Here is a 57,671-nt window from a genome sequence, read left to right as displayed (position 1 = left end):
ATTTTTAGTGTCAACGATTTTTTTCATTATTGAAATTAAATTTCAATAATGGTTCTAAAAAACCACTCGGGGAGAGTGGTTAACAAACCTAGAAACTATTAACCATTTTAGTTATAACATGTATCGATTAATCTTCGTTCCAGGCGTTTCGCTTTCCGCGGGCGGTCCGAGAGCTTCCTCGGGCAGGACAAGGAAGGCTACGGCAGCGACTCATCGCACGAAGAAAATGCGTTAGCATTTTCGAGGAGTCTACGCGCCTTCCACTCCCATCAACAAGGTTGCCGCATATTACTCTAGCATAAAGGCTATACAATTTTATTCATCAATCCTAGTTTCCAAGTCTACTTCTATACATTCCAACTTATCATTGAACATTAATGCATCAAATAGTTGTTTGTTACCTCCGAAAATCGTGAAATCAAGGTCATAGTCGGTGGACACGCACCAGCTGCGATCTTCGGGCCACCAATATGTAGGGGATGCCAGGCCGTCCAATTCCCCCTTGTTATAAATAGTATATATATCGCTGAGTTTTCCTGTATACAGATGCCCGTTTTCCACTTCATCTTCCGGGATCCTGCCAATTAGCTTCATAATATGATAAAAGAAATAACATGTTTTATTATTCGCGAAGGGTGCCAATACCTTGGTCATTTCCTTCAGTACATCTAGATTGATACGACCTTCATCAGGATAAATTAAATACCTTGGACTGCCGCCAAGCTTTTTGGCTATTGCATGGCTGCTGATATTTTTGTCATATGCGATACTGTACTTTTTTGCGAGTTCCTTTAGAGTAATTCCTTCCCCTAAATCGATCTCTATTTCATGGTCAAGTGGATGGAACTGACTCCAGAAAAGTGTCTCATCTTGGATACCTTGGTCTCGATAAAAAGTCGAATTCATGATTTTGCAGTAGTGGGTATAGCCATTGGGAATCAGATTACCGACTCTGCCGCCATTCCAATTTTGGAGGTCAACGTCTACCCTTTCTTTTTCTATCCACTCATAGACCTTTAAATCATTCCATCTATTAATCAATTTTTTGCTCCCCTTTCTATTGCTCAGTCAAAATAACAGGCCCATTCTTTGTGATGGCAATGGTATGTTCATATTGTGCAGAAAGCTTTCCGTCCACTGTCCTAGCCGTCCATCGATTATCGTCCATCTTACTCTGCCAGTTTCCTTCGTTTACCATTGGTTCAATGGTGATGACCATTCCTTCCTTTAAACGAACGCCCCGACCCGGAGATCCAAAGTGAAAAACTTGCGGTCCTTCATGAATGTTTTTGCCAATCCCGTGTCCAGTGAAATCACGAACTACTGAATAGCCTTTTTTTTCTACGTATGTTTGGATTGCATAACCAATATCGCCCACTCTGTTTCCGACTACAGCCTGTTCAATTCCTAGATATAAGGATTGTTTCGTCACATCCATCAGTTTTTTGGCCGCATCACTTACCTCACCAACTGCATAGGTCCATGCCGAATCTGCTAGTGCTCCATGGAGATTTACTACCATATCAATCGTGACAAGATCTCCTTTTTTTAGAGATGTCTCCCTCGGGAATCCATGACAAATCTCATCATTAATGGAAGCACATGTCGCAAACTGGTATCCCTTGTAACCGTATTGTTCCGATTTGGCACTATTCTTTTTTAAAAATGCGTCCACATATTTATCAATCTCCATGGTGGTTATTCCGGGTTTAACTTTTTTTCTCAATCGCTTGTGACAGGCAGCCAGGAGTTTTCCCGCTTTTGCTATCGCTTCTATTTCTCTTTCTGATTTTAGAATTATCATTGTGTTTGCACCCTCTTCTGTTTGTATTCTATATATTATAAAATTTTCCTTTTTTATATTGATAGTTAGTTTATGAAAATACCCGTAGGAAAGTGTTTAGTGGGATTTTGGTGCTTTGGATTTGTGTCGCAAGTTTATTTGTCCGAAGATTTAGGTTTTTTGACCGAAGTTTCCGCGATTTTGACCAAAGATTTGGCGAAGTTGACCGAAGATTGACGTTAAATGACCGAACGAAATTTTTGAGTGTCCAAAGGTGGGGAAAAATTGACCAAACCTCACCCTCAATTGTCCGAACCCCTTGCCTAAATACGAGTAAAATGTCCGAACCACGGCCCTTAATGACCGAACACATTTGGAGATGGATAAAAACATGTGTTTTTGCTGATTTTGTGCAAATTCAACCCCATTTTTTGAGATTCCTCCTTAATCAAAAAGGATCAATTATCCAACCCTAACCCACAACTAAAAAAAGCACTATCCAACCAAGTGGATAGTACTTCAAAATATATCAAACCAATTCAAATGACTCTTCAATTTCAATGCTGCCCTTTACAGATTGAACCATCGGACAGTTCTTGCTGGCAAGCTCGATGGCAGACTCAATTTTGCTCTCCACCAGGTCTTGTCCTTTAATCGTGTAATGAATATGTATTTTCTCAATTCGGTTCGCTTCATTTTCGTTACGTGTAACATCTGCATTAATCGTGATATCCTCAATTTCCATGCGCTTCTTTTTCAGGATACTTTTTAGAACGCCGCCACTGCAAACTGCGATGGAAGATACCATCAACTGATACGGACGGAAACCGTATTGCTCATCCCCGGCAACGTGTAACTCTCCGTATTCTAGGTTCGTTTTAAAACCGACTTCTCTCATTTTAAATTCCATTTGGTTGTCATCTCCTTCTTACACTTAGAATAGCAAATCTCCAAATAACCTTGCCAGTTTTTTGTCTGCTACATTTTATCCATTCCAAAATCGGTATAAGTTAGGTAGAATTAGGGGTGGAAAAATACTAACATTTCGAGGTTGCATCTTATGAATCGTTTTCGTTTTTGGATTCTTGTATCCATTGTAGCAGTTTCTGGCTTTAGCCAAGGAATGCTGCTACCTTTAATTGCTGTCATATTTGAACATAGTGGCATATCTTCTACTTTAAATGGACTAAACGCCACAGCCTTATATATAGGAATATTGCTTGCATCCCCTTTTATGGAACAACCCTTACGTAAATATGGCTACCGTCCAGTAATATTGGTCGGCGGTTTTCTAGTTGTTGTCTCCCTTGCACTTTTTCCAATATGGCAGAGCTTTTGGTTCTGGTTTGTATTGCGGTTGCTGATTGGAATTGGGGACCATGCCTTGCACTTTGCAACCCAAACTTGGATTACATCGTTTTCGGCTGAAAATGTACGGGGCCGAAATATTTCTCTATATGGCGTGTTTTTTGGAATTGGTTTTGCCACTGGGCCTCTTATGACTCCTTTGGTGGAAATCAACCAGGCCCTACCTTTTATCGTATCTTCCTTTCTTTGTTTGATAGGCTGGCTGTTCTTATTTTTCCTGAAAAATGAGCATCCAGAACAAGAACTTGGAGTGAATTCCTTCATCGAAACCATCAAACGTTTTCGTAAAGCCTGGAAATACGGTTGGATTGCATTCCTACCGCCTTTAGGCTATGGTTTTCTGGAAGCTTCGCTGAACGGAAGTTTCCCTATATACGCTTTGAGGACTGGAATTGAGGTTGGAAATGTTTCTGTGTTACTTGCTTCCTTTGCTATCGGTGGGATTGTTTTTCAGTTGCCTCTTGGGATATTGAGCGACAAATTTGGTCGTCGGAATATCTTACTGGTCATTCTTTCCCTAGGTTGCTTAAGTTTTGTAACAGCGAGTTTCCTCGAAGGTACATTCATCGCCTTGGCGGTATGCATCTTCATCGCAGGAATGCTCGTGGGTTCGACTTTCTCTCTTGGCATCAGCTATATGACAGACCTTATGCCGAAGAACCTTCTCCCTACTGGTAACCTTATGTGTGGAATTGCCTTTAGTATTGGTAGTCTAGGCGGGCCATTCTTTGGAGGACTTTTTATACAGTTCTTTTCGGATATCAGCTTTTTTCATATCATTAGTTTTTTACTATTTATTATATTTTTATTGACTTACACTTTTGGAGAGCGTGGGCTTGTTGCGGTAAAAGGTTAAATCGTTATTATAACCCCCCCTTGCATCCTCCACGTAATCTCATTAATAATAATGATTTATAGATAAACACCTGTTGTCCTCTTAAAAGGACAACAGGTGTTTTTAGCAGGCGTAAACTGTAAAAGATGGTGGGTAATAAATAATAAATGTAAGCAGCGATTTGATAGACTTATTTATATGGGACAAACGCTCTCCTATTTGCATAGGCTTTGCAAAGCTGACAGCAGTAAATCTTTTTGTTTTTTTCTTTGTAAGTAAAATAGGTTCTTATTTTTTTCTTACAAAAATAACATGTCTTTTTGAAAAACATTATTAGTCTCCTTTTTCCTGTCCCAGAATATATTGGTTTTCCAAAATCCCCTTAATTTTCTTCAAATCCTTGTCGTTTGCCTTTTTCATCATGGTTGCCATAACAGGTGAAAACAATTTGGAAAAGCCCTTTGGCTCTCCCTTGTTTTGCAGGGTCATCTTAGTTGTATTGATATTTATTGCAGTCCATGTATACGTCGTTTCCATTGGGAATGGACCTTGTACAGTTTTCATTGTTAATTTTTCACCCGATATGAATTCAACAATTTCATATATGTACGCGAGCTCCTTGCCCAGAAATTTTGCTCGAAACGCAACCTGCGAACCTAACTGCAAAGGTTTAGGTGTCATCCATTCCGATGAATCGATATTATCATACCAAACTGGTGCATGATCCGGATTTGCCGCATATTCCGCCACCTTCATCTTTGAACAGTTAATGATAATTTCCGTTGTAACATTCACCATACATTTTCCTCCTAACTCAAAAAACTCTATCTAATTTTCAATCCTACCACACCACTAACTTTTGCAATACACTCCTTTTCCCACTACCTTCCCCTTTGACATATTACCTCATTACCGCGACACAAAGGGGTCTGACCCTTTTTTTAAAAAAATTTCAAAAAGTTGTTCCATTTCTAAATATTCTGTTATATAATAATATCAATAGAACATACACTGTACTAATACAAAGGAGGAGAAGATAACATGAGCAGACAGGAACGTAAAAACATGATTAATTTTATTGAAGTGATGAAGAAGGCAGATCGTGAGTCACTTGCTTTTATGACAGATGCCGACATCGAGCATTTATACAATAATGTTTACGAACAAATGATGATTCATCAAAGTCTCTAAAGAGGAGCCCCACCTAAACAGAAAAACTGCACCCCTCCCACATTAAGCGGAAGGTTGCAGTTTTTCATTTTGTGTTACTTTTGCTTTTTTCTGTCCATTAACAATAATAATACCTACCACCACAAGCATTAAGCCAATCAATATGGAATAGTGCATAACTTCACCTAAAAACATACCAGATAGCATTACACCAAAAACAGGTACGAGGAAAAGGTACATCGACACTTTACCAACCTTGTTATATTTCATTACGTTGTTCCACAGTATAAAGCCTGCTGCGGATAAAAATGCAAGATAGACCACAAGCAACAGTGTGTACCCATCAAAGGCAAATGGAAGAAACCCTGCGCTTACTCCCCCAACGACAATTAATCCTACCGACCCGAACAACATTTGATACGCCGTTAGATAGGACACATTCATGGATCCCGCGCGTTCTTTTGCCATAATATTTCCATAAGCAGAAGCCATCATCGCCAGCAAAAGAAGTAACTCCCCTATTCCAAATTGAACACCAGCACCGGCTTTTGGTAAATTAACCACCAACACGCCGCCAAACCCCAATGCTATACCAATCCATTTCCTGACAGACAAGGAATCATCGGCATATAAAAAATGAGCAAACAGTATTTGAAAAAACGAAGCCGTTCCAGCAATAACCGCTCCCTGCATTCCCGTTGAATAACTTAAGCCAAAGTAGAACAATAAATATTGTAAAAACGTCTGTACTAACCCTAATTGTGCCAATGGAATGATCGTCGCTCTTCTCAGTTTTAGCGGTTGGTTCAATAGGGTAAAAAATAGAAAGATCATAACACCCGCGAGGAAAAATCGATAGCCAGCAAATAAAAGCTGCTTATCATAATCACTCGCTCCTATATCTAAAGCCGTATAACTTAGTTTAATGGCAGGAAATGCACTGCCCCACAGAAATGTCGCACACATCGCCGCAGCAATGATACCAAGCCTGCTTGTAAAAAATTTTTCTGCTTTCACGGCTATTCACCTTCTCTCCAAGCTACATTATACACACAAGAATTACATCTTACATACTGTATAGTCTTGGAAAAGAAAAAATACTGGTAATCTACAAATTATTAATCTATAATAATAACTAATTAATAATAATTATAATTTGTTGATAATTAATCTCATTAGGAAAGTCTCTTTTTAAGTGTTGCTGCTATCACACAGATGGCAGCTTTCAACATTTTTATAAGGGTAATGATGTTGATTATTTTTCTCAATTAGGAGGTTAGAAAATATGAATGATATAACAGAAAACCTACAAAAAGAAACAGTTCTCACCAGGTTCACCACTCATATCGAACTACTATTTGCCATAACTTCAGGGGTACTAATTTTTACAGGGTGGTTATTATTAAAGTTTGATATCCAATCCGTTGCTGTTCCTATTTTCATTCTTTCGTTTTTGATTGGTGGGTACTTTAAAGCAAAAGAAGGCATACAAGATACCATCGAAGAAAAAGAACTGAATGTAGAAATGCTGATGATCATTGCAGCCATTGGTGCTGCTATAATCGGGTATTGGATGGAAGGCGCCATACTTATCTTTATTTTTGCACTTAGTGGCGCTTTAGAAACATACACAATGAACCGGAGTCAAAAAGAAATTTCCGCCCTCATGGACATTCAGCCTGAGGAAGCGTTAAGAATAATGGACAACAAAGAAGAACGAGTGCATATTTCTAACCTTGCCATAGGTGACCATGTACTTGTTAAACCTGGGGAACGTATTCCAACTGACGGAAACATAGTCAGAGGGGAATCCGCTATAGATGAATCTGCCATCACCGGCGAATCAATCCCTCTTGAAAAAAAACATGGTGATGGAGTCTATGCTGGAACCATGAACGTTAACGGCTCAATAGTGGTGGAGGTCACCAAGCTTTCTACAGAAACCTTGTTCCAAAAAATTATCAATCTTGTCCAAAATGCTCAAAGTGAAAAATCTCCTTCTCAGCAATTTTTGGAACGTTTTGAAGGACCGTATGTGAAGATTGTCCTTGGCGTTGTTGCCGTCATGATGGTTCTTCCCCATTTCATCCTCGGATGGAGCTGGAACGAAACCTTTTACCGGGCGATGATCCTACTTGTTGTTGCTTCTCCTTGTGCACTAGTTGCTTCCATTATGCCCGCAACATTGTCGGCTATCTCTAATGGGGCGCGCAAAGGAATCTTGTTTAAAGGCGGTGTTCACTTGGAGAATTTAAGTCATCTGAAAGCCATCGCTTTTGATAAAACAGGGACGCTAACGAAAGGCAAGCCTGAAGTAACAGACGTGATAGTCCGCGAAAATATAACAGAGGACGAATTCTTATTTATTGTCGGTTCCATTGAAAGCTACTCTAACCACCCGCTGGCACAAGCAATCACAGCCTACGCCCGAAAGAATAGCCCTAAACCGCTAATACGTCCGGATCACTTGGATGATAAAGCAGGCTGGGGAGTAAAAGGAAACTTACATGAAAAGGAATATCTTGTCGGCAAAGCAGAATTTGTTGGCGCTGATACTGCCAAAATGTTTGGCGATGGGATTGCAGGATCCTTCACCAATGAAGGAAAATCGATCGTTTATGTAAAAGATGAAGCAGGAATTGTCGGCATTCTGGCATTAAAAGATGTTATTCGTAAAGAAACAGTAGAAGCTATCCAGCTACTTCGTACTCTTCAAGTTCAGACCATTATGATTACTGGTGATAGTGAACGCACAGCGGCGGCCATTGCAGAACAAGCCGCTATTGGAAAATATGTTGCGGAATGCTTGCCAGAGACAAAAGTAGAGACCGTAAAAAATTTAAAAAAGGAATATAACATGGTCGGCATGGTTGGGGACGGGATAAATGATGCACCGGCACTTGCAACTGCTAATGTGGGAATAGCAATGGGAGAAGGCACAGATGTAGCATTGGAAACTGCTGATGTTGTACTGATGAAAAATGATTTAGTGAAAATTGCAGAAGCCATAAAGCTTTCAAAAAGAATGAACAAGATTATTAAACAAAATGTCATCTTCTCAATCACTGTTATAATGCTTCTTATCAGTTCCAACTTCCTTCAATTCATTGACCTTCCATTTGGTGTCATTGGCCATGAAGGCAGTACCATACTCGTTATACTAAATGGATTAAGATTATTACGATAACGCAGATTAAAAAAGCAGCGTGGCAATGTGCCAGCTGCTTTTCTGCTATCTAGTGATAACCGTTTTGTCCGTTCGCACTTCCTGAAGTTTTATTCTTCGGTTTGTGCTTAGAATTTTGTTTTGTACCGCCGTCTTTTTTCGTATGCTTTGTCATGAAAGGTCCCTCCGATTTGGTTAGAGTGTCTTTCTACAATAGATTTCCCTTTAGAGAGAAAAATTCATCTGGGAATTTTTATCGTACAAAGCTTTTCTTCCATTGCAGCAAGATTGCATTGATTTCCCCACCAATGATTATCATCAGACCTGAAAGATAAAACCATACAAGCAAAACAATGATTCCTCCAAGACTTCCATACATTGCTGTATAGTTCCCAAAGTTGCTCACATAATAGGAAAACAATATCGAAACAGACATCCATCCGATTGTTGCAAAAAAAGACCCTGCCAACACATCCTTTAAATGAAGACGGATGTTTGGTGCAGCCAAATACAAACAAGTAAAAACAAAAAACAAAATGACAAAACTTACTCCCCACCTAATGGTATTCCAAATGGTAATAAATTCTTCCGACAGACCGTAGGAAGAAAAAATGAACAACCCAATCTCCCTACCAAAAACGGGCAATAATAACGCCACAATAATGACAAATACCATCGCAAGGGTTAACAAGATTGCCGTCCCTCTTACAATAAAGAAATGTCTGTTCTCATTAACATCAAATGCCCTATTGAACGCCCGAACAATGGCATTAATTCCATTGGAAGCAAACCAAATCGTCGCAATGATCCCAAAAGACAATAAGTCTCCACGTTGTTCATTTAATATACGAACTACATTCGATTCAATAAGAAGCATCGTATCACCTGGAGCGTATTGATGAATCATTCCCAGCACATCATCCTGTGTAATTGGCACATAAGCAATTAAGGTAAGTAAAAAAATAAGAAATGGAAAAAGAGATAATAAGAAAAAATACGCTAACTCTGCTGACATTCCCAATGCTTCATTCCGGTCTAGGCGATGAAACAGCTGTTTTCCAAAACGTAATATTCCCATTCACTCTCCTCCAGCACGTATCATTTACTCTATTCTATTGTGAGCAAGTCCAGCTTACGACAAGTTTTTATTCTTTCGCTCTGCTGAATCCAAATGCTTGGCAATCACTTCTTTAGTTTCGGTAACGATCTCAAGCATTTGAGGTGTCGTTTCTTTTAACTCATTCACTTTAGAACGAAGATAATCTATATCCCTTGATACATCTTCCACCGTTGTTTTTACAGATTCAATTTGATGACGTACTGAATCCGCAATTTCCTGTGGATGCTGCACCGCATACTTTAATTTTGAACCAACACACCTGCCATTATGTATGACTGTGTTTCTTGTGTTTTTATCTAATAAAGAAATGGCCCCACCGATAAGCGCTCCAATCAACATACCATCGACTAATTTATTTCTGTTCCCCATATCAATCTCTCTCCTATCCATCAGTTTTCTTTTTCTTACATCTTCCATTCATCATACCTTTATTATAAACATATTTCGAAACTTTCACGAATCTTGTTATAGTTTCATACCCCAGTTTCGAGAAGAAGATACTGTTTTCTCTCCATTCATGATAAAATAAGGAAAAGCTATGGAACGAAAGGACGGTTCAGATGAACTTAACAGAAAAATCAACAGAAAATGTAGAATATATGATTGAAGCCATCAAAGGCAAACTTAAAGTATTAAACCTTGGCGCCATTAAACCTTCCCATTTTGATGAAGAAATGTATGAAGAGTTAAAAGATATTTATGAACTTGTCATGAGAAAACCTTCATTCAGTCCGAACGAAATGCAAGCAATCGCAGAAGAACTCGGCAACCTACGTAAACAATAATTTGATTTACAAAACACTTACTTCGGTAGGTGTTTTTTTAATATGTTTAAAGCAGTAACTCAGTTGATTGGAGTGGAAGGCGCGTAGACGCCCGCGGGAGGAAGGGACAGGTGAGACCCCACAGGCGCAAGCCGAGGAGGCTCACGGACCGCCCGCAGGCAAGCGAAGCGTCTGGAACGGAAATCAACTTGTAGAATGAAGCATTGTACTAGCCACGCACCCTTGTGCATATAAGTGTACAGAGGGGGGATAAGCATGTTTTTTCTATACGCAGCAACCATAGGGTTTGTCTTATTATTATTTTTATTGATGGGCATCTTTCTCTATAATGTCTCACAAGGACTAAACAAAAAAGACGCCATCGAAATCGATCCTCTGCCTCCAGAACCGACAGAAGAAAATGAATCCATAAACGCAAAGTGAAGCAGCCTCCAGAAGGTTGTTTCTTTTTTTATTTACCCTTAATAAGGTAAAATGAAAAAAGAAATAGACATACAATGAGGTGGCTTACCGTGGATACTATTACCCACACACTTTTCGGGATGACCATATACGGCGCAGTAGACAAGCGCCAAGATGACAAAAAGACTAAAATAGCAATGTTTGTTACAGCTGTCGGGGCCAGTCAAATTCCGGACAGTGATGTCATCTCCAGCCTCTGGGACACAGAAGGCATGTATCAAATGTGGCACAGAGGCATAACTCACTCGTTATTTATGGTTCCGATATGGGCTTTGCTCTTCTTTTTACTCAGTATTTGGTTTTTAAAAAGAAAAGATTGGCGCTTTCTCTGGGTTCCGCTTATTGCTGTATTCATACATAACACAGCCGATTTGTTTAATGCATGGGGAACCGGCTATCTAGAACCCTTCTCCTCTATAAGAGTAACCTTTGGCACCATTCCTATCGTGGACTTTGTTATCTGGACAATTATAGCGATCGCTTTTTTCGCCAGAAAGCTTTGGAATAAAGAGAGACATCTTTTATATCGTTTGGTATGGATATTAATCATTGCCCACGTTGCTTTACAAACGAGCCAAGGATATCTGTTGTACAAGCAATACGAAGATAAATACGAGCAAGTCGCATTGTCTGCAAGTTTCCTCCCTTGGCATTTTTCTGTCATAGGGAAAAACGAACATACAGTGGAAATCTTTGACGATGCACTTTTCACTAGTCCAAAATTGCAATACACCTTAAAATCAGCCGAAGAGGCCGACTTGGACACTCTATTTGCCAAAGTTCCAGAAGCAAAAACCTTATACGAATGGTCTCCCTTCGTCGTCATTGTTGATGACCAAGAAAGACTCGGCATCTACGACCCAAGATTCTACCGAAACGGCCAATCATTCCTATTTGAATATATAGAAAAACAGTAATCATTTTATTCTTGGATAATCAGGAAATGCGATGCATTAACAATTTCCACTTGTGGTTGAAGTGAAAGACGCGAGACTCCTTCTGATATCTAATTTTTAGCTGTTGATTGGAGCAAAAGGCGAAGACTCCTGAGGGAGATAGCGCTAGGTGGAGACCCCGCAGCTTGCCGAGAAGGGTCCTGCAGCGCCCCCTAGGAAAGCGAAGCTATTTGCGGAAGTCAACAGCGGAGTTTGAGGGATATCAGAAATTTTTCATTTTTTTTAGTTTTAATGTATATTATTCTACTAAACTGGGAATACTATCATTAAATACTAAAACAAACGAGGTGCTAGAAGATGATAGTTTCAAAGAGATATTTTTTAACGGACATGGAACGTGAAAGTGTAGAACAGACATTAGCTAACAAAGGCCACCTGCGTGAAGAAGTTCTAGGATTGGATGATGAAGAAATTATTCACATCTATCAAAAATACATGGTTCAAGAACTGATTATCAAATAAATAGATCGCCCTTTACAAAACCGTGACAAATGTCCGGTTTTTTAGTTTGACCGTATTAATACTTCTTTTTTCAAGGCTCTGGTAAAGCATACTGTTGGTTTTTGCAGCAACCTAGCTGTTGATTGGAGCAATAGCGAAGACTCTTGGGAGCTAGCGCTAGGTGGAGACCCCTCGAGGCTCCAGCAGTGCCCCTAGGAAAGCGAAGCCTAGTGCCTAAATCAACAGCGTTGTTTAAAAGAGCTTTTTTCAAAAATGATAAACATCACAAAAGGCGACAAGTTATCAATCTTGATAACTTGTCGCCTATATATATTTAAGGGGGGAGTATATATAGTTATTGTGGGCTTAAGCCTTTAATTAGATCTAACCTTGGCTTTACAACTTCTACCTTAATTCCTTTAGCTTTATACTTATCGACAATCTTCCTGACGTCGATTCCTTTTTTGGCTTTCACTACAGGTTTTTGCATGTTTCAATCCCTCTATTCATTAGATTTTTGGACTTTCACACATACATATTTAATTTCTGTTCTACACTAGAACATTTGCTTAACCAGTTTCATTTCCGTTTCTTCCAACTTGCCGTCACGATAATAAGTAACTTTCATCGTATCACCGATATTCTTTTGGCTGTAAAGGAATTTCCTTAAACCTAGTGCATCCTTTATTTCTTGGTCATCTAGTTTTACGATTACATCATATTGTTTAAGACCAGCCTTATCTGCAGGGGAGGTTGGTTCTACTCCTGTAACGACGATCCCACTTTTCACTTCTTCCGGAAGCTTTAGTGTAGACCTTTGTGCTTCTAGAGGAACATCAGATAGGGAAGCTAAGCCTACTCCCATAAAAGGTCTTTGGACTTCTTTATGCTTCTCTAGGTCTTCGATGATCGGTTGAACAGCACGAATAGGGATGGCAAATCCTATTCCTTCTACTCTTGATTGGGCAATTTTCATGGAGTTGATCCCAATAACTTCGCCACGAAGGTTTACAAGCGCTCCTCCACTGTTCCCGGGATTTATGGCTGCATCCGTCTGGATAACATCCGCTTCCCAGTCAGGCTGGCCATTTTGATCTATGTCAACTGGAATAATCCGCTCTTTTCCACTAATGATTCCTTGAGTGACAGATCCAAAAAACTCAAGTCCCAGAGGGTTACCAATAGCAATGACTGGTTCACCAAGAGTAATTGCATCAGAGTCTCCGAAAGTTGCAACTTGTTTAATGTTTGCATCATCTACCGTCAATACCGCTAAATCGGTCAGGGCGTCGCTGCCAACTACTTCAGCTTCCACTCTTGTTCCATCTACCAAGCTCACTTCTACTTTCGAAGCGCCGTCAATAACATGTGCGTTAGTTACAATATAAGCTTTACCGTTCTCCTTTTTGTAAACAACACCCGAGCCGGTTCCTGCTTCTTGATCTCCCTGCGCACCTCGTGGATCAAATAAGGAATTTCCGCCATTTTGTATATTAACTACCCCAACTACAGCATCAGAAACGTTTTCTACCGCATTAGTGATGTTTGTTTGTATCTTTTCGTATTCCACTTGGTCTGTTTGAACTACCGAGTTGGTTTCCACACTCATAGGTGCAGATTCAGTTGCACCTGCATTATTGTTATCCATGTAAAACCCCCAGTCCAAAAGGACAGGTAACATAGCTACAATCCCTAGTGCACCTACAACTCCTCCTGTTACCGCTGCAAAGACTACTTTTCCGAAGCTTTTTTCTTTCCTAGTCCTCTTTTGAGTTACATGATCGTCATAATAACCCATACTCGCTTCACCTCATCAATTTTTTATCTACTTTTATTTAACCCTATTAGGATGAAAGTAATCTTAAAGAAAAATGAGAATATGATGAGAAATTTACAGTTGCGCTACTCTTGTTGTGTTCCTTCTAGTACACCATTCAGCTTAATAGTAATCATCGTCCATTCTCCTTCTATACTATCCGCTAATATGGTACCTCCATAATTGTTCACCATTCTTTTAGCGATGGAGAGTCCCAGTCCTTGACCACCTTTATCTCTGCTGCGTGCTTTATCAACTCTATAAAAACGATCAAAAACTTTTTCTAGATCATCTTGTGGAATTCCAATGCCATAATCTTTTATGGATAATGTAAATTGCTCTTCGAATTGTTCTGTCACAATTTCAACAGTGGTGGAATCTTTAGAATATTTTACTGCGTTATCAAGTAAGATGATGAGAACCTGCTCTAAATGCCTTTCTGCTATGGCTACTTTCATATCACTATTTACGTTATTCTCATACTTAAATGAGAGAGAAGGATAGAGCAGGGTGAATTTCTTTACAACATCTTCTACCACATGGACAGGCTGTATAAAGTCCTCAGCTAACTCCAATCTGTCTGATTCCAGTCTGGTGAGTTCCAGCAACTCATAGACAAGCATTTTGAGCCGTTCTACTTCCTGTTGGGAAGCCTTAAGTGACTCTTCCAACACCTCAGGATCATTCTTTCCCCAACGATTAAGCAATTTCAGATGTCCCTCTAAGATCGATATTGGAGTGCGCAATTCATGGGAGGCATCCTCTACAAATTGCTTTTGTTTTTGGAAAGAAATCTCCACATCATCCATCATTTCATTGAAAACATTGGACAGATCTGCTATCTCATCCTTTTGGTTTTTATCTTGCAGCACCCGTTCTTTAAAGCCGCGCATCTTAATTCGTTTCATTGTATCCGTAAGCGCTTGGATAGGGGCAAGGAGCTGTTTGGCAATAAGCATACCGCCTACACCGCTCAAAAGGATGGCTCCAGCACCAGCAGACCACGTTACAAGGAAGATCAACCCTCGCAGCCGCTCATAATTCTTTAAGTCTCTTATTATTTCTATGTACCCAATAAATCCATTGGTAATCACTGGGTTTCGATGTATGAGATAATGTTTTCCGTTTACCTTCACATGTTCAAGGTTTTTACTTTCTACTGGAGTGATAAGTAATTCTCGAGGGAGATTTGTTGCAACTGCAACCAGCAAAGTCCCCTCTCTGTCGATAACACGGATCAGCTCATTCGTTTCATTCACTTTCTCAATAAAGCCGCTGCTGTTTACAATCTCAGACCTTCCTACAAAAAATGGTTGTTCGGAGAAATATGCTTGTATCTCTTTCATCTTTTCCTGGATATTTTGTTCTTCTTGTTCAATCATCCACGTTCTCATTACATAATATTGTACAGAGTTGTAGGCTACAAAAAGGACGAATAATACTAATGAAGACCAAATAGTAATTTTCCACCTGATTGGCAGCTGTTTTAAATATGTTTGCAATTTAGTCATTTTCTCATCACATAACCTGTCCCTCGCACTGTTTGGATATAGCTCTCTTCGTTAGGTTTATCAATCTTATTGCGCAAATAACGGACATAAACATCTACAACATTTGTTTCAGCGTACGAACCCAGTTCCCATACCTTATCTAACAATAGTTCCCTTGTCAGCACCCTGTTAATATTTGTTATAAACACCACAAGTAAATCGAATTCTCTCTTTGTCAGTTCAATTTGTTCTTCCGCCCTCGTGACGGTTCTTGCATCCAGGTCTACATTCAGCTCTCTAAATGTCAGGATATTTTGTGCCTCTTCCTTCTTTGCTTCCATACGGCGAAAAAGGGCACGAATTCTAGCGAGTAACTCCTCAATAGCAAATGGTTTGGACATATAGTCATCTGCACCACTATCAAGACCTGATACCTTGTCCATCACACTATCCCTTGCAGTCAACATAATGATTGGCGTGACTTTGGCTGCTCGTATTCTTCGACAAACTTCCATCCCACTAAGTCCGGGAAGCATCAAATCCAGCAAGATTATATCCCACTCTTCTTTTAATGCGAGATCAAGTCCCTCTCTCCCATCATAGGATGTGGCAACTTCAAAACCTTCATATTGTAACTCCAACTCAATAAAGCGAGCAAGATTTTTTTCGTCTTCTATTATAAGTACTTTGCACATGGTTGCACCTCCACTTTAAGTGTGGGTTCTATGATTTATTTTAGACGAATTGCCTAATTTTGAGTCTCTCTTTTATACTACCTAAATATTGGTGCTGGTGGGATGAGAATTTGATGAGAATTGAAAGTGTAATGTTGGTGTAACGTCTATGTAAAAATTGGCTAACTTTCTTAATATGGATATAGCCTTATTTACCATGGATAAAAGTTTTTTATGATGGATATATTTTTTTACAGTGGATATATCCTTCTTTTGCATGGATAAAACTTTTTTACAATGGATAAATCTTTTTGTCCCTCACAAAAAAGACAGATTCCCTTAAACCGAACCAGGGGATCTGTCCAAATTTCCTAAATTAGTCTAGCCTTTTCATGATTTGTGATTGATAGTCTTTAAAAACGGCTGAATTGGCTTCTTTTTTCTTCTTTTGGATGAGTTGCTGAAGACGAAGCTGTTTTTCAGTCAGCCTTTGGTGCAAACGAGCTTCATCCGCTTCATTATGTGCACCTTCAATAAGGTCCTCCAAATATTCAATCTCTGTCCGCACTTGTTGTTCTTCCATCATTCCAGCATTTTTCATCATTTTGTAGGCCATTCTCATTTCTGGAGGGACATTTGATAAGTCCTCAAGCTCCAAACGTTTACCGTACCCTGGCAGGTTTTCAAATTCTCCATCTTCATAAGCTTTTTTGATTTTTTCATCTGTTAGTCGAAAAAAGTCCATCACACTCACCCTTTTCTATTTCATTACTACCATTTTACCCCATTTATATATAAAAGAATGTGTATTTTTTCTGAACATTCCAACAATGCGTATCTAAATTTACTATTGTCGTAAGGATGTTTGCGCGTTATAATACATGTTTGTGGGTCCTGTGCGGCCGGGTGGGAGAGGGAAACTGAATAAGGTGTTTTTTTATGCTTCAATGGATGAAGAATTCATTTGATTTGGCTGGTCATGAGACGACTCTAAAGCGTGAAATGATGGCCGGAATGATCTCTTTCTTTACCATTGTGTACATTATTGCTGTAAATGCAACGATTCTTGCAGAAGCAGGTATTCCGATGGAAGCCGGAATCATCGCCACTATCCTCACTTGTGTAGTGGGCTGTTGGCTGATGGGATTTTGGGCAAATGCGCCGATTATCCTTGTTCCTGGTATGGGAATTAACGCTATGTTTACCTATACGTTGGTTCACTCTATGGGATTAACCTGGCAAGAAGCATTGGGCGTCGTAGTGGTTTCTGGTGTGATCGTAACGATTATTTCGTTTACCAAACTTGCACAAGTGCTACTCGAGGCGATTCCGAGCTCTTTAAAGCATGCGATTACGGTTGGGTTAGGTTTATTTTTGACCCTGATCGGTTTAGAAAAAGGCGGTCTTATCGTTAAGGGTGAAAACTCCCTTTTATCACTAGGTGATGTTTCTTCTCCTTATGTGATTGCCACCATTCTGACTGTTATTTTAGCCGTTACGTTATTTATGCGAAATGTCCCAGCCAACTTCTTAATTAGTATTGTTGCTGGTACAATTATTGCTGCTGTTTTAGGAGTGGTAAGCTTTTCTGATGTTGGAGGAAGTGCTTTACCGATGGATAGCTATCTTTCCTTATTTGGTGCCGTTTCATTTGCAAAGATTGGAGAGTTCACGTTTTTAGTGGCTGTCTTCTCTTTAACGATGGTTCTCCTATTTGAGAACATCGGGCTTATTAACGGACACCTCGGAATGATTAACCGCCCCGAAAAGTTCAAACGTTCCTTCCAGGCAAACGGAATTTCCATTTTAACAAGTGGATTTTTCGGTACCAGCCCTACCGTTTCGACTGTGGAAACGGCTGCAGGCATTGCCGCTGGCGGTAGAACCGGTGTAACAGCAATAACGACAGGAAGCCTATTTTTGCTTTCCATTTTTGCAATTCCCTTCATTAAAATAATTCCTGGCAGTGCGATTGCGCCAATCTTAATCATTATTGGTGTACTTATGCTTCAATCTGTGAAGCAAATTGACTTCCAAGACTTGTCAGAAGGATTTCCTGCCTTTCTAGTAATTGTAATGATTCCATTCTCTTACTCTATCGCAGACGGAATTGCATTCGGATTCATCGCCTACCCGCTCATGAAGCTGGTACTAGGCAAAGCAAAAGAAGTCTCCGCTCCACTTTACGTGATCGCGGCACTCTTCTTCCTGACGTTTCTAACAAATGTGCATTGATGGTTCAAAGATTGATTTTAGATTGATTGATATATATAAGTAAAGAATGAAAAAAAATCCTTGAGGGGGTCAGACCCCTCAAGGATTTTTTTAGTTAGCGTCGAATACTAAATAGTTACACCCTCTCACCGTACAAACGCTTCACGTCGATCTGAAAAAGCATCGACGAGCCATCTTGGATGCATGGGCAAGAGGTCATGGGGCAATTTGTTGGGGGCAAAGAATTCTAGCTCAATCAATGCAGGGTCCTTCTTAGTTGTAGTTCCTCCCGTAATTTCCGCTTCAAAATAGGATGTCACAAACTGGACTAAGCGCCCATCAGGGTATTCGAAGGTTTGTGATTCGGGGTCAGAATACACTCCAATCAGTCGGTATGGATTGACCATCAGTCCTGTATCTTGATACACCTCGCGCACAGCCGCTTCCTCAATTGTTTCACCTGGCTCAACATGCCCGGCTGGAATCGTCCACAAACCCACATCTGCTCGCTTTTGTAATAAAATTCTCTTTTGTTCATCAAAGATGATCACTGCCACTGCAGGATACATACTAATCGGTTTTTGTTTACTCATCATAGGAATACTCCTAACACTACTTTTTTACCTAGTCTAACGTGGTCGAACGCCACTTTCAACGGAAAGCCCGAGGCATAGGCAAAAATAGGTCTTTATTCCAAAGAAATTATTCCATATTGTTCTTATTTGTGGTTAGATGCTACCAATCTCACACTCTACCCCCATAAAAAAACCAGCGTTTCATTAAACACGCTGGTTCATTCCATTCATCGTTCGAATCTCTTCTTTTGTCACGTCCGTACCAAGTTCATAAATGGCTACAATAATTTTATCAAGAATTAATTGTTGCTTGTTCCGGTGCTCTTGAGTGCTTTTTTCATTTAACGGGCTTTTAAACGCATCAGGACTATATTCTGTCTTATGCAATTCCTCAAAAAGTCTCTCAATTTCATGAATTTCTTCCTGTGTTGCTAGGACTTCATAATATTTAACCTGATCGTCAAAAGGTTCCCGGTGAATTTGACCCGTTTCCATTGTTACATAGTACATAAACTTGTCCATCGGAATTACCTCCTTTTCAACACCATATCCTTATGCACTTTTTGTTTTGGTGGACGTACTTTTTCTTTCTTTATAATAGCGAAATCCTTCTTTCACTAAAATTGGCAACACCGCAACAAACACTCTTTTAAATAGTTTACTCATATTATCGCCTCCTTGTTTTATAGTCTTGTAATACCCGCACTGTTCACTCATAAAACAACATCATTTTTTTAAAAAGCACATTCAAGAGCATATTATTAGTTTTAATTCAAAGTATTGTGGTATATAGTAGTTATACAGGAGATGAACATCACCTGTACATAAATTATACAAAAGGGAGAGATTCGTTTGAAGAAGTTACGTTTATTGATTGCAGGTATCGCAAGTATTTTGGCATTTTCAGTATTAGGAAGCTTTGCAAGTGCAGATGATCACGCAATGGTTCGTATCATTCACGCTTCACCTGATGCCCCGGCAGTTGATGTTTATGTAAATGGAGAAGCAACAGTGGAGAATGCAGAATTTAAAGCAGCTACTGATTACATGAACCTGCCAGCAGGAACGCACAAAGTAGAAATCTATGCAGCTGGAACAATGGGCGAAGCAGATCCTGTCATCGCAACTGACTTAACAGTAGAAGCTGGAATGTCTTATACAGTTGCAGCAATCAACACATTGGAAAACCTTGAATTATCTGTTACTACTGATGACAACATGGTAGCTGAGGGACAATCAAAAATTCGTGTAGGTCACTTCTCACCTGATGCACCTGCAGTAAATGTTGGTTTAATTGGTGGAGATGACGTATTCTCTGGTGCTGAATTTAAAGCCGTAACAGATTACATGACACTAGATGCTGGAACGTATGATTTGGAAGTTCGTACTGCCGATGGTGGAGAGCAAGTATTAGACTTATCTGGTACAATGCTTGAGGAAAATAAAGTTTACTCTGTATATGCAATTAACACAGTAGACAGCATTGAAGTATTAGTATTAGAAGATAACACGATGATGCCAAGCGAAATGCCTCAAACAGGTATGGGTGGTGCATCTCAATCAAATAGCATGAATTCTTGGGCTTTAATTGCCGGTCTTCTAGTGGTTGGAGCAGCGGCTGTTGGAGTGCGTCGCTTTGCTGCACAAAAATAATAGTAGGCTAATAGGCCTGTTAGGTAGCATTCTAGTTTTCTCAACAGCATGCACCTCTTTTTCACAAAATGAAGCTGATCCAAATCTTCCACCGGAGTCTGTCAAAGCTCCGGCGGAAGAAATAGCTTCCCAGGTAGATGAGAAACCTATTACACTTGATAAAGAAAAACAAACAGAGCCAAGCAAATCAGAAGTTTCTACTCCTCCTAAAGGCATCGATCCTACTCGGCTCACCATTCCTGCCATCAATGTTGATGCAAAGGTGAAACCATACGGACTCGATGAATCAGGTGCAATGGCTGTTCCGGAAGATGGGGAAACTGTCGCTTGGTTTGAGCCCGGAACAAAACCTGGTGCAAAAGGAAATGCAGTCTTAGCTGCACATGTTGACGACTATACCGGCCCCGCCATTTTTTTCTATTTAAAAGATTTGGAGATCGGTGACGAGATTATCGTGGAAGATGGTGAGCAAACCTTGACCTTTGTTGTCAAAGGGAAAGAAGCTTATCCATACGATCAAGCTCCGATTCGGACTATATTTGGACCTACAAACAAGCAACAATTAAACTTGATTACTTGCACAGGTCTATATGATCGTAAAACAAACAACCATCAAGAACGCCTGGTTGTTTATACAGAATTAAAAGAAACCTGAAGCTTCTCTATAAAAAAAAGAGAACTTCAGGTTTTTTAATAGGTTTTAATGGAGAAGGTGATCTTTCCTTCTTCAGATTCCCGATAGGTAATACTTGAAGCATCGAACGAAGAAAGGAGCACTTCTTTCTCTACCTTTTCCAACTTTTCAAGTTCAGTCAACTTTTCTTCGATTTCTTCTCCATCCAGCCTAACATTCTGCTGATATTGATAGAAAAACATATACCTCGCAGTGATCAGTCCTGCCGCTGCTTCTTGATGCGCTTCCCACTTTAGAGGTACAGACAATTTACTTGCAGTAACCATAAGGGTACGAAATTCCTGTTCGTCTTCTTTGGCAAAAGCAGCCATGGTACCATTCGTTAGGGAGTCTTCCACAGAATCGGAATAATGTTTACTTTTTATCAAAAGTTGATTCATTTCATTTACATAATTCGCTACTTCTTCTTGACTCTTCACTTTCATCCCATCATAAAAACTTAGAAATGTGATGATTCCCACAATTAGGGCCATCGCCATTAAGAAAAAAGTAACAGTTCTCGGATTAATTTCCCAAAAGTGATCATCTTCTAGTTCTTCCATTTTTTCTTGCTCATTACGAAAAATCATAGGCAGTATTTCCCCGTTTTTTTCTAGAATATAACATAACTACCCGGTAAAATCCATGAATTTCTAATAGTTATATATAGTATCCACTCTTTACATTCCCCTAAATATATTACCATATTATTCTAGCTCATTCACCCCCACAAAACGACATTCTTCGTAGAAAGTATATAAGAGACCTAAACTAACTAACTAAAAGATTGGGTGAATGGATTATGTTTTCAACAACTGAAATTGGGATCGACTTAGGTACAGCGAATACGCTGGTTTATAGTAAAAGTAAAGGGATTGTGTTCAATGAACCGTCCGTTGTAGCAATTGATTTAGAAACAAAGGCCGTGCTTGCTGTTGGGACAGAAGCGAAAAACATGATTGGTAAAACTCCAGGAAGAATTGTGGCTGTTCGACCATTGAAGGATGGCGTTATCGCCGATTTCGACATTACGACTAGCATGTTAAAACAAATTATGAAAAAAGCGGGAAAAGCGATGGGCTTCTCCATCCGTAAGCCTAGTGTGGTTGTATGTACACCATCCGGCTCCACGTCTGTTGAGCGTCGTGCAATTCAAGACGCTGTTAAAAACTGTGGCGCAAAGCATGTTCATTTGATTGAAGAGCCCGTAGCGGCTGCCATTGGTGCAGACTTACCTGTTGATGAGCCTGTAGCAAACGTGGTAGTGGACATCGGTGGAGGTACAACTGAGGTAGCGATCATCTCTTATGGCGGTGTGGTATCTTGTAACTCTATCCGTGTAGGCGGAGACCAATTTGATGATGATATCGTGCACCACGTTCGCAAAAATTACAACCTATTAATTGGTGAGCGTACTGCTGAGCAAATTAAAATGACGATTGGTTATGCACTAGTGGACCATGAAGAAATCACCATGGAAATCCGCGGTCGTGACCTTGTAACAGGTCTACCAAAAACAATCGAATTGCACTCTACTGAAATCCAAAAAGCAATTAAAGAATCTTTGTTGCACATCCTTGAAGCAATTCGTGCAACACTAGAAGACTGCCCTCCTGAACTAAGTGGAGACATTGTTGACAGAGGAGTTATCATTACTGGTGGCGGAGCGCTGCTGAACGGTATGCAGGAATGGTTAAGCAATGAAATTGTTGTGCCTGTGTATGTTGCACCAAATCCATTGGAGTCTGTTGCGATCGGGACAGGAAAATCATTGACTGTTATTCATAAGTTGCAAAAGGCTGCTACTTGATAAAAAAATAAGATAAAAAAAACCGAGCTCTTCTTAGGGCTCGGTTTTTGTTTGTCTAAAAACTTCATCAAACTTTAGTTGTTTAGTTAATTGCCGCTGTTCCTTTCCACAAATGGCTTCGCTTTCCGCGGGACGGTGCTCGAGCCTCCTCACTTCGTTGGAAGCCACTGAAAAAGACCTTGATTTTAAAAATTTACTAAACACTGCTGTTGATTTCCGCACTAGGCTTCGCTTTCCTAGGGGCACTGCTGGAGCCTCCTCGGCTACGCCAGCGGGGTCTCCACCTAGCGCTAGCTCCCTCAGGAGTCTTCGCCTTTTGCTACAATCACCAGCTAGAAATCATAAAAAACTTTAGGCTATCAGTTTTTCAGTGGCTTCCTTCGTTGCGGGGTCTCAATCTACCGTTTCTCCCCCGCTGGAGCCTCCTCCATTTGCTCCAAACCACAGCTGGAAATTACGCAAACGAGATGTTAGTGCTTTTTCAGTTAACTCCGTTAGATGATTTTTCACAAATCCTTAAGGAAATGAAATAACCTAGTTGATTGGAGTGGAAGGCGCGTAGACGCCCGCGGGAGGAAGGGACAGGTGAGACCCCGGAAGGCGAAGCCTGAGGAGGCTCACGGACCGCCCGCAGGCAAGCGAAGCGCCTGGAACGGAGATCAACAGTTTAATATACTTTCTAACCTAATGAAAAAGCCTCTTCCCACTCCATGGGAAGAGACCTCATTCAATACAACTTATCCTGATAAAAATAATTCGGCAGCACTATTTTATTCTCATACGACTTATGGAAGATATGTGTGGCAGCAGGGGACACCGGTGGAATTAACCACGCCCATTCTCCTGTTACATGTCGGCAGCTCTGTGCTTCCCGCTCCTCAAAATACTTAAACTGCATGGCTGCCGTATGATGATCGACAATGCTGACACCCTTTTCCTTAAAGGAATGAACTACCGCTAAATTCAACTCTATCAGCGCCTTATCCCTCCACATTGTCGAATTCGTACTCATATCGAGCTCCATCAGGGAAGCAACTTTGGGAAGCATATTGTATCTATCAACATCCGCGAAATTTCTCGCACCGATCTCTGTTTCCATATACCAGCCGTTAAATGGGGCGGCAGTATAGTGAATGCCCCCGATCTCTAATCGCATATCAGAAATTAATGGAGTTCCATACCACTTTAAGCCCAAATGATCAAACGCAGGCATAGTAGGATGCACAATAGGCACTTCAAGTACAATGTCATTTGGAATGGTAAAAAGTTTCGGCTCCGCTCCATCCACCTGTACAATCAATGGCAAAATATCAAAATGGGTCCTTGCCCCTTCCCACCCTAGTTCCATGCATTTTCCCGTAAAATCAATGGATGCAGGGTCTCCGATAATTCCGTAATCGGACTCATATCCAGCGTACCGCAAGAGTTGATGATTCCAGATACGCAACTGCTTCCCTTCTACTTTTTGCTGTCGAAAAACAGTGATTGTAGGCTTTATTTTTCCATTATTTGTTGCAAATTCAATGTGATGCATCAATGCTTCTGCAATATCCGCTTCGTCTTCTAAGTGTCGACGGTCTAGTACATGTAACGAATTCCAGAAAAGCCTGCCTATGCAACGATTGCTGTTGCGCCAAGCCATTTTAGCACCATATGACAACTCTTCATATGTATGTTCATAATATCCATATAGGTCTATTTCATCCTTTATGAGCTGCAACCTGGAATCTATTTCGTCTTTTGACTTTCCCAATTCCTGATAACTTTGCAGGATGAATTCCTCTGCCTTTTTTATAAGAACTTCTTTTTTTTCTACCAATATGTCCACCTCAACTAAATTTCCCTTCTCCTATTGTAGCTTTTTTGGCACAGGAAATGAAATTTTCGGGTGCTGGTAATAAATAGGGACAGGACCCTCACCCGCAAATGGGTCGAGGGTCCTGTCCCCAAAACTCACTTCGTCACCAATTGTTTAAAGTTCTGCCCTAATATTTCTTTCATATTATGAACGGTAATAAACGCCTGTTCGTCCGTTGTACCGATGAACTTTTTTAATTTAGAGAAGTCCTTTTTGTTTAAGATGGTCGTGATTACTTCTTTTTCATCAGAGGTAAAGGCACCTCTTGCATAGTGTATGGTTGCTCCTCGGCCCAACTGCCCCACGATATAGGAGCGAATTTGATCACTTTCACTACTTATGATGACCACTTCACGCATTTCGTTCACTTGTTGAAGAACGTAGTCAATAACCAAACCATTTAAAATGACGCCGAATACGGCATACATCCCTACTTCGGGTCCGAAAACCAAGATGGAAGACAAAGCAATAAAAATATCTGCCAACAATACGCCACGGCCCATATCAACAGAAAAATATTTATTTAAAATCAAGGCAATAATATCGGTGCCTCCTGTGGAAGCACGCTGATTAAATACAAGCGCCATTCCAAGAGCCGCAATACATTGCCCTATAATTAACTGAATTAGAATGTCCTCACTAATTGGACCGCTCATAGGGAAAAACGCCTCTAAGAGCCATACCATTACTGACAGCATGACACTCGTATAAATCGTTTTTGCTCCAAATCCGAATCCAAGCAGTAAAAAACCCACCACAAATAAAAGTAAATTGACAATCAACATTAACACACCGATAGATAACATCGGGAACACATCGTTTAAGATGATGGAAAGTCCACTTACTCCCCCTGTTGCCAAGCTATTGGGAGAAAGAAAAAAATGTACATGTATCGCAACAAAAAGAGGACCTATATGCAAGAATAAAAGTGTTTTCAAATGTTTGTTCATAACGGTCAGCCTCCCTCTAGTTTTTTACAGTCTAGTAGGGATTATAAAGACCTCGACCAAGCATGTAAACACATAAAAAAGAAGTTGCACAATTGAAAGCGGATTAATTGTTTTCACGTGAGTCAAACGTTTGTTTAAATATTTCTTCTTCTTAAACGCAAGCCACTGAATAACTCAGGGAGATAGCGGTAGCTTGAGACCCCGCAGCGGAGCGAAGAGACTCAAGCACCGCCTCTAGGAAAGCGAAGCCATTTGCGGAAATCAACAGCGGTGTCTAAACAATACCTTAAATAAGAGACCCTTAAACAAAGGGAGCTTCTATCCTTTTCAACCATAAGGTGACATGGATTTGTTTACAAACAGTAAAATAGTGCATCAAGGTTAAAAGCACCATTCCCGTATTCATGCCAAGGATCACCCCGTTCATTTGCAAACTCGGAAGTGAACCGAGAAAAAACATAAGGATAAATGACGTACATGTTGACCAGATAGAGTGTAAGAAAGCATCCTTGATTAACCCCAGACCTATTAAATATGCCTGTAACGGTGAGACAAATAAATGAAAAAGAAAGAATGGCCATAATAGCTGCACATAAGATGCAGCATGGGAATTTTCAAAAAAGACATTGGTCAGTGGAATGGCAAAATGGTAAAAGACCATGACTATGGGAATGCCGTAAATAAAGGTAATAATCATCACTTGCTTTAACAGCCTCTGCATCTTCCTAAAATCTTGATTCGCATGGGCCTCTGAAACAGTGGGAATCAGGACTATCAACAAAGAGTGCGCAATAAATCCAGGAAAAAAGCCAATAGACAGCGCTACTCCTGCAAGAAGCCCAAACTCCTCTAGTGCGATGGTATGACTAAGACCTGCTTTTATAAGCGCAATTTTAATAAGGAAAGGTTGTAACGCATTGGTGACGGCATGGAAAAGTCTCATCCCGGTTGTAGGAATGGAGACCTCAAGCAAGCTCTTCCTCACAGTTCTACCATCAATTCGAGCGGCTGCCTTCGTTTTTAACTCGATATACTGAAGCCTGTACATATAGAGAAGATATAAACAGACAATTAGCTCCGTCGCCACCAATGTGCAAAGTGCGATCAGGATGGAAACCTCCAACGTAAAATGGAAGAAGTGATAAACAAGAACAAGTAGACTCAGTTGCACAATTTTTCTTAAAAAGTTCGAAATCGCGATTTTCCCCATATGTTGAAGTCCCATAAAGTATCCTCTCGCAATAGATGAGAAAGAAATGACCGGTATCAAAATCAGAATCAACCATTTTACAAGTGGATGGTAGTGCTGAAAAACCGGAACAAATGGAAGAATAATAGTTGCAACAAATAGCACTATCATGGTAAACACAATGGTCAGCCTCATAGCATGATGAAGCATGCTTTGATGATATTTCTCTTCTTTGGCAGCAACAAATTTGGAAATAGATATAGGCAATTCCAAACTTGAGATGACCACCACCAGAAAAATAACTGGAAGAACAGACATATAAAGCCCCATGCCTTCTTCTCCGAGATTTTTTGCCAATACCATGTTTACAATAAATTCTATGCTTTCTCCTAGAAAGGCGGCAATTGCCAGAAGGAGTGTCCCTTTGAAAAATTTATTCATAGCCGAAATTGTCCCCTCTCCAACTCTCACTCATGCAAATCCATTTCCTATTTTATGAGACAAGTTGTGAAAATATGGCTGGAATGATGTGAGTCCTTCTACTTATTCTTTATCCCTGGCATATTAGGATGGTTATGTATGTTCGGCAAAAGGAATAGTAATAGTAGAGAGAAGAAAGGAGTGTTTCGGATGTGGAGGCTTTTATTGAACATCGCAGCATTTATCTTGGTCATAGTTGTAAATTATCTTGCTAATGCCCTTCCCCTTAATGGTCTTACTACAGGCGATATCGCCAACCGTATCACCGTTCTATTTCAACCGGCAGGCTATGTATTTTCCATTTGGAGTTTAATCTATCTATTGCTTGGGATATGGATCATTCGTCAGTTTCCTAAATCACGCAGGGACCTGCCGATATATGTGAACACCAGTGGACTTTTTGTCTTAAGCTGCTTACTGAACAGTGCCTGGGTAATATTGTGGCATTACGGCTTCTGGGTGACGACGGTTGTTGTGATGATAAGCTTATTGCTAACACTTATCGCACTTTATACAAAAATGCGCGCATCTAACCCCGGCAAACTGGATTTTGCAACGTTCTCCATTTACCTTGGCTGGATTAGTGTCGCAACCATTGCCAATATCAGTTATGTCTTGGTTGAAAAGGGCTGGGATGGATTTGGATTATCAGATGTAACTTGGACGGTCATTATGCTTGTTGTGGCCACGCTTTTGGCAATATGGTTCCGGATTTCTCAAGAAGACTGGATTTATCCGCTTGTGTTCGTATGGGCATTTATTGGAATCGGTGTCAAGAATATGGCAGACTACAGCAATGTCGCATATGTTGCGTATGCCTTGGCTGCCGTGATCTTGGTGATGACATTGCTTGGAGGAAAAGTGGGTAAGAAAGATTAGATACATTTTTATCTCATGGATGATTGGTGAATGAGGACAATGTTTCTTTATTTGCTACCGAGGAGGGTTTCATTCGTTCTCTATGAGGACAATGTTCCCTCTTTTTCATTCGCTGTGGGAGTCATTGGCCTTCTATGAGGACAATGTTTCCTCTTTTTCATTTGCTGCGGGTGTCATTCGCCTTCTATGAGGACAATGTTTCCTTCTTTTCACTTGTGGCGGGAGTTATTGGCCTTCTATGAGGACAATGTTTCCTCTTTTTCACTTGCGGCGGGTGTCATTCGCATCCTATGAGGACAATGTTTCCTCTTTTTCACTTGCGGCGGGAGTCATTCGCCTTCTATGACGACAATGTTTCCTCCACTTCACATGCGGCGGGTGTCATTCGCCTCCTATGAGGACAATGTTTCCTCTTTTTCACCCGTGGTAGGAGTCATTCCATGATAAAGCAAGCAAGTCTAAAAAAGGAATATGCTTTTCCTTTTAGACTTGCTCCACCATCCTTATCCCTTCCGTTTTCGATATATCTCCTTCGCTCGCATGTATACACCGTAATCTGCACCGAACTTTTCTTCTATCCAATATCGCATCTGTTCGTCGGTTAATTCTTCTTCCACATGTGTTTGATCCTTAAATCGTCGAATGGAATTTTCCCGCAACTGATAAGGGACCCCATCAATATAGCCGAACATCCTTAAGCTATGAAAAGAAAACCCCTCCTCCCAATCATGGGAATCTAGCAGAGGACCCTTCACGTCATCAAATGTAACAGGTTTTAATTTTAACGATTTTGTAGGGCCCGGAGTACGCTCTACCAACGCCTCCTCTCCGTTTACCTGATAACGGAAGGTCTCCATATCCGTACACACTTCAAATGAGGCATGCAGAGGAAACGCCTCAAAAAAGGGAGCACAGTAACCAACATCCACATAATAGGGTCGATCCAACTCTACCTGTAAACAAAGGTGACCAGGCGTCATATACAAGTAATCGACTTTAAATCCAAGCTCCTTCAGCAAATAATGGAAACCCATGGCCAATGTCCAGCAAGTACCGCCTGTTCCTGTTTTAATCACTCTGTCTACGTATTCCTCCATACTTGGCAGATAAAAATTCTCCTGCTTTCTTTCCTCAAAATCAAGGAACTTTGTCCAGGTTTCCCATCTTACCTTTGTCTGGTGAGCTGCAATTAATTGGTTTAAATATTCCAGACTCGTTTCTTTATCCTCTACACCTAAATAATTAAGGAATCTATCTTTTACACTCATATTCCTACCTCCAATATAAGAAATTTTTAGATAGTCCAAGCAATTCTCTATGATCTTTCATCTATTAATATAGCAGTTAATGAAAGAAGGAGTTTTTAATATGTCCCTCCAAAAGGCAAAACGAATAATTAAAAGTGGCATGGAATTACTTGGTACACCATACGTGTTTGGAGCGAATCCTGGGGAGACGGACAGGTTTGATTGCAGTTCCTTTGTTCAATATGTATATGGTGCACATGGCATTATTTTACCGAGAACTTCAAGACAACAGTACCTACTAGGAAAAACTGTCTCACTCTCCTCTGTCAGGCGCGGAGATCTTTTGTTCTTCACTACTCCCAAACGTGCAAAATTAAAGGGATTAAACAAAATTGGTCACGTAGCTATTTACATTGGTAATAATTCCATCTTACACACATCGAGGGTGGAAAAGAAAGTGGCAATTGCTTCTTTGGATCCTTATTGGAGAACAAAACTGGTAGGTGCAAGACGGATAGTCGGGAATGCTAAGTCATATGAGTAATTAAAAAGGCCAAAGCATAAATTGCTTGGCCTCTTTTTATTTCTATTCCATACTCTCCCGCTTCTCTGAGAGGATTTTCATCTGGTCATTCTCGAGTCCCAATTCAAAGGTAACCTTAAATTTCTTGTAAGATACTCCTTTTTCCGAACGCTCTTGGGCAGTGATGACCGTGACAACTTCCACGTTGTTGCCATTCTGTTTAGTAAGTAAATCATCTACTTCAATCGTTAAGAAATCCAAATACCCTGCACGAAAATCCTCATACACCGTTTTGGATTGCCAGCTGCTTCCTAGCAAGGAGTAGGCTGTCACATAGTCTCGATAGTTGATACTTTCATAAAAATAATTGACAAGGTATTCTGCAATATCGACATTCGTTGATGTTTCACCTGCACTATTGCCGGTTGTGTTAGCTCCAATACTTGGGAGTGATTCCATTGGAGACTCTGACCAGCTTTCTACCATCGGCATGACATTAACTAAGGGAATGCTGAAGCCGATAACACCTTGATCCATTGTGGCGGAGTTAATCCCTACTACTTCCCCTGATTTTGTATCAATAAGCGGCCCGCCACTATTTCCAGGAGCAATTGGTGCAGAAATCTGAAATACATCCTCATACTTGAATGAATCAATTTCAAACTCCCGTCCGACACCACTAATAATCCCTGTTGTAACTGTATTTTGCAGACCTAAAGGACTCCCCAAGGCGATAACATCATCGCCAAGCTCTGCTTTTCTAGTTTCTGCAAGTTTGAAGGGGGTGGTGCCTTCAAGCTCTGGAACGCGGACCACAGCAATATCCGTGTCTATACTTATCCCAATAACTTCCCCTGTCAGTTCCTTAGAATCTGCAGAGGTTACTTTCACGTCTTTTGCATTCGCTACGACATGAGCATTGGTTATGACATCGCCTTTATCGTTGTATAGAAAACCTGAACCAAACGATCCGTCGGCTAACTCAATTTTCACAACCAACTTTTGAGACTCAAATATTATTTCCTTTAAGGCCTGGGGGACATTCTCTTTTTCTACTACTTCCGACTCTAGATACAATTTAGACGGGGCCGTTAGTTGAGCAGGGACAGAATTTTTAATGTGATAATATCCGATTATCCCCCCGCTAATTACTATTATTGTCATGATGATACTGATGAACCATCTTACATTCATTCCTACACCTTCTTTATGTTTGGCTGTGTCGGTAACTTTCTACTCTTCTACAACCCATGTGATGTTCTCTATTTCCACTGTCACATCTTCAAATACACCATAATAATAGTCTTCAAACTTACCTTTTTTACCTGGCTCCAATTTGAATGGGTAAACGGTAGTAAAACCTGTGTCTAATACATTTTTATCTTTGCTTAATATATTATAGTAGACGGTAATGGAGGACACGTTCGCTGACACGATATTCTTGACTTCTCCAGTGACGGCCATTCCTCCAACCTCATCCTCTGCTGCCTTAAAGTCGACAATTTCCAAAGCTGCATTTTTATTTTTTAAATCCTCTTTCGCTGCAGCTTCCATAGCCTTTTCTATGCGATCAAATTCCGCCTGTTCAAACTCTTGACGAGACTGCTCAATTTTTTCTTTTAAAGAAAGAAGTCGCTTGTCATTCACCGCATATTGAAGCCCTCTGTCCGCTAGAGTCATCGCATTGGTAAATTGTTTTTGCTCCATTTTCTGTTCCGCATCCTCTACAGTAAGCTGTACGATACGATTTAAAATCTGCTCTTTTACAGCCTTCCCTTCGTCTGAGGGGATGGAGGAAATAACACCAAGTTTTCTTGAAAGTTCATCCACTGTTTTTAGCTGATCAAGTTCATTATTGATTTTTCCGACCTTAATCATGACATCCTTTTCAGATACATTTTCTTTTAATGGCTGAATCAATGGTCCATCCAATCTAGTGATTTTCTCTCGGAGTCTCGTTAGGTTTTTTTCGGCATCTTCAAATTTCTTCGTTTTGATCTGCTCTTTAACTTCCTCCAACTCTCCGTTAACCTCTTCCGCGATTTTCACCACTTCCAGGTTATTTCTTAAGACATGATAAGATGGTCTCAATGACATGGCACCAGCCAACTCGTCCTTTGCCAGGTCATATTCCCCTTGCAAAGCCAAGTCTTCTGCTTCTTTTTTTATGGCAAGTACTTCTGCGTTGACACTTTGTTCATGATTGTAGTACCACCCAATAGTTCCGGCAATCAATACGAAACTAATAATGGGAGGTAAAAATGGCATATATGTAAAACGCTTTTTCTTATTTTTCCCTCTACCTTCTAACCATTGCTCTTCATTATGTTCCAAATCATCCTTCAAATTCGCTCCACAATTAAAGCAAAAATTTGCATCGGACGTCACTTTCCTACCACATTTGTGACAAAACATTCTCTATAAGCCTCCATCAGTCTATGTACTTAAATCGCGTCATAGTTATTACACCATTCTACAATAGATTGCTAGATAAGTGTCAAATGAGGTCAGTATTTCTGGAGGAAAAAGGTAGAAACTTTTTCCTTTTTTGTAATTTTATCAAGGATTTCCTCTTTTTTTAGCGAATGGTTAATGTTGAGAAGTTATCGAGGACACTGAAAAACTGATATCATAAAGTATTTTGTATTTTCGAGCTGTTGATTGGAGCAAAAGGCGAAGACTCCTGAGGGAGATAGCGCTAGGTGGAGACCCCGCAGGCGTAGCCGAGGAGGCTCCAGCAGCGCCCCTAGGAAAGCGAAGTAATTTGAGGAAATCTACAGCGGCGTCTAAACAATATTTAAATTCAAAGAAAATTTCAGTGGACTCGCAGTTAACGAGGGAGGTACTTTAATGAGTGTACAAACAGATCCTGTAAAAGCATTTATAGACAATCCATACGAAATGTTCAAACAGGCAAATGAAATCAATCCCATTCAGTGGGTTTCATTCTTTAATGTGAACGGATGGTTGATAACCGGATACAAGGAAGTAGAGTCGGTTTTAAAAGATTCCAGATTTATAAAAGAAATAAGAAACATTGTGCCCGATGAGCAAATGCCACCTATCCCACAAACTTTACTGCCAGTAGTGATGCTCACTCGGAACATGATGCTTTTCCGTGATGCACCAAACCACACCAGACTCCGCGGGCTGGTCAATAAAGCTTTTACTCCAAGGATGACCGAGCGCCTGCGACCAACTATTGTAGAGATGGCAAACTACCTGTTGGATACAAGAAAAGGCAAGGGGGAACACGAACTTATTCGCGACTTTGCGTATTCCCTACCCGTCATGGTGATCACAGAATTAATTGGAGTGCCAAAAGAGGACCGAGACCGATTCCGCGTATGGTCTGATTCCTTCGTTAAATTTATTGATTTTAATACTACCCAAGAGGATTTAGAAGCGGTTGCTCCACATCTTGAGGAGGCAGACCGTTACATGCGTAACCTGATTGAGGCAAAACGCGTGTTTCCAGGAGAAGATTTATTGAGCGGACTGATTGCTGTTTCCGACTCTGGAGACAAGTTAAACGAAGATGAACTTGTAGCGACTTGTTTATTGCTATTAATAGCTGGCCATGAAACAACCGTTAATCTAATTACAAACGGCTATCATCTGTTACTTACGCACGAAGATGAAATGAAAAAGCTTTTAGAAGACGCTTCCTTGATTGAAAATGCTGTCGAAGAGATTCTGCGTTATGATCCACCGGTCCTGCTTACCTCAAGATGGGTAGGGGAGGATATGGAATTTGGTGGACAACAACTTAAAAAGGCACAGACGGCCCTTATTGCTCTAGGTGCAGCAAACCGTGACCCTAACATACATGAGTATCCTGATGTTTTTAATGTATCGAGAGAAAATGTGAAGCACCTCTCCTTCGCATCCGGACCTCACTTTTGCTTAGGAGCACCACTTGCCAGACTAGAAGCTGTCATAGCATTGGAGGTACTTCTCCAACGTGTACATGACGTGGAAATACTCGAAGAACCGGTAAGAAGAAATAATATTATATTTCGCGGCTTTGAAGCGTTGAAGTTTAAAGCGGTAGTGCAATAGGGAGTTGTTTTAAATATGAAAAAGTGGTCCGTGTATTTTATAAACATATACACGGACCACCTTACCCTACACTTCTTTAAATTAACCGATATACTCTTTTACTCTAGCAGCTGTTTCAAAACGATCTCTTCCCGCTAGCAGAATTATGCGGTCAGCCTGCAATCCTTCTGTGTTACCACCCACAACTAATAATTCTTTTGCCAATTTAACATTCTCCGCTACCCTTCTTGTATAGATAGGAGCTTTTACATAATTCGCTAACAATTCCGTTACTGGGAAATCTGCAAAACTGTTAATTACAATGGCTCTTTCTAACACAAAATCTTCCTCCTTCAATTTTAAGTTATACGTTTCTACTAGACCTTCAATAATAGATTGGGCACAAAGTTTCCTGTAAGCAGCTGACTTCAATAGCGCAGCTTCTTCCTTGTTGGTCATAAAGCCGCATTCAACTAGTATAGAAACTGCTGTAGTTTCTCTTAACATGTGAAAATTATCTGCCTTCACCCCTCTATCTGGCCTTTTCGTATTGGCGATCAATCTTGTTTGGACGTTTGTTGCCAACGTAACATCCATAGGAGGTCTTGTCGTATATACAAATGTCTCAATACCTTGAACTTTATTCCATCCACCATTACCAAAAGCATTTGCATGGACATCAATATGCACATCGGCATCCCAACTATTAGAACGATTCGACCTTTCTTGAAGAGGCACATCTCTTTGTCCAGTTGGATCATCAAGTCTTAATTGCAAGACGTTTTGATATTGATCAAGCAATTTAATTGCTTCTACCACTACCGCACTATTGAATTCCCATTCTCGCATTCCGTCAGGTGTCCTTTTTCCAGACGTATTTAAACCATGGCCGGCTGACCAAGATATTCTTACCATAGATTACACTCCTTTCTATATACATTTTATTCCAGCTCGTCTTAAAGGTTCTGGGTACAGCACATTCAGAAGACAAGGTACAGGTTTAATAGAGTGGGGGTGCTACCGGGGCCGGAAGTGTTATGGTAATAGATTTTTTGAGGGGCATTTAAGTAGAATGTATTGACATTTGTTTAAATGGGCTTCTTCTAATCGGTCGTTTTGGCTGGGGATTTTTAAATTGTCCGAAGATTTTCGAAAGTTGTCCGAAGTTTTCGGAAAGTTGACCAAAGATTTTAAATTGTTGACCGAAGTTTTTCAAAATTTGACCGAACTAAAAAATTGAATGACCGAACCCATAGCAAAAGTTGACCGGACTATCCAGTTGAATTGTCCGAACCCCCTCATTTTCTCGTCGTCAATTGTCCAAAGACAGAAGGTAAATGTCCGAACTAAATTTTCGCGCCAAAAACATCAGCATTTTTCTTAAAAACAGCAATTCTTCATACTTCCGCCACAAAGACCTCGAAAAGTGAGGAGAATGGAATCGTCAGTCTCCTAAACAACAAAAAACCATTCCTAAATCGGAATGGTCCACATAGCATCAAATTCTATTATTATTTTTTCTTACTTTGTTTCTTTAAACCCGGTTTCTTCGTTTTAGCCTTCTCTCCGCCTTTGAAAGAACCACTGACAACTCCAGCTTTGGCACCTGTCTTCTGTTGTCCAAAAGATCCCTTCGTGCCGGCGGCCTTTTTGTTCCCAACAGATCTTTTCACATTTCCAGCTTTGCCTCGTCCCCCACCTGAACCAGACTTTCCTGACTTCAGCTGGTCTTCACCAACAAGCTTCCCACCAAACACAACTCGCTTTTCTAGTTTTAAACCAAGTTCGCGAGCAAACTGCTTCAACCGGCGCTCTTCACGTTCACTAACAATGGAAATAACCGTCCCTTCTGCTCCTTGGCGGCCTGTTCTTCCGGAACGGTGCACGTAGCTTTCCACTTCTTCGGGTAGGTCGTAATGAATAACATGACTCAATTCTTTAATATCAAGACCTCGTGCGGCCACATCTGTCGCAAGAAGAACCGGATACTCATCTTTTCTGAAATTTTTCATGGCATTCTCACGCTCCTGTTTGGAGGATTCAGAATGCAAGAATCCGACATTTAACTGTTTATAAATTAGTTTTTCCGTTAATACGGCAAGGTTTCCGATATCGCGTACAAACGCTAATGCTTTTATCTCGGGCTCACGAAGCAAATTAGCTAGGACATTTGCTTTATCTCGCTGATCTACCACGGTGTACAAATGCTCTACTCGAGCTGGCGGCAAGTCCGCCTTGGTAACCTTGATAACAAGAGGTTCCTTTAATAAGTTCACAGCATGCTTTTCAGTCTCCTCTTTTAGTGTCGCCGAGAACAATAGCAGCTGCCTTTCTTGCATAGAAGACTTGATGATGTTTTCAATAGTCTTTTTATGTTCAGGGACAAACAACTGATCCGCTTCATCCATGACAATGGACTGCACTTCATGCATCTTAATTTTTTTCATTTGAATTAATTCCTGCAGTCTGCCAGGTGTTCCAACGAGAATGTGCGGTCGTTTTTTCAGCTTTTCAATTTGGCGTTTCACATTGGCTCCACCGATGAAGGATGCGCCAGTAATTTCGCTTCCTACTGTCCATTTCTGTATTTGTTCTAATATCTGCATGGCAAGTTCCTTGGACGGAGCCACGATGAGTGCCTGTGGATGCTGTTTAGATAAATCAATACGCTCAATGATAGGCAATAGGTATGCTAATGTTTTACCTGTTCCTGTCGGTGACTCGACTAGTAGGTCTTTTCCTTCCAAAATTACTGGGATCGCCTGCTCCTGTACAGGAGTAGCAGCGACAAATTCACTGTTTTCCCAAATGTTTTGTATAAAAGGTTGTAATGTATTAATAAAAGTTGTAGACATTTTTTTCTCCTTTATGACCCTCATAAGGGGTTTTACGCTATTCTCCATTCTACCCTTTTTCCCTAGAGGTTCCAATAGAAATATCGTTGTCATTTCCGCAAAAAAGATACATGTTTTTCTTTAATTTGGAAAAATTATGTATATCCATATACGTTAGAGGAGGAATTACATAATGGAGCAACATGACGTTACCCAACTTCCAAAAGGACCTGAGGCATATTGGAGGGACTCTGCACATCTTCCCTCTTTTCCTACATTAAATGAAAATAAAAAGACAAATGTATGTGTAGTGGGCGGTGGCATCACTGGAATAACGACAGCCTATCAACTAGCTCAAGAAGGACTAAAAGTCATTCTTATTGATGCAGATCAAATCTTAAACGGAACTACGGGCCACACAACTGCGAAAGTGACTGCTCAACACGGCCTGATCTATGATGAGCTCTTACAACATTTAGGACAGGAAAAAGCAAAATTGTATTACCAAGCAAACCAAGAAGGGCTACATTTTATCAGAGACCTTGTGGACCTTAAACGTATTCCATGTGACTTTAGTGAACAGAGTGCCTATATTTATTCTCAAACGGAGCAGGATGACCAAAAGGTACGAAAAGAATTCGAGGCTTATCAAACACTAGGAATCCATGGTGACTTAACTTATGACATTCCTTTTTCAATGGAGACTAAATCTGTCGTCGTCATGAAAAATCAGGCACAGTTTCACCCGCTGCAATATCTGAAGGTGTTAGTAGATGGCATTGTTGAAAAAGGGGGCGAAATTTTTGAACATACTGTAGCGACAGATGTAGAGGAATCACGTGGATTATCGGTAGTGACGAAAAACGGAGCGAAAATTGAGTGTGACTATATTGTTGCAGGCTCTCATTTTCCTTTCTACGATGGCAATGGTTTCTTTTTTACAAGAATGTATGCTGAACGTTCCTATGTGCTAGCTGCAAAAACAGAAAAAGAACCACCTGAGGGCATGTATTACAGTGCCGGTCAGCCATCAAGGTCTTTGCGTTATGTGACAATAGAAGGAGAAAGGGTTGCCTTAATTGGTGGAGACGGCCACCGGACAGGTCAGGGTAAAGATACGTTAAAACACTACGAAGCGTTGAAAAGTTTCGGTGAAGAAGTGCTTGGAATCAAAGAAATTATGTATCGATGGTCTGCACAGGATTTATACACATTAGATAAGGTCCCTTATATAGGTCGAATCACGTCTGGGCATCCAAATATCTTAATCGCTACAGGGTATAGGAAATGGGGAATGACAAACGGTACGGCAGCGGCACTGCTCATACAAGATATAATACTTGGCAGAAAGAACGATTATGAAGATTTATTCTCACCGTCTCGCTTTGTTGCTGACCCGAGCTTGAAAAAATTCATCAGTTCTAACATGAATGTTGCCGGACACCTCATTGAAGGCAAGTTAGACCGCCCCTCTAAAAAGCCTGAAGACCTTGGACTTGATGAAGGCGGAGTGGTAATGATCAACGGTCGCCGTGCAGGAGCTTACAAAGACGACAAAGGAGAAGTGCACTGCGTCGACACGACCTGTACGCACCTTGGATGTGAAGTGGAATGGAACCACGGTGACCGAAGTTGGGATTGTCCATGCCACGGCTCACGCTTTTCCATCTATGGCGATGTACTAGAAGGCCCAGCTGATAAACCGTTGGAGAAATTGTAGAGTAAGAAAAGAAGAAGCTGTCTAAATTATGAGGCCACTGAAAAACTAATAACGTAAAGTTTTTTATGATTCCTAGCTGTTGATTGAAGCAAAAGGCGAAGACTCCTCGACTACGCATTTTCTTCGTGCGATGAATCGCTGCCGAAGCCTTGCTTGTCCTGAGGGAGCTAGCGCTAGGTGGAGACCCCGCAGGCGAAGCCGAGGAGGCTCTCGTCAGCCCCTAGGAAAGCGAAGCCATTTGCGGAAATCAACAGCGGTATTTATAAAAAAACTAAAATCAAGACTTTTTCAGTGACCTCCCTAGTTATTGGACAGTCTCTTCTTTTTTATCACACAACCGACTCCTTCCTAGCCTGTTCCTCCTGCCTCACAGGCGGAAAAGAAATCTTCACCTCAGTCCCTTTCCCAATCTCACTTGAATACATAACCTTACCATTCATCGTATCAATGATCCGCATCGAAACAGTGGTGCCAAGACCTGTCCCTTTGTCCTTGGTTGTATAAAATAAGGTCCCAATGCGAGACACTTGTTCCTTGGTCATGCCTTTTCCTGTATCTTTAATGAGAATTTCTATGCCTGATGCATTGGAAAACAACTTAATATAGACTCTTCCATCTTGAGGAGTGGCTTCGATTGCGTTTTTTAGAATGTTTACAAGTGCTTGTTTAAACTGGTTTTTATCTGTTTCCATAAAAACATTCTTATCAAGATAACTTTCTAGATGAATGCCTTCTTTTACCGCTAATGGATTTAACAACATTTTTACATCATTCAATACTTCTCCCAAATCAACACTTTCAATTTTTTTAAACTCTGGTTTGGCAAAATTGAGGTAGTCGTTTATGATAGACTCCGCTCTTGCCAATTCACTTAATACTAGTCCAATATATTGATAATTCTTCCCCTTGTCCTCTTTATGCATGAGTTGGAGAAACCCTTTCACAACCGTTAATGGATTTCTTACTTCATGAGCAATGGACGCAGCAAGTTCACCTAATGTATTTAACTTTTCCGCACGCCTTATTTCCTGCTTCATCAATTCTCGCTCCAACACCGCTTCATGTAAAGTGGACGCGAAACCGACACCTACAACTTGAATCATACCGAATAGCAGGATGTATAATAGTAGATTTGATCCATCGGTTACAGTTGGAGAACTGACCAAGTAAGCTATTAAGATTGCTAGCATGACAAAGTTTGGCCATAACCCTACAAGCACAGCAAAACCAATTCTTTTTTTCTTCATTTTTATCTTATTAAATCGTCTTAGCATCAAAAATGGGATAGCTGCTGCAACTAGACCGCTAACATAGCCAAATGCCAAAGCATCTCCTCCAAGGTATGTTCTTGTCCCTAAGATGGCAGCGAGCACAATAACCCCAGCCTTTGGTCCGCCATATAGGATGGCTAGAACCAACGGTATGTATCTCAAGTCCCAATAGAGGCCATAATCATAGAACGCAAAAAATAAACACAGACTCGCTGAAAGCCCCTGCAAGATCCCAATAAAATATGGCGATTGACCAAACCTTTTATTTTCGGAAACAACATAATAAATCAGCACCGGTGCTAAGATGATCAATACATGTAAAAGTAGTTTTTCCGTCAACATACAAGCCGCTCCTAACCATATCCTTAAAATAGTATCGTATAGTTATGTTTCGACAAGATTAGAGAAAACCCTTGTTCCATTCGTCAAAAAATGTATCAATTCTACTACTTTCCATCAATTCAAACCTTTTTTTCAACATTTCAGTCTAAAAACTTCTGCCAACATATAATTAATAGTAAAATTATCCTAAATATAATAGGGGGTGATTTAATGCACTGTACGGATTGCGGGGTACCTGAAGAGTTAGAACATTCTGGAGTATTTTTCATTAAAAGAGGGGTATTAGAAGAGGCACATCTTTTCGAATCGCTTGAGGATTTAGAACAGCTTCTTAGAAAAATAGATACCAGAAATGAAAAGTCAGACGTTTTGGTGAAAACTTCGCAAAGGGGGTACTGTACACCGGATCATTTGTTGGAATTGGTGAAAAACCATCATCTATTAGAATTAATTAAATGCAATTCCTTCACCACACATTTTCAACCAATCATAGACTTACAGAACAACGATGAACTATTTGCATTCGAGTGCTTGTTACGCCCACACTGGAAGGGGCAGTCTGTTCCACCATTTAAACTATTTGAATTCGCCCGTGAAACGAATCTACATAATTATCTAGACCAAAAGGCTCGTGAAAGCTCCATTGTTTCAGGAAGTAAGCAACAGATTCCTTCCCACATAAAATTATTTATCAACTTCCTGCCATCATCCATTTACAATCCAGAATATTGCCTGCAGCATACATTCAAAATTGTAAATGAAAATCATATCACACCTGATCAGCTCGTTTTTGAAGTGGTAGAGTCCGAAAGAATTCATGATATCGACCATTTAGAATCAATATTTAAGACATATAAGAAATCTGGTATGAAAGTGGCATTAGATGATGTTGGTGCAGGATATTCGAATCTGGAGATACTTGAGAAGCTACAACCCGACTTTGTCAAAATAGACCGTGACTATGTTTCTAATTGTGATACGATACTTGAAAAGCAACTCTTCTTAAAAAGCGTCCTAAATGTTGCTACAAAACTAGATATCAAAGTGTTGGCAGAAGGAATTGAAAGAAAAGAAGAACTCCAATTTTGCCGGGATATAGGAGTACATTATGGACAAGGTTATTTTATTGGAAAACCGAGTCCTATAACAAAGATGGACACTATGGCAATATAAATTATAAAAGCCCTCACCACTAAAAATTAGAGGTGGGGGCTTTTTGGGTCCTATCAGGATGCCTTCTCATCATCCTTTTTATATTCCTCTGTCCAGAACTCCGCATTTTTAATACCCAATTTGTCAGGGTTAAATACAGGATCCACACCTTGCTTCCTTTGTTCATCATAATCCCTTAGCACTGCAAGGGCCGGTTTCGCAAGGAGGAGGAGCGCAATCAGATTGAGCCATACCATTAATCCAAGTCCAATATCCCCCAAATTCCATGCTACTTGAGTGGTTCTGACTACTCCAAAGTAAGTGGCAGTTAAAAGAACTACCTTTAATATGAACATTGGGATCTTATTGTTTCTTCCTCTAACCAAGTACGCAACATTGGTTTCTGCAATATAGTAATAAGCCATAATGGTTGTAAATGCGAAGAATAACAAAGCAATTCCAACAAACCCCGCACCGAAGCCAGGTAAGACGGTCTCAACGGCAGCCTGAGTGTATTCCGCTCCTGCTTCCACTCCTGCACCAAGGTTGTTGACAAGGAATTGCCCCTCATTTGCTGGATCTACTACATTATAAGATCCTGTGAAAAGAATCATGAATGCTGTAGCAGAACAAACAAGAATAGTATCAATATAGATAGAGAACGCTTGAACTAACCCTTGTTTAGCCGGGTGTGATACCTCAGCAGCCGCTGCTGCATGGGGACCAGTACCTTGACCCGCTTCATTGGAGAAGATTCCACGTTTAACGCCCCATGCAATAGCTGCCCCAATGATTCCACCAAACGCAGAATCAAAGCCAAATGCACTACGGAAAATCAAGCCGAATACTGACGGCAGCTCTGTAATATTCATTACAATGATACCAAGAGCTACTAACATATACGCTATGGCCATGAAAGGAACGACAAATTGAGCAACAGACGCAATACGTTTAACTCCACCAAAAATAATTAACCCAATGATAACAACAAGTGAAATAGCGATTACTTGCTTATTAATTCCAAAAGCATTATTCAATCCTGTTCCAATGGCGTTAGCCTGCAATCCTGGCATTAATAAACTCATTGCTAAAAGTGCAGCAGATGCAAAGACAATTCCATACCATTTCCAGCCAATACCTTTTTCTATGTAATAGGCTGGACCCCCACGATATTCTCCATCTTGCTTTGATTTGTATACTTGAGCAAGAGCGGATTCAATAAATGCACTCGCAGCTCCAATAAAAGCGATGGTCCACATCCAAAATACGGCACCGGGTCCCCCCATCGCAATAGCAGTTGCTGTACCAGCAATATTTCCGGTTCCTACACGGCCTGATAATGAAATAGATAATGCCTGAAAGGAAGAAACCCCTGCTTTAGACGACTTACCAGAGAATATTTGCTTCACCATATCCCCGAATAATCTTACTTGTACAAACTTTGTCAAAATGGTAAATAACAATCCGACTCCCAAACAGAAAACAATCATAGGTGTGCTCCAAAGAAGACTTACTAAACCACCAATCGGATCTTGCATAAATGCATCCAAATTGTAATCCCCCTTTAACTTATTTGTAATATTTAGAATTTTCGTTCTGTACTGCATTATAAATCATATTCAGTAATTAGACAATACATGTCTCATACAATATATGCGAAGTTAAGACAAGAAACTTTACAGGACGACGTATTTCCCGGGAAAAATATGATGGTTTTTTTATAAATTGTAGAACATAAGCGAAAAAGCACCTATCCGTTCATGATAACTTTTCAAGAACGGACAGGTGCAATAAAATATCCTTATTATCCTACTTCCTTCTTCAACTGACTAGTAAACAAATCATAGTAAAACCCTTCTTCTGTTAACAATTCACTGTGTGATCCTTTTTCAATGATTTGCCCTTCTTTCAGTACCAGAATCTGATCGGCACTTTGAATGGTATTCAAGCGATGGGCGATAACAAAGCTAGTTCTTCCCTCCATCAAGCGTTGGAGTGCTTCCTGGATTTTCATCTCCGTAATCGTATCAATACTACTTGTTGCTTCATCAAGTATTAAAATGGTAGGATTTGCTAACACTGCACGCGCAATGGACAATAACTGTTTCTGTCCTTGACTAATTCCGCTTCCATCCTGCTTCAGCTTGAAATCATATCCTCCTGGTAATTTTCTGATAAAGGAATGTGCATTGGCCATTTTTGCCGCTTCTTCTACTTCCTTGTCCGTAGCATTCAGTCTTCCGTACCGGATATTTTCTCGAACCGTCCCTTCAAAAAGAAACGAATCCTGTAAAACGAAGGCCATATGTTTTCGTAAATTAGAGCGTTTAATTCTATTGATTGGGTGACCATCCAATAAGATACTACCACTATCGAGGTCATAGAACCTTGAAATCAAATTGATGACCGTTGTCTTACCAGCACCCGTCGGACCAACAAACGCTACTGTATCCCCTGCGTCAACATGAAAACTTATGTTGCGAATAGTCATGTCATCTTCCTCATAGGAGAAGGAAGCATCACGAAATTCTACTTCACCTCTAACTGTTTCCAGTTCCATTGCCTCGGTTTCATCACTTTCTTCCTCTTCCTCATCAAGCACATCAAACACCCGCTCCGCACCAGCAACAGCAGACAGCAACGTATTAAACTGGTTGGCAAGGTCGTTTAACGGACGTGTGAATTGTCTGGAGTACTCCGCGAAAATAACGATAACTCCGATGGTTATTCCGGATTCCGTATTTAAAGCCAGTATTCCACCAACTCCTGCAATAATGGCAAAGCTTAAATTATTCAACATATTCATAAGTTTTGGGATAAACCCGGAATAGGTTTGGGCCCAGTATGCGGACTTTTTTAGGTTCAAACTTTTCTTCGTAAATTCCTCCATCACCTTGTCTTCTTGGGAGAACGTTTTTACGATTCTCTGTCCCGAGATCGTTTCCTCAATATAGCCATTTAGTTCCCCAAGATTCTTTTGGGTTTGTTTGAACAATGGGCCTGTTCGGTTTGTAATCCATCTTAATCCAAAGAACATGACTGGTACGATTACTAGTGTAATGGCTGTAAGCATTGGACTTAAATATAACATGACCGAAACAGTTCCAACCAAAGTCAAGATACTGGAGAAAATCTGAATGACAGAACTGTTTAATGTCGAACTGACATTCTCCATATCATTGGTAACACGGCTCATTAATTCACCATGCTGCCTCTTATCAAAATAGGGGATCGGAAGCTTGTGTAAATGTTCAAATAACTGTGTTCGCATCTTCAATACCGTATTTTGCGCAATCCCAACCATCCAGTAGTTCTGAAGCCACATAGATAGAGAATAGAAAATATAAATGAAAACAAGACCTATTAGGACATTTATTAGTCCTGAAGTATTTTGTTCCACTACATAATTATCAATGGCCATTCCGACAATAAAAGGACCCAAAAGTCCTAAAGCGGAACTAGCAACCACCATTAGCAACACAAGTACCAATAAGCCTTTATTTTCGCCTAAATAACTCCAAACTCGTTTGATGGTACCCTTCCAATCCTTTGCTTTCGGCTTAGGATTCGCTTTACTTGCAACGGCGGCACTGCTACTTATACGCTTGGACATGTTCTGCCACCTCCGTTCCAAACTGCGACTGATAAATCTTCATATAAAGATCAGAGGTAGCCATAAGTTTGTCATGACTTCCCTCTTCCAGGAGCATTCCGTCTTCAATAAGAAGGATTTTATCTGCTTCCATGGCTGTACTTACCTTTTGTGTCACAATGAACATCGTACATTGATACTTCTTAATGGCCGCGAGCAGCTTTGCTTCTGTTTTTAGATCAAGTGCGCTTGTACTGTCATCTAGCATAAGTATCTTCGGTTTCCTCACAAGAGCCCTTGCAATGGAAAGACGTTGTTTTTGTCCACCGGAGAGATTGACCCCTTTTTGGCCGAGAACCGTCTCATACTTTTTGGGCAAACGATCAATGGTTTCATGAATCTGTGCATCCTTCGCTACCTGAATGATTTCTTCTAATGTAGCATCCTCTTTCCCCCAGGCGATATTTTCTTTAACCGTTCCTGAAAAAAGAAGTGCTTCCTGTGGCACATAACCAATTTGTTTTCTCAGTTTTTTCAAAGACAGATCCGTTAAGTCTTTTCCATCTACTCGGATGATTCCTTGATCCACATCGTAAAGCCTAGGAATTAATTGGAATAAGGAAGATTTACCAGCACCTGTGGCTCCCATAATAGCAACGGTCGATCCTGCTTCGGCACGGAAGCTGATATCCTCTAAAACCGGAATGTCTGTGTTTGGATAACGAAACGCTACCGACTCAAATTCAATTTCACCATTAAGGAATGTCGCTTCCTTATCCACATCTATCTTATCCACTAGATCTATTTCTTCCTCCAACACATCTGTTATCCTATGAGCAGAGGCTTTCGCACGCGCAAATGCCATGATTATAAAAGAAAAGATAGAAAGTGCACCGGTGATTCTGGTAGCATAGTTGACAATTGCGACAACTTCCCCTACTTGGGCACCGCCGTTTGAGACGCCGATTGTACCGAACCATAGCACAGCAAGGATGCTTCCGTTCATAATTAGTAGGAGTATCGGCATAGTAATCTCCATCAATCGAAGTGCAGATACCGTCTGATCCTTTAACTCCTCACTTGCACGTCCAAATCGATTAATTTCATGCTTTCTACGGAGAAAAGCTTTAATTAAGCGGATGCCTCCAAGGTTTTCTCGCATAACATTATTCACGCCATCCAGTTTTTCCTGTACAGCTTTGAACAGCGCACCACCTTTTTTCATCACCCATATCAGGAAAAGGAAAAGGACCGGTACCCCAATGACAAGAAATATAGCCAGCTGCCAATTTACAATCAAGGCCATAATCACGCCACCTACCACAAGAAGCGGTGCCCGGAGCATGATTCGTAAACTCATAAAGACTGTATTTTGAATTTGGGTGACATCGTTTGTCATTCTTGTGATGAGGGAAGAAGTCGGAAACAAGCTAAAATTTGCAAACGAAAACGACTGTATTTTTCCAAATAACCCTCTTCTAATGTCAAATCCGAAATTTTGACTGACATGGGCAGCAAAAAAAGAGTTAGTAACTCCTGCAGCAAAAGCGATAAAGGAGAACAACACCATGATACCTCCCCATTTCATCACTGCATCCAAGTCGCCTGTCAAAATTCCTTCATCAATTATTTTTGCCATTAGAAGCGGATGCAACAGCTCCACAACGAGTTCTGTCAGCATTAGGAGCAAGGCGATTGATACGGCCAGCCTATACGGTTTTAAGTATGAAAAAATTCTCCCCATAATACGTAATCCTCCAAACCTTTCAATCTGTTTAGTCTGCGTTGAAATGAGTAAATCTATTTGAAACGCATGCGGTACTTCGTTTAGCGAAACGAATATCTTGAAATTTATATATTATCTTATTATCATACCTTTATTACTATGTTTTTTAAATAGTTTGAATTATTATTATTGGTAGGATGTTGAAAAAAGTTTACTGGCCTAACTTCCTGTAGATTTCCGTTCCAGGTGTACGCTTTCCGCGGGACGGTACTTGAGGCTCTGAAAAAGTCTTTGATTGTAGTAATTGTTTAAACGCCGCTGTGGATTTCCGCAAACGGCTTCGCTTTCCTAGGGGCTGTGCTTGAGCCCCCTCGCAACGATTGAGGGGTCTCAAGCTACAGCTATCTCCCTCAGGACAAGGAAGGCTTCGGCAGCGATTCATCGCACGAAGAAAATGCGTAGCATTTTCGAGGAGTCTTCGCCTTTTGCTCCAATCCACAGCTTGAAATTACTAATTACATGATGTTCTGTTTTTCAGTTGCTTCGCTTTGCCTCGTGGTCTCACACCTTGCACTACCATCTACAGGAGATACTGTTTAATGCTTACCCCAAATTATAAAGGAGGTTTTTTGAATGAACCACCCGAAACTCTCTGGGCTTGTGGACGATTGGTTGCCGAATGCGACGATTGAGGAGCTGCAAGCGGCGATGGCAAATGGCAAAGTTACTTCAAAAGATTTAGTTCTTATGTATCTTCACCGTATCAGCAAATATGATAAAAACGGGCCAAAGTTGAACTCGGTGCTTGAAGTTAATCCTGATGCACTATTTATTGCCGAAGCGCTTGACTTGGAAAGAAAACAGTCCGGTGCACGTGGGCCTCTTCACGGCATTCCCATTCTGTTAAAAGATAATATTGATACAGGCGATATGATGCATACAAGCGCAGGCTCTCTTGCTTTGGAACATCATGTGGCAACAAAGGATTCCACCGTCGCAAGCCAATTAAGAAAAGCTGGAGCAGTCATCCTTGGCAAAACCAATATGACGGAATGGGCTAATTTCATGACGGAAAAGATGCCGAACGGCTACAGCTCTAGAGGTGGACAAGTCCTTAACCCTTATGGTCCCGGCCAATTTGATGTTGGTGGTTCAAGTAGCGGTTCCGGCGCTGCAGTCGCTGCCGGCTTAGCAGCAGCTGCGATTGGTACGGAGACTTCCGGTTCTATTTTAAGTCCTGCAAGTTCCAATTCCATTGTCGGCATTAAACCAACTGTTGGCCTTATCAGCCGCAAGGGGATTATCCCTATATCCTTTAGTCAGGATACTGCCGGGCCAATGACCAAAACAGTCAAAGATGCTGCCATCGTTCTAAGTGCCCTAACTCAACCAGATGAAAAAGATACTGCCACCAAAACAAATCCGAATCCGGGAATATCCTACACTTCTTTCCTATTAAATGAAGGACTTAACGGGATGCGGATAGGAGTGGCCCGCGACCCTTATTTCACCTATTTCACTGACGAGGAAGCCCTACTTATGGAAGAAGCAATTGCTACCCTTAGAGAAAAAGGTGCAGAAGTCATAGGTTCCATCGACATTCCGTTTGCAAAAGAAGAATGGGATTACCATACGTTATTTTATGAATTTAAGCCAAGTCTAAACGCTTACTTGCGCAACACCGGTCCTTCTGTAACGATTAAGAGTTTAAAAGATTTAATTGCTTTTAATGAAAAAAATCCCTCTAAAATGCTTCAGCATAAGCAGACTGTCTTGGAAGAAAGTGAAAAATACACTGGTACATTAACCGAAGAAGAATATATCTCTAGTCGTGAAAAAGATCTTTATCGGTCTAGGGAAGGCGGTATAGATGCCGTCATGAAAGAACATAGACTTGACGCAATTCTCACGCCTAACAACTTCGGCGCCGGTATTCCTGCCAAGGCTGGTTATCCTTCCATTACTGTTCCTGCTGGCTATACAAAAGAAGGAAAACCAGTTGGTGTGACATTTACCGCAAGAGCCTTTGAAGAGAGCACCCTCATTCAAATTGCCTATGGTTATGAACAAACAACAAAGCTTCGTAAAGCACCTACATTTCAAAAAACGGAGGTAAAATCATGACAACCGCAACCATTACTTCTTATTTATCAGACCATAGAAAAAGGCATTTAGAAGAGTTAAAGGATCTTTTATCAATTCCTAGTGTAAGCGCCCTGCCGGCACATAATGCAGATACATTACGAGCTGCACAATGGATGGCAGAATCTTTAAGAAGGCTTGGAATGGAAAATGTTTCGTTGTACCCAACAGAAGGACACCCCGTTGTATATGGTGATTGGCTGCACGCAGGAGAGGACAAGCCCACCGTACTAATATATGGGCACTATGATGTTCAGCCCGTTGACCCCCTTCATTTATGGGATACCCCGCCTTTTGAACCCGCAATCCGTGATGAGCGCATTTACGCACGCGGTGCTAGCGATGACAAAGGGCAAACCTTTATGCATATAAAGGCAGTGGAGGCTGTTCTTGCGACGACGGGAACACTGCCATTTAACTTTAAGTTTTGTATAGAAGGAGAGGAAGAAGTCGGCAGTCCGAATTTGCCAACATTTATTGAGGAAAATAAAGAATTGCTTGCTGCTGATGTAGTGGTGGTGTCAGACACATCGATGATTGAAGAAGACAAACCAACCATCTGCTATGGTCTGCGCGGGATGTGCGGATTTCAACTAGATGTAAAAGGCCCAAAACGTGACCTCCACTCCGGTCTTTACGGGGGAGCTGTGGCTAATCCGATCCATGCAGTGGTGGAATTGCTAAATTCTTTTCATAACGGCGATGGCTTGGTCACAGTCGATGGTTTCTATGACAAGGTTGTTCCATTGACCTCAGAAGAGAAAGCAGCCTTTGAAGCGATTGGTTTTAATGAAGCTTCTGTTAAAGAAGAAGTTGGGGTACAAGAATTTTATGGAGAAAAAGGATATAGCTTTTATGAACGGACATGGGTACGTCCGACTCTGGAAATAAACGGCGTATACGGTGGATTCCAAGGAGAAGGAATTAAAACGGTCCTTCCATCTGAAGCACATGCGAAAATAACATGCCGCCTCGTACCAGATCAGGATCCCGATGAAATTCTGGCACTTTTGCAGGAACACGTTACGATGCATAAACCTGCTGGCGTAGAAGTAACCGTTTCCCTTTTTGACAAAGGAGCGCCTTTTGTGACACCATTCAATCACCCTGCCATTCAAGCGGCAAATCATGCTTTTGAAAAGGTTTGGGAAGTTCAGACCACTTTTACCCGTGGTGGCGGCTCTTTACCAATTGTTTCGACCTTGGATGAAGTGTTGCAAGCACCTATTGTGTTGATGGGCTTTGGACTGCCTTCTGACAATGTGCATGCACCAAATGAAAATTTTAAGCTGAAGAATTTTGATAAAGGTTTGCTGACACTTTGTGCGTATTGGGAGGAATTGGCGGTAGCGTTGGATGTGGAGTAAGTCTAGTGATGGTTTGGGGTGCGGCTTACTTCCGCATCCCCCTCGCATCCACCTTCCACTTATCCACAACGCAATCCCCATCCACAACCACATACTCATCAAACATATTAGCCACTGTACACGCATGATTTGGAATAATGCGCACTTTATCATTCAGTCGCAATTTGCAGCTACCTTCAAAGACCGCCACACCATGCTCCTCGGACAGCCTCTCAATCGTCAGTTCCGGATGGTCTACTACATAGCCATATCCCTTAACAGAGTCTAATCCATGTGCACCCTTATCCAGACACAATGTTTTACTACCTGTATCCAAAACCATTCTATCTTTATAAACACCCACGACAGAGGCCAAAACAGTTAACGCACATTCTGATCTGTCTGCTACACCAAGTCCTACTTGAATGCTATCAAAAAAGACGGCGTTGCCGGGCCGTACTTCTGTTATTCCATCAACTAATCCAGAGAGTCGATAAGTGGGGGTAGAACCGACACTTCTTACCACAATCGGAATACCTGCGTTTTCACATGCTTCGGCGCTTTTGACCACCGCATTTGCTTCCGCTAGTGCAATGCGCTCTAGCTCTTCCTGTCCATTTGCTCCATAGGAATGACCGGCATGGGTGAAGATACCGCCAATTCGAAGCCGTGATAATAAGATTATTGCTCTTGCAAGCTCTAAGGCTCCCTCTCCCGGCTCGACGCCACATCGGTTCAAACCAGAATTCACTTTTATCCAGACTTCTAACGTGTGATTCGTTTGTTCCAATGCTTTTTGAAGTATCTTAACCTGATCTAAATTATCCACGGTAACTTTCAAATCCACACCTTGATTCAAAAGAGCAATAATTCGTTCTATTTTTGCAGGGCTTGAAACCGGATAAGCGACCAAGATATCTTTAATTCCTGATGCGGCCATCACTTCTGCTTCTTGTACTTTTGCAGTGGTGATGCCAATTGCCCCATGCTCCATCTGTAGTCTGGCAATCTCGACGGATTTATGCGTTTTAATATGCGGTCGCAAACTTACATTTTTCATCCGAGCAAATTCGCCCATTTTACGGATATTTCCCATTAAAATCTCTTTTTCCAATAATAGGGTCGGTGTATCAAGTTCCTTCCATTCCTGCTCCATTTTCTCTCCCTCCAGACCTTCTTTTCCTCACTATACCACGCTATGAGGGCCATTGAAAATGTGGATGAAAGCACATTTGGAAATCAGACAATCCCATATGCATACATTGAAAGAAGTAATCTCGGCAAAGGGTGAGATGCATGGGAATAATCAATGGCAAACAGTATTTGGACCGAATCAACTCGCTTCAGGCAAATGTATGGCATAACGGAAAACAGGTCCAAGGTAATATTTCAGAGCACCCGGCTTTTTCAGGAGTCATGAAAAGTCAAGCTGCTTTGTTTGATATGCAACACGATGAAAAGTACAAAGACATTATGACATTTAAATCTGATTCAACCGGAAATCTGGTAGGAACTTCTTTTCTCCGGCCAACAACTAAAGAGGATCTGGAGAAAAGACGAAAGATGGTTCAGGTTTGGGCAAAATCAACCTTTGGAATGATGGGGCGTTCCCCCGACTACAAAAACTCTACCTTGATGGCTCTGGCCTCCTCTGCGGACCTACTCGAGGAACAAGGACCGCAATTTCCAAAGAACCTGAAAAACTTTTATGAGTACGCTAGAGAAAAGGATCTCTCTTTCACTCATACATTTATCTCCCCACAAGTAAACCGCTCATCTTTTCATTACGAGGATGAGGATAATATTGTAGCGGCACGGATGATTGATAAAACATCGGAAGGGATTATCATTAAGGGCGCGAGGTTGTTGGCTACACAAGGTGGGATCACAGATGAGATTATCATCTCGTCTTCTGGATTGAAAATGTTTGAAGAACCCTTCGCATATGCATTCAGTATTCCAAGTAACACAGAAGGACTGAAATTTATCTGTCGTGAATCCTTTTCTTATGACTCTTCTCGGTTCAACCATCCACTTGGGTCAAGGTTCGAGGAGATGGATGCTATTGTCGTACTAGATAATGTTTTGGTGCCGTGGGAACGGGTATTTGTATCGGAAAATATTGATGTCGCCAATAAACTGTATTCATTTAGTAATTTTAAACCGCTTGTCACCCACCAGGTCGTGTCAAGACAGGTGATGAAAGCTGAGTTTGTTTTAGGGATTGCACAACTTTTAGTCAACACCATTGCGATTGGCGAATATGGCCATGTAAAAGAAAAGATAAGCGAGATGATCATTGCAGTGGAAAATCATAAAGCATTGCTCCTTGCTTCAGAAATCAACGCTAAGCCAGATAAACATGGAACAATGATTCCGGACGTCACGCCTTTGTCCGTTGCGGTCGTGCAGTTTCCGAAAGTGTATCCAAGATTTATGGAAATTCTGCAGCTGCTTGGTGCTAGCGGACTGGTATCCATCCCGACAGAAGCTGACATGGAATCTCCAATACGCCCCGACATTGACCAATACCTTCAATCCGCCACAACTGATGCGAAAAGTCGCATCAAACTGTTCCGATTAGCTTGGGATGTCAGCATGAGTGCGTTCGGTTCCCGTCAAACCCTGTACGAACGCTTCTTCTTTGGGTGTCCAACCCGATTAGCCATGGGACTGTATCAAGAATACAACCGAAAAGAACTTGTAGACGATGTCGCGAGGGAGTTAGGGTTTTTAGAATGAGCTCATTTACTAGCTGACCAAGGGGAGCCGAAAATTTACGGCTGCCCTCTTTTTTTATTTTCTGAGTATTCTATAATTAAAGTACTAATAGACGAAAATAGAAAGGTTGTTCACACATGGCCGAAATTACTATTCCTTCAAAAAAGAAAACCCGTAAGAAAAGAAAAGTTTTGGTAACCTTGGGGACCATTGTCGGAACGCTTGGCACACTAGGTTTTATTTTCACTTTTTTCCCAATTAACAAACAAGCATCAAAACCTTTTTTTGAAAATGGTGGAGTCCCGTTAGTTATTGCCCATCAAGGCGGGGAACACCTAGCCCCTTCCAATACGATGATCGCATTTGAGCAGGCCGTCGAAATGGGGGTTGATGTTCTAGAAACAGATATACATATCACCAGAGACGGGCACCTAGTTGCAATCCATGACCCCACCGTCGATCGGACTACTAATGGGCAAGGAACGGTTGCAGAGCTGACCTTAGAGGAAATAAAACAGTTAGATGCAGGCTTTCATTTCGTAGATCTTGAAGGCAATAACAGTTATCGTGGAAAAGGAACTACCATCCCTACCGTGGAAGAGATGTTTCAAACCTTTCCTAACACCCGAATCGAGATCGAGATAAAAGACACCAACCCTCCTGAAAAATTTGAAGAGATTGCAAGGAAGCTATGGGAGCTGACCAAACAGTATAACAGAGAAGATACGTTGCTTGTCGCCTCCTTTGACCAGGAAATTTTGGAGACATTTAATCGTATAACAAAGGGGAAAGTGGCACTTGTTGGTGGCAGACAGGAAATCACTAGATTCGTCCTTCTTCACAAGCTATTTGTCCGCAACTTGTATAATCCAGACGTAGATGCCTTTCAAGTACCTTTACAAGAGAGTATCTTCGATTTAACAAATAAGAGGCTGATAGGCGATGCGCAACGGAGCGGCGTGCAGATGCACTACTGGACGATTGATGATAAGGAAACGATGCGCTACTTGCTTGAACGCGGGGCAGATGGGATCCTGACCAATCGCCCAGACCTACTGCTCGAGGTGAGGAAGGAAATGGGATACTGAGGATACGGGAGCTCTGATATGCTATAATAACTAGTAGTAAATATGAAAACGCGAGGCTCTACAAATGAATGGACAAAAACGGTCAGATATCTCTATCGGCCAAACAGTTAAAATTGTACTTAAACAAGACCAACGCACAGGCAAACTTACAAGCGGGATCGTCAAAGATATCCTGACCAAATCCCCCAACCACCCCCACGGCATCAAAGTCCGCCTCCAAGACGGACAAGTCGGCAGGGTCAAACAAATCGAAAAAGCGTAACCCTCCATTTAATGGCGGTTACGCTTTTTTGCTTTAATGCTTTAACAGTGTGAGGGTCAGACCCCTCTTTACCTCTTTACCTCTTTACCTCTTCACCACTTTAACGCACAGCGGGTCAGACCCCTTTATAATACCTCTTTATTCAAGCCCCTTCCCTTACCTCTTCAAGGAGTGTTCGTTTTCTTCGTTTTCCTTCAATCCATGCGAAGAGCATGGCGAGGAGCATGAAGGTGCTGGAGATTTGGAAGAGTGCGGCGGTTTGGACGAATTGGGCAAGGAGACCAAAAATGATTCCGCTTAGTCCAATTCCAAGGTCGATAGAGGAAAAGAACATGCCGTTTGCCACTCCTCGGCGATTTTCAGGTGTCATAGATAATGTCCATGATTGTAAAGTTGGAATCAAAGATCCGAACCCTACCCCAAATAACGCACCAGCTATTATAATTAACAAATTAGAGTGTGCAAAGGAAAGCACCCACATTCCAACAAATGATAGGAACATACACAATAGCACCAAGCCGCGAGGACCATGATTATCAAACCATTTACCTGCTATCGGACGAGATAGTGAAGCCATAATCGCATTAACAAGATAGAAAAGGAAAATCTGATCAATGCCACGTTCTTCTCCAAATATAACAATAAAAGTAACAATGGATCCGTACCCAAACGTCGCAATTAATGTTACAAACGCGGGATACCAGCTGCTCTTTTCCACAAGGGAACCAAAATAGGAAAACTTGAGGTCCTCCTTATTCGTCTTTTCCACTAGAGCAGGCGTTTGGTAATGAACCACAGCTAACAGCACAAGTGCAATCACACCAAGGATCGCACTTACCATAATCAAGTTGGAAAACTCTGTAACCTGATAAAGATAGATTCCCAGACTCGGGGCAATAATCATCCCAATCGTAATCGATAGTCCGTAATATCCCATTCCTTCCCCAAGACGGGAACGCGGAATAACATCTACCGCTGCGGTCCCGTTTACCGTTGTGGACCATCCCCATGCCAGACCATGAATCAAACGGAATAATAGAAATACCACCACTATTTGAGATAACGGATAGATAATTGTCACAGCAAGCAATGCAATTGCTCCAATCATCACAAGCGGTTTTCGTGCCCGGTACTCCAGCATATACCCGATAAATGGTCTGCTCAACACGGCACCAATGGAAAATAAGGCTGTCACCAATCCAATTTCAAAGCCTGTCGCACCCAGCGATTTTACATATGGAGGTAGCGTCGGAATCAGCATCTGAAACGACATGAATACAAACAAATTTCCTACCATCAACATGATGAACGATTTTGTCCATAACACTTCTTTATTCTGAATCGGTACCATTCTTACACTCTCCCATAATAAAAAGACGCGCCTGCGTAACAAATGCTAATAAATAGGAAAATGAATCTCCACATACGAAGATTCATTTCCAAAGAGAGGCTGCGTCTACTATATATTTCGTCTATCTAAATATTAACACAGAAGACTTTTAAAAGAAATGTAAAGAACTTCCTGAGTCCAGTGATTCCCTGCTTTTCTATTTCATAACTTTCTTTAACATCTTGATGCTTTTATCGGAATATGGAGGATAGAGAAAACTTAGGTTGAATTTCGTGCTTTTTTTCATCACACTTTTCTTATGGGAAAAAGTATCAAAGCTATCTTTCCCATGATAGGAACCAATGCCTGATGTACCCACTCCACCAAATGGCAAGTATGGATTGGTCAAATGCGTGACCGTGTCGTTCACACATCCTCCTCCAAAGGAAGTCCCTTCAATGACCTGTTCCTCTACTTCACTATTTTCAGTAAACACATACAATGCCAAGGGCTTTGGATAGTTACTAATCTGTCTCATGGCATCTTGCAGGTCATTGTATTCTAGAACCGGTAAAATAGGGCCAAATATCTCGTCCTTCATCACCATATCTTCCCACGTTACACCATCCATCACTGTCGGTTCCATATAAAGTTCTTCCCGATCGATTCGACCTCCAACGACCACTTTATCTTTATCAACCAAAGAAATCAGCCGGTCAAGTTGACGTTCATTCACGACACGTCCATAGTCCTTACTTCGCTGTGGGTTGTCTCCGTAGAATTCATGTATTGTTTTTTTTAATGCCTTTACAAGTTTCTCTCGTACATCCTTATGGACAAGGATATAGTCAGGTGCTACACAAGTTTGACCGGCATTCATAAATTTCCCCCAAGCAATCCGTTGCGCGGCGACCTCTATATTAGCATCTTTATGGACGATACAAGGGCTTTTGCCTCCAAGCTCCAGTGTAACTGGTACAAGTCGTTTGGCCGCAGCCTGCATCACGATTTTGCCAACCTGTACGCTTCCTGTGAAAAAGATATAATCAAACGGGGCATGAATAAGGGCGGATGTTTCCTCTTTCGCTCCCTCTACCACGCTGATATACTCTTTGTTAAAAAACTCTCCTATCATTTTTGACAGTACATTAGATACCGTTGGCGTGAATTCAGAAGGTTTAATTACAGCGCAGTTTCCCGCTGCAATTGCTCCAATTAGAGGCTCTAATACTAACTGAACAGGATAATTAAACGGCCCTACAATTAATACTGTCCCATATGGCTGAGAGTATATTAAGCTTTTGGAACCAGTATGAACTAGCGGGGTTTTGACCTTTTTCACTTTTGCCCAACTTTTTAAATTCTTCATAAAAAAGCCGATGCTGTCTAGGATATAGCCTACTTCAGAACCATATGCTTCAAATATCGATTTCCCTAGATCCTTTTTTAAAGCATCCATAAATTCCGCTTCATATTTCTGAACTGCCTTCTTTAACGTTGCCAGTTGCTCCAACCGAAACTCAATATCTTTCGTATCTCCTTTTTCAAAATAACTCCTATGATTGGCAAGTAATTTTTCAACCGTCTCGTTTATATTTGTTGTTGCTGTCGTCATACAAGATTCCTCCTGTTTTCGCATATTCAAATTATGTTATTTCTATTGTCTTACAAATAGAATGAAATAGACAAGTTTTTACCTGTTGTTACGTTCAAAAGTTTAAACATTTAATAATAAGTAGTCAAGTAAAATAGAAAAAGCACCCTAACCAGGTGCCTTTTCCTCAATCCTCATCCTTAATATCAATATCCTCTGGAATTGGTTCGCTTCTTACTTCCTCCATCAATTCTTTATATTTTTCCATCTGTTTCATGTGCGTAGTAAATTGTTCTTTGTTGATCATGTAATCGGCACCATCATATAATGCACGAATCTTCTTTTGTTGTATCAGGGTTTTCACATATGACTCGGAACAGGACAGATAGTCGG

At 41.0% G+C, this 57,671-nt stretch carries 52 protein-coding genes (1 of these 52 only partly in view); 21 read left to right on the top strand and 31 right to left on the bottom strand.

The annotated features are described in order from the left end of the window. Window positions 1–315: 315 nt before the first annotated feature. The 3 genes from AAV98_RS04370 to AAV98_RS04360 form a co-directional block, all read right to left on the bottom strand. On the bottom strand, window positions 316–1,041 hold the full coding sequence (locus AAV98_RS04370; RefSeq protein ID WP_060664325.1) for a hypothetical protein: 726 nt from the start codon (window positions 1,039–1,041) through the stop codon (window positions 316–318). Between the two features lie 16 nt (window positions 1,042–1,057). Further along, window positions 1,058–1,804, bottom strand: coding sequence for a type I methionyl aminopeptidase (gene map / locus AAV98_RS04365; RefSeq protein ID WP_060664324.1), 747 nt, complete (start codon window positions 1,802–1,804; stop codon window positions 1,058–1,060). Window positions 1,805–2,312: 508 nt separating this feature from the next. Next, the gene (locus AAV98_RS04360; RefSeq protein WP_060664323.1) at window positions 2,313–2,693 is read right to left on the bottom strand and encodes an OsmC family protein; all 381 of its coding nucleotides are present in this window, start codon (window positions 2,691–2,693) and stop codon (window positions 2,313–2,315) included. A gap of 150 nt (window positions 2,694–2,843) precedes the next feature. On the opposite strand from AAV98_RS04360, the gene AAV98_RS04355 reads away from it, so the two are divergent. After that, window positions 2,844–4,007 (top strand): MFS transporter, encoded by a 1,164-nt coding sequence (locus tag AAV98_RS04355; protein WP_060664322.1) that lies wholly within the window; start codon window positions 2,844–2,846, stop codon window positions 4,005–4,007. A gap of 312 nt (window positions 4,008–4,319) precedes the next feature. Here the strand turns inward: AAV98_RS04355 and AAV98_RS04350 are convergent, their stop codons facing one another. Beyond that, a complete protein-coding gene (locus AAV98_RS04350; RefSeq protein WP_060664321.1) occupies window positions 4,320–4,784 on the bottom strand; it encodes an SRPBCC family protein in 465 nt (154 codons plus the stop codon). 243 nt (window positions 4,785–5,027) lie between these two features. Between AAV98_RS04350 and AAV98_RS04345 the strand changes: the two genes are divergently transcribed. Further along, complete coding sequence (locus tag AAV98_RS04345; protein WP_010191652.1) at window positions 5,028–5,177, top strand: BH0509 family protein; 150 nt, start codon at window positions 5,028–5,030, stop codon at window positions 5,175–5,177. 42 nt (window positions 5,178–5,219) lie between these two features. Here AAV98_RS04345 and AAV98_RS04340 read toward each other — a convergent pair whose 3' ends face one another. Next, the gene (locus tag AAV98_RS04340) at window positions 5,220–6,173 is read right to left on the bottom strand and encodes a DMT family transporter (RefSeq protein WP_060664320.1); all 954 of its coding nucleotides are present in this window, start codon (window positions 6,171–6,173) and stop codon (window positions 5,220–5,222) included. A gap of 268 nt (window positions 6,174–6,441) precedes the next feature. Between AAV98_RS04340 and AAV98_RS04335 the strand changes: the two genes are divergently transcribed. Beyond that, on the top strand, window positions 6,442–8,343 hold the full coding sequence (locus AAV98_RS04335) for a heavy metal translocating P-type ATPase (RefSeq protein WP_060664319.1): 1,902 nt from the start codon (window positions 6,442–6,444) through the stop codon (window positions 8,341–8,343). A 232-nt stretch (window positions 8,344–8,575) separates the two neighbouring features. Here AAV98_RS04335 and AAV98_RS04330 read toward each other — a convergent pair whose 3' ends face one another. Both AAV98_RS04330 and AAV98_RS04325 read right to left on the bottom strand, forming a co-directional pair. Continuing rightward, on the bottom strand, window positions 8,576–9,400 hold the full coding sequence (locus tag AAV98_RS04330) for a YihY/virulence factor BrkB family protein (RefSeq protein ID WP_060664318.1): 825 nt from the start codon (window positions 9,398–9,400) through the stop codon (window positions 8,576–8,578). A gap of 54 nt (window positions 9,401–9,454) precedes the next feature. Next, window positions 9,455–9,811, bottom strand: coding sequence for a YtxH domain-containing protein (locus AAV98_RS04325; RefSeq protein WP_060664398.1), 357 nt, complete (start codon window positions 9,809–9,811; stop codon window positions 9,455–9,457). Between the two features lie 191 nt (window positions 9,812–10,002). On the opposite strand from AAV98_RS04325, the gene AAV98_RS04320 reads away from it, so the two are divergent. From AAV98_RS04320 to AAV98_RS20170, 4 genes are all read left to right on the top strand, one after another. After that, the gene (locus AAV98_RS04320) at window positions 10,003–10,227 is read left to right on the top strand and encodes a DUF1128 domain-containing protein (RefSeq protein ID WP_010191662.1); all 225 of its coding nucleotides are present in this window, start codon (window positions 10,003–10,005) and stop codon (window positions 10,225–10,227) included. Window positions 10,228–10,482: 255 nt separating this feature from the next. Beyond that, the gene (locus AAV98_RS20175; RefSeq protein ID WP_010191663.1) at window positions 10,483–10,650 is read left to right on the top strand and encodes a hypothetical protein; all 168 of its coding nucleotides are present in this window, start codon (window positions 10,483–10,485) and stop codon (window positions 10,648–10,650) included. Between the two features lie 89 nt (window positions 10,651–10,739). Then, entirely contained in the window at window positions 10,740–11,606 is an 867-nt protein-coding gene (locus AAV98_RS04315) for a metal-dependent hydrolase (RefSeq protein ID WP_060664317.1), read from the top strand. Between the two features lie 336 nt (window positions 11,607–11,942). Further along, complete coding sequence (locus tag AAV98_RS20170; protein ID WP_156317619.1) at window positions 11,943–12,107, top strand: hypothetical protein; 165 nt, start codon at window positions 11,943–11,945, stop codon at window positions 12,105–12,107. 334 nt (window positions 12,108–12,441) lie between these two features. On the opposite strand, the gene AAV98_RS20785 is transcribed toward AAV98_RS20170, so the two are convergent. From AAV98_RS20785 to AAV98_RS04295, 5 genes are all read right to left on the bottom strand, one after another. Continuing rightward, window positions 12,442–12,576 (bottom strand): hypothetical protein, encoded by a 135-nt coding sequence (locus AAV98_RS20785; protein WP_269433430.1) that lies wholly within the window; start codon window positions 12,574–12,576, stop codon window positions 12,442–12,444. 66 nt (window positions 12,577–12,642) lie between these two features. Beyond that, window positions 12,643–13,884 carry a S1C family serine protease gene (locus AAV98_RS04310; protein ID WP_060664316.1) on the bottom strand — a complete coding sequence of 414 codons (1,242 nt, stop codon included), beginning with the start codon at window positions 13,882–13,884 and terminating at the stop codon, window positions 12,643–12,645. Window positions 13,885–13,988: 104 nt separating this feature from the next. Next, on the bottom strand, window positions 13,989–15,413 hold the full coding sequence (locus AAV98_RS04305; RefSeq protein ID WP_060664315.1) for a sensor histidine kinase: 1,425 nt from the start codon (window positions 15,411–15,413) through the stop codon (window positions 13,989–13,991). After that, window positions 15,410–16,087, bottom strand: coding sequence for a response regulator transcription factor (locus AAV98_RS04300; RefSeq protein WP_060664314.1), 678 nt, complete (start codon window positions 16,085–16,087; stop codon window positions 15,410–15,412). Before AAV98_RS04300 ends, AAV98_RS04305 begins: the two co-directional genes overlap by 4 nt. A 355-nt stretch (window positions 16,088–16,442) precedes the next feature. Then, complete coding sequence (locus tag AAV98_RS04295) at window positions 16,443–16,811, bottom strand: DnaJ family domain-containing protein (RefSeq protein WP_060664313.1); 369 nt, start codon at window positions 16,809–16,811, stop codon at window positions 16,443–16,445. Between the two features lie 194 nt (window positions 16,812–17,005). Between AAV98_RS04295 and AAV98_RS04290 the strand changes: the two genes are divergently transcribed. Next, entirely contained in the window at window positions 17,006–18,301 is a 1,296-nt protein-coding gene (locus AAV98_RS04290; RefSeq protein ID WP_060664312.1) for an NCS2 family permease, read from the top strand. A 125-nt stretch (window positions 18,302–18,426) separates the two neighbouring features. Here the strand turns inward: AAV98_RS04290 and AAV98_RS04285 are convergent, their stop codons facing one another. Together AAV98_RS04285 and AAV98_RS04280 are read right to left on the bottom strand one after the other, a co-directional pair. Beyond that, window positions 18,427–18,876, bottom strand: a complete 450-nt coding sequence (locus tag AAV98_RS04285; RefSeq protein WP_231687690.1) for an NUDIX domain-containing protein — start codon at window positions 18,874–18,876, stop codon at window positions 18,427–18,429. Window positions 18,877–19,059: 183 nt separating this feature from the next. Beyond that, window positions 19,060–19,377, bottom strand: coding sequence for a hypothetical protein (locus tag AAV98_RS04280; RefSeq protein ID WP_060664310.1), 318 nt, complete (start codon window positions 19,375–19,377; stop codon window positions 19,060–19,062). 330 nt (window positions 19,378–19,707) lie between these two features. On the opposite strand from AAV98_RS04280, the gene AAV98_RS04275 reads away from it, so the two are divergent. Both AAV98_RS04275 and AAV98_RS04270 read left to right on the top strand, forming a co-directional pair. After that, entirely contained in the window at window positions 19,708–20,508 is an 801-nt protein-coding gene (locus tag AAV98_RS04275) for a DUF4397 domain-containing protein (protein ID WP_060664309.1), read from the top strand. Further along, window positions 20,492–21,163 (top strand): class F sortase, encoded by a 672-nt coding sequence (locus tag AAV98_RS04270; protein WP_060664308.1) that lies wholly within the window; start codon window positions 20,492–20,494, stop codon window positions 21,161–21,163. Before AAV98_RS04275 ends, AAV98_RS04270 begins: the two co-directional genes overlap by 17 nt. Before the next feature lie 35 nt (window positions 21,164–21,198). Here AAV98_RS04270 and AAV98_RS04265 read toward each other — a convergent pair whose 3' ends face one another. Continuing rightward, entirely contained in the window at window positions 21,199–21,771 is a 573-nt protein-coding gene (locus tag AAV98_RS04265; protein WP_060664307.1) for a hypothetical protein, read from the bottom strand. A gap of 212 nt (window positions 21,772–21,983) precedes the next feature. On the opposite strand from AAV98_RS04265, the gene mreBH reads away from it, so the two are divergent. Further along, entirely contained in the window at window positions 21,984–22,991 is a 1,008-nt protein-coding gene (gene mreBH / locus AAV98_RS04260) for a rod-share determining protein MreBH (RefSeq protein ID WP_060664306.1), read from the top strand. A 727-nt stretch (window positions 22,992–23,718) separates the two neighbouring features. On the opposite strand, the gene AAV98_RS04250 is transcribed toward mreBH, so the two are convergent. From AAV98_RS04250 to AAV98_RS04240, 3 genes are all read right to left on the bottom strand, one after another. Then, window positions 23,719–24,810, bottom strand: coding sequence for a nitric oxide synthase oxygenase (locus AAV98_RS04250; RefSeq protein WP_060664304.1), 1,092 nt, complete (start codon window positions 24,808–24,810; stop codon window positions 23,719–23,721). Window positions 24,811–24,944: 134 nt separating this feature from the next. Further along, on the bottom strand, window positions 24,945–25,799 hold the full coding sequence (locus tag AAV98_RS04245; RefSeq protein ID WP_060664303.1) for a YitT family protein: 855 nt from the start codon (window positions 25,797–25,799) through the stop codon (window positions 24,945–24,947). 301 nt (window positions 25,800–26,100) lie between these two features. Then, complete coding sequence (locus tag AAV98_RS04240) at window positions 26,101–27,429, bottom strand: polysaccharide biosynthesis protein (protein WP_060664302.1); 1,329 nt, start codon at window positions 27,427–27,429, stop codon at window positions 26,101–26,103. 189 nt (window positions 27,430–27,618) lie between these two features. Between AAV98_RS04240 and AAV98_RS04235 the strand changes: the two genes are divergently transcribed. Then, window positions 27,619–28,347: a TspO/MBR family protein gene (locus AAV98_RS04235; RefSeq protein WP_060664301.1), complete on the top strand. Its 729-nt coding sequence runs from the start codon at window positions 27,619–27,621 to the stop codon at window positions 28,345–28,347. A 503-nt stretch (window positions 28,348–28,850) separates the two neighbouring features. Here the strand turns inward: AAV98_RS04235 and AAV98_RS04230 are convergent. Further along, entirely contained in the window at window positions 28,851–29,615 is a 765-nt protein-coding gene (locus tag AAV98_RS04230; protein WP_060664300.1) for an arylamine N-acetyltransferase, read from the bottom strand. 100 nt (window positions 29,616–29,715) lie between these two features. Between AAV98_RS04230 and AAV98_RS04225 the strand changes: the two genes are divergently transcribed. Then, window positions 29,716–30,138, top strand: coding sequence for a C40 family peptidase (locus tag AAV98_RS04225; protein ID WP_060664299.1), 423 nt, complete (start codon window positions 29,716–29,718; stop codon window positions 30,136–30,138). 42 nt (window positions 30,139–30,180) lie between these two features. Here AAV98_RS04225 and AAV98_RS04220 read toward each other — a convergent pair whose 3' ends face one another. Together AAV98_RS04220 and AAV98_RS04215 are read right to left on the bottom strand one after the other, a co-directional pair. After that, window positions 30,181–31,311: a S1C family serine protease gene (locus AAV98_RS04220; RefSeq protein ID WP_060664298.1), complete on the bottom strand. Its 1,131-nt coding sequence runs from the start codon at window positions 31,309–31,311 to the stop codon at window positions 30,181–30,183. A 39-nt stretch (window positions 31,312–31,350) separates the two neighbouring features. Then, window positions 31,351–32,532 (bottom strand): zinc-ribbon domain-containing protein, encoded by a 1,182-nt coding sequence (locus AAV98_RS04215; RefSeq protein ID WP_060664297.1) that lies wholly within the window; start codon window positions 32,530–32,532, stop codon window positions 31,351–31,353. A gap of 435 nt (window positions 32,533–32,967) precedes the next feature. Between AAV98_RS04215 and AAV98_RS04210 the strand changes: the two genes are divergently transcribed. After that, on the top strand, window positions 32,968–34,179 hold the full coding sequence (locus tag AAV98_RS04210) for a cytochrome P450 (RefSeq protein WP_060664296.1): 1,212 nt from the start codon (window positions 32,968–32,970) through the stop codon (window positions 34,177–34,179). 81 nt (window positions 34,180–34,260) lie between these two features. On the opposite strand, the gene AAV98_RS04205 is transcribed toward AAV98_RS04210, so the two are convergent. Both AAV98_RS04205 and AAV98_RS04200 read right to left on the bottom strand, forming a co-directional pair. Continuing rightward, window positions 34,261–35,073, bottom strand: coding sequence for an N-acetylmuramoyl-L-alanine amidase (locus tag AAV98_RS04205; RefSeq protein WP_060664295.1), 813 nt, complete (start codon window positions 35,071–35,073; stop codon window positions 34,261–34,263). 596 nt (window positions 35,074–35,669) lie between these two features. After that, complete coding sequence (locus AAV98_RS04200; protein WP_060664294.1) at window positions 35,670–37,013, bottom strand: DEAD/DEAH box helicase; 1,344 nt, start codon at window positions 37,011–37,013, stop codon at window positions 35,670–35,672. Window positions 37,014–37,185: 172 nt separating this feature from the next. On the opposite strand from AAV98_RS04200, the gene AAV98_RS04195 reads away from it, so the two are divergent. After that, window positions 37,186–38,712, top strand: coding sequence for an FAD-dependent oxidoreductase (locus AAV98_RS04195; RefSeq protein WP_060664293.1), 1,527 nt, complete (start codon window positions 37,186–37,188; stop codon window positions 38,710–38,712). A gap of 329 nt (window positions 38,713–39,041) precedes the next feature. Here the strand turns inward: AAV98_RS04195 and AAV98_RS04190 are convergent, their stop codons facing one another. Next, window positions 39,042–40,325, bottom strand: coding sequence for an ATP-binding protein (locus AAV98_RS04190; RefSeq protein ID WP_060664292.1), 1,284 nt, complete (start codon window positions 40,323–40,325; stop codon window positions 39,042–39,044). A gap of 210 nt (window positions 40,326–40,535) precedes the next feature. Here AAV98_RS04190 and AAV98_RS04185 point away from each other — a divergent pair, with 210 nt between their 5' ends. Continuing rightward, window positions 40,536–41,498: an EAL domain-containing protein gene (locus AAV98_RS04185; RefSeq protein WP_082380760.1), complete on the top strand. Its 963-nt coding sequence runs from the start codon at window positions 40,536–40,538 to the stop codon at window positions 41,496–41,498. Window positions 41,499–41,551: 53 nt separating this feature from the next. On the opposite strand, the gene AAV98_RS04180 is transcribed toward AAV98_RS04185, so the two are convergent. The 3 genes from AAV98_RS04180 to AAV98_RS04170 all read right to left on the bottom strand — a co-directional run bounded on the left by AAV98_RS04180 (window position 41,552) and on the right by AAV98_RS04170 (window position 46,813). Next, a complete protein-coding gene (locus AAV98_RS04180) occupies window positions 41,552–43,015 on the bottom strand; it encodes an alanine/glycine:cation symporter family protein (protein ID WP_060664396.1) in 1,464 nt (487 codons plus the stop codon). 266 nt (window positions 43,016–43,281) lie between these two features. Next, entirely contained in the window at window positions 43,282–45,090 is a 1,809-nt protein-coding gene (locus AAV98_RS04175) for an ABC transporter ATP-binding protein (RefSeq protein ID WP_060664291.1), read from the bottom strand. Then, window positions 45,071–46,813, bottom strand: coding sequence for an ABC transporter ATP-binding protein (locus AAV98_RS04170; RefSeq protein WP_060664290.1), 1,743 nt, complete (start codon window positions 46,811–46,813; stop codon window positions 45,071–45,073). Before AAV98_RS04170 ends, AAV98_RS04175 begins: the two co-directional genes overlap by 20 nt. A gap of 615 nt (window positions 46,814–47,428) precedes the next feature. Between AAV98_RS04170 and AAV98_RS04165 the strand changes: the two genes are divergently transcribed. Together AAV98_RS04165 and AAV98_RS04160 are read left to right on the top strand one after the other, a co-directional pair. After that, complete coding sequence (locus AAV98_RS04165) at window positions 47,429–48,919, top strand: amidase family protein (RefSeq protein WP_060664289.1); 1,491 nt, start codon at window positions 47,429–47,431, stop codon at window positions 48,917–48,919. After that, complete coding sequence (locus AAV98_RS04160) at window positions 48,916–50,304, top strand: dipeptidase (RefSeq protein WP_060664288.1); 1,389 nt, start codon at window positions 48,916–48,918, stop codon at window positions 50,302–50,304. Before AAV98_RS04165 ends, AAV98_RS04160 begins: the two co-directional genes overlap by 4 nt. A 25-nt stretch (window positions 50,305–50,329) precedes the next feature. On the opposite strand, the gene AAV98_RS04155 is transcribed toward AAV98_RS04160, so the two are convergent. After that, window positions 50,330–51,439: an alanine racemase gene (locus tag AAV98_RS04155; protein WP_060664287.1), complete on the bottom strand. Its 1,110-nt coding sequence runs from the start codon at window positions 51,437–51,439 to the stop codon at window positions 50,330–50,332. Between the two features lie 140 nt (window positions 51,440–51,579). Between AAV98_RS04155 and hpaB the strand changes: the two genes are divergently transcribed. The 3 genes from hpaB to AAV98_RS04140 all read left to right on the top strand — a co-directional run bounded on the left by hpaB (window position 51,580) and on the right by AAV98_RS04140 (window position 54,354). Further along, on the top strand, window positions 51,580–53,025 hold the full coding sequence (gene hpaB / locus AAV98_RS04150) for a 4-hydroxyphenylacetate 3-monooxygenase, oxygenase component (RefSeq protein ID WP_060664286.1): 1,446 nt from the start codon (window positions 51,580–51,582) through the stop codon (window positions 53,023–53,025). A 116-nt stretch (window positions 53,026–53,141) separates the two neighbouring features. After that, window positions 53,142–54,092: a glycerophosphodiester phosphodiesterase gene (locus AAV98_RS04145; protein ID WP_060664285.1), complete on the top strand. Its 951-nt coding sequence runs from the start codon at window positions 53,142–53,144 to the stop codon at window positions 54,090–54,092. Between the two features lie 64 nt (window positions 54,093–54,156). Continuing rightward, entirely contained in the window at window positions 54,157–54,354 is a 198-nt protein-coding gene (locus tag AAV98_RS04140; RefSeq protein ID WP_060664284.1) for a YwbE family protein, read from the top strand. A gap of 142 nt (window positions 54,355–54,496) precedes the next feature. Here AAV98_RS04140 and AAV98_RS04135 read toward each other — a convergent pair whose 3' ends face one another. From AAV98_RS04135 to AAV98_RS04125, 3 genes are all read right to left on the bottom strand, one after another. Further along, window positions 54,497–55,705, bottom strand: a complete 1,209-nt coding sequence (locus AAV98_RS04135) for an MFS transporter (RefSeq protein WP_060664283.1) — start codon at window positions 55,703–55,705, stop codon at window positions 54,497–54,499. Between the two features lie 196 nt (window positions 55,706–55,901). After that, entirely contained in the window at window positions 55,902–57,299 is a 1,398-nt protein-coding gene (locus AAV98_RS04130) for an aldehyde dehydrogenase (RefSeq protein ID WP_082380759.1), read from the bottom strand. A gap of 166 nt (window positions 57,300–57,465) precedes the next feature. Continuing rightward, window positions 57,466–57,671, bottom strand: partial view of an excisionase family DNA-binding protein gene (locus AAV98_RS04125; protein ID WP_060664282.1) — the 3' portion only. 25 nt of this gene lie beyond the right edge of the window; 206 of the gene's 231 nt are visible here — the last part of the coding sequence; the start codon falls outside the window, past its right edge; its stop codon occupies window positions 57,466–57,468.

The organism is Bacillus sp. CHD6a (assembly GCF_001293645.1).
Lineage (GTDB): Bacteria > Bacillota > Bacilli > Bacillales > Bacillaceae_I > Sutcliffiella_A.
Note: the sequence above shows the minus strand (reverse complement) of the source record. Positions and strands in the feature narration are given on the sequence as shown.

Excerpts from the sequence above, each read along its gene's own strand:
- AAV98_RS04230 (WP_060664300.1), bottom strand. The coding sequence starts at position 29,615 with ATGAGTGTAAAAGATAGATTCCTTAATTATTTAGGTGTAGAGGATAAA.
- AAV98_RS04325 (WP_060664398.1), bottom strand. The coding sequence starts at position 9,811 with ATGGGGAACAGAAATAAATTAGTCGATGGTATGTTGATTGGAGCGCTT.
- AAV98_RS04240 (WP_060664302.1), bottom strand. The coding sequence starts at position 27,429 with ATGAATAAATTTTTCAAAGGGACACTCCTTCTGGCAATTGCCGCCTTT.
- AAV98_RS04330 (WP_060664318.1), bottom strand. The coding sequence starts at position 9,400 with ATGGGAATATTACGTTTTGGAAAACAGCTGTTTCATCGCCTAGACCGG.
- AAV98_RS04180 (WP_060664396.1), bottom strand. The coding sequence starts at position 43,015 with ATGCAAGATCCGATTGGTGGTTTAGTAAGTCTTCTTTGGAGCACACCT.
- AAV98_RS04295 (WP_060664313.1), bottom strand. The coding sequence starts at position 16,811 with ATGGACTTTTTTCGACTAACAGATGAAAAAATCAAAAAAGCTTATGAA.
- AAV98_RS04320 (WP_010191662.1), top strand. The coding sequence starts at position 10,003 with ATGAACTTAACAGAAAAATCAACAGAAAATGTAGAATATATGATTGAA.
- AAV98_RS04190 (WP_060664292.1), bottom strand. The coding sequence starts at position 40,325 with ATGTTGACGGAAAAACTACTTTTACATGTATTGATCATCTTAGCACCG.
- AAV98_RS04215 (WP_060664297.1), bottom strand. The coding sequence starts at position 32,532 with ATGTTTTGTCACAAATGTGGTAGGAAAGTGACGTCCGATGCAAATTTT.
- AAV98_RS04360 (WP_060664323.1), bottom strand. The coding sequence starts at position 2,693 with ATGGAATTTAAAATGAGAGAAGTCGGTTTTAAAACGAACCTAGAATAC.
- AAV98_RS04245 (WP_060664303.1), bottom strand. The coding sequence starts at position 25,799 with ATGAACAAACATTTGAAAACACTTTTATTCTTGCATATAGGTCCTCTT.
- mreBH (WP_060664306.1), top strand. The coding sequence starts at position 21,984 with ATGTTTTCAACAACTGAAATTGGGATCGACTTAGGTACAGCGAATACG.
- AAV98_RS04220 (WP_060664298.1), bottom strand. The coding sequence starts at position 31,311 with ATGAATGTAAGATGGTTCATCAGTATCATCATGACAATAATAGTAATT.
- AAV98_RS04300 (WP_060664314.1), bottom strand. The coding sequence starts at position 16,087 with ATGTGCAAAGTACTTATAATAGAAGACGAAAAAAATCTTGCTCGCTTT.
- AAV98_RS04175 (WP_060664291.1), bottom strand. The coding sequence starts at position 45,090 with ATGTCCAAGCGTATAAGTAGCAGTGCCGCCGTTGCAAGTAAAGCGAAT.
- map (WP_060664324.1), bottom strand. The coding sequence starts at position 1,804 with ATGATAATTCTAAAATCAGAAAGAGAAATAGAAGCGATAGCAAAAGCG.
- AAV98_RS04350 (WP_060664321.1), bottom strand. The coding sequence starts at position 4,784 with ATGGTGAATGTTACAACGGAAATTATCATTAACTGTTCAAAGATGAAG.
- AAV98_RS04235 (WP_060664301.1), top strand. The coding sequence starts at position 27,619 with ATGTGGAGGCTTTTATTGAACATCGCAGCATTTATCTTGGTCATAGTT.
- AAV98_RS20785 (WP_269433430.1), bottom strand. The coding sequence starts at position 12,576 with ATGCAAAAACCTGTAGTGAAAGCCAAAAAAGGAATCGACGTCAGGAAG.
- AAV98_RS20175 (WP_010191663.1), top strand. The coding sequence starts at position 10,483 with ATGTTTTTTCTATACGCAGCAACCATAGGGTTTGTCTTATTATTATTT.
- AAV98_RS04205 (WP_060664295.1), bottom strand. The coding sequence starts at position 35,073 with ATGGTAAGAATATCTTGGTCAGCCGGCCATGGTTTAAATACGTCTGGA.
- AAV98_RS04335 (WP_060664319.1), top strand. The coding sequence starts at position 6,442 with ATGAATGATATAACAGAAAACCTACAAAAAGAAACAGTTCTCACCAGG.
- hpaB (WP_060664286.1), top strand. The coding sequence starts at position 51,580 with ATGGGAATAATCAATGGCAAACAGTATTTGGACCGAATCAACTCGCTT.
- AAV98_RS04135 (WP_060664283.1), bottom strand. The coding sequence starts at position 55,705 with ATGGTACCGATTCAGAATAAAGAAGTGTTATGGACAAAATCGTTCATC.
- AAV98_RS04145 (WP_060664285.1), top strand. The coding sequence starts at position 53,142 with ATGGCCGAAATTACTATTCCTTCAAAAAAGAAAACCCGTAAGAAAAGA.
- AAV98_RS04160 (WP_060664288.1), top strand. The coding sequence starts at position 48,916 with ATGACAACCGCAACCATTACTTCTTATTTATCAGACCATAGAAAAAGG.
- AAV98_RS04285 (WP_231687690.1), bottom strand. The coding sequence starts at position 18,876 with ATGATGAGTAAACAAAAACCGATTAGTATGTATCCTGCAGTGGCAGTG.
- AAV98_RS04310 (WP_060664316.1), bottom strand. The coding sequence starts at position 13,884 with ATGGGTTATTATGACGATCATGTAACTCAAAAGAGGACTAGGAAAGAA.
- AAV98_RS04305 (WP_060664315.1), bottom strand. The coding sequence starts at position 15,413 with ATGACTAAATTGCAAACATATTTAAAACAGCTGCCAATCAGGTGGAAA.
- AAV98_RS04345 (WP_010191652.1), top strand. The coding sequence starts at position 5,028 with ATGAGCAGACAGGAACGTAAAAACATGATTAATTTTATTGAAGTGATG.
- AAV98_RS04185 (WP_082380760.1), top strand. The coding sequence starts at position 40,536 with ATGCACTGTACGGATTGCGGGGTACCTGAAGAGTTAGAACATTCTGGA.
- AAV98_RS04130 (WP_082380759.1), bottom strand. The coding sequence starts at position 57,299 with ATGACGACAGCAACAACAAATATAAACGAGACGGTTGAAAAATTACTT.
- AAV98_RS04210 (WP_060664296.1), top strand. The coding sequence starts at position 32,968 with ATGAGTGTACAAACAGATCCTGTAAAAGCATTTATAGACAATCCATAC.
- AAV98_RS04280 (WP_060664310.1), bottom strand. The coding sequence starts at position 19,377 with ATGGACAAGTTTATGTACTATGTAACAATGGAAACGGGTCAAATTCAC.
- AAV98_RS04200 (WP_060664294.1), bottom strand. The coding sequence starts at position 37,013 with ATGTCTACAACTTTTATTAATACATTACAACCTTTTATACAAAACATT.
- AAV98_RS04290 (WP_060664312.1), top strand. The coding sequence starts at position 17,006 with ATGCTTCAATGGATGAAGAATTCATTTGATTTGGCTGGTCATGAGACG.
- AAV98_RS04165 (WP_060664289.1), top strand. The coding sequence starts at position 47,429 with ATGAACCACCCGAAACTCTCTGGGCTTGTGGACGATTGGTTGCCGAAT.
- AAV98_RS04355 (WP_060664322.1), top strand. The coding sequence starts at position 2,844 with ATGAATCGTTTTCGTTTTTGGATTCTTGTATCCATTGTAGCAGTTTCT.
- AAV98_RS04170 (WP_060664290.1), bottom strand. The coding sequence starts at position 46,813 with ATGGGGAGAATTTTTTCATACTTAAAACCGTATAGGCTGGCCGTATCA.
- AAV98_RS04225 (WP_060664299.1), top strand. The coding sequence starts at position 29,716 with ATGTCCCTCCAAAAGGCAAAACGAATAATTAAAAGTGGCATGGAATTA.
- AAV98_RS04265 (WP_060664307.1), bottom strand. The coding sequence starts at position 21,771 with ATGATTTTTCGTAATGAGCAAGAAAAAATGGAAGAACTAGAAGATGAT.
- AAV98_RS04195 (WP_060664293.1), top strand. The coding sequence starts at position 37,186 with ATGGAGCAACATGACGTTACCCAACTTCCAAAAGGACCTGAGGCATAT.
- AAV98_RS04140 (WP_060664284.1), top strand. The coding sequence starts at position 54,157 with ATGAATGGACAAAAACGGTCAGATATCTCTATCGGCCAAACAGTTAAA.
- AAV98_RS04155 (WP_060664287.1), bottom strand. The coding sequence starts at position 51,439 with ATGGAGCAGGAATGGAAGGAACTTGATACACCGACCCTATTATTGGAA.
- AAV98_RS20170 (WP_156317619.1), top strand. The coding sequence starts at position 11,943 with ATGATAGTTTCAAAGAGATATTTTTTAACGGACATGGAACGTGAAAGT.